This is a genomic window from Massilia sp. Mn16-1_5, assembly GCF_004798585.1.
In the GTDB taxonomy this organism is placed as follows: Bacteria; Pseudomonadota; Gammaproteobacteria; order Burkholderiales; family Burkholderiaceae_D; genus Telluria.
This window is the reverse complement of record NZ_PPXQ01000016.1, coordinates 1-56,061: the sequence shown is the minus strand read 5'-3', so window position 1 is coordinate 56,061 and position 56,061 is coordinate 1. Positions and strand designations below refer to the sequence as shown.

Genomic DNA, 56,061 nt, shown 5'->3' with positions numbered 1-56,061 from the left:
TCGTGGAAGCCATGCAGAGCCCCTACAAGCTCATCCATGGTCAACGCGAGTACTGGGTCGGACAACTGTGGGAAATCGACGCTGTGTGCGTTCTATCGCGTATAGGCAAGGTTGCCGCAGCTATGACGGCGACCACGCTTGTGGAAAAATTCGGAGTTACCCACATCCTGTTTACGGGAGTAGCCGGTGCCGGCGACAAAACGGTGAACGTAGGCGACATCGTGGTGGCCGATGCGCTGGTCCAGCACGACATGGATGCCAGCCCTTTATTTCCGCGCTTCGAGGTGCCGCTGACCGGTTTGACGCATTTCCAGGCCGACCATCGCCTGAATGCGCGCGTGCTCGATGCCGCCCACGCTTTCCTGGACGAGGATTTTATGGAGGCGATCGATGCCGGCGAAAAAGCCGTGTTCAGGCTGACCCAGCCGCGCATCCACCGCGGCCTGATCGCCAGCGGCGACCAGTTCATCAAGGACAGCGACCACATCGACGGCCTGAATGCGGCGCTGCCGGGGCTGGTGGCGGTGGAAATGGAAGGTGCGGCGGTAGCCCAGGTCTGTTATGAGCTGAACGTGCCCTGCGCCGTGATCCGGACGATTTCGGACAAGGCCAATGAACACGCGGCCACCGACTTCATGCGTTTCGTGAAGTCGGTAGCCGCGCGTTATGCTTTATTTATCGTCAAGCGCTTCTGCCTGCAGACAGAAGAATTAGTGAACGTTCAGGCGAGTAAAGTGTCGGCCGGTACGTAGTCGTAGCCCAGGGTCTTGGCCACGGCTTCATAGGTCACCTGGCCCTGGCAGACATTCAGCCCCTGGCGCAGGTGGGCGTCGTCGAGTAAAGCGCGGCGCCAGCCCTTGTTCGCCAGGGCCAGCGCGTGGCCAATGGTGGCGTTGTTCAGCGCAAAGGTCGAGGTGCGGGCCACGGCGCCCGGCATGTTCGCCACGCAGTAGTGGATCACGCCGTCGACCACGAAGGTCGGATCGGCGTGGGTGGTCGCATGCGAGGTTTCGAAGCAGCCGCCCTGGTCGATCGCCACGTCAACCACCACCGCCCCCTTCTTCATCCTCGAGATCATGCTGCGCGTGACCAGTTTCGGGGCTGCCGCGCCCGGCACCAGCACGCCGCCGATCACGAGATCGGCCGCCAGCACGGCTTCCTCGATCGCGTGTCCGGTCGAATACACGGTGGCGATGCGGTTGCCATACACCAGGTCGAGCTGGCGCAGACGGTCGATGTTTTTATCGAGCACGGTGACGCGGGCACCGGTGCCGACCGCCATTTGCAGCGCATTCGTGCCGACCACGCCGGCGCCGATGATCACGATGTGGCCTGGAGCTACCCCCGGCACGCCGCCCAGCAGCAGGCCCATGCCGCCCTTGGATTTCTCCAGGTGCGCCGCACCGGCCTGGATGGACATGCGCCCCGCCACTTCGCTCATCGGCGCCAGCAGCGGCAAGCCGCCGCCCGGGCCGGTGATGGTTTCATAAGCGATGCAGACCGCCTTCGATTTGACCAGCGCGGCCGTCTGCTCCGGATCCGGCGCCAGGTGCAGGTAGGTGTAGAGGATTTGCCCTTCTCGCAGCATCGCGCATTCGCCCGGCTGCGGTTCCTTCACTTTGACGATCATCTCGGCACGGGAAAAAATCTCCTGTGCCGACTCGACGATCGTGGCGCCCGCCGCCACATATTGGTCGTCCGACAGGCCGATCTCGCTGCCGGCGTTCTTCTGGACAATCACTTGATGCCCCCGTGCGACCAGCTCGTGCACGGAAGGCGGGGTCAGGCCGACCCGGTACTCATGGTTTTTGATCTCTTTTGGAACGCCAACTAACATGTCTTCCTCCGGTTAAGTAAAACCCCTACATGATTACAGGCCCAAGGTCATGAGGCTTGCGTTGCCGCCAGCCGCGGTCGTGTTGACGCAGACGGCGCGTTCCGCCACTAGGCGCCACAGAGCGACCGGAGACGCGGCATCGGTATCGACGATGCCGACGATGGCGCCATTTCTCGCCGCCAGCTGCGAGCGCACATTGCCCTGCACGCCCGCTTCCAGCAGCGCGATGCCGAATTCGCACTTGTCGACTTCAGCCGCGCCGACGAAACGGATGCGGTCTTTCACCTCCGGCGGCAGCTCTTCCGGCATGGCGACGCCGGCGCCGGCCAGCACGAAGGCGCGGTTACCCGTCGCCAGCGCGGCGGCCAGCTGGTTCAGCATGCCCTTGGTCGAGTTCGCCGCGCACAGTACGACGCCGCGCGGGAAGAAGGCCAGGCTGTTCTTCTCTCCGGTCGGACCCGGCAGCGCAATCGTCGTGCCGTTGAGCTGGGTGCGGGCATAGGTCTCGCCCAGGCTGACGATGTCCTGGTGACCATTGTTGCGGGCCCAGACCAGCAGGGCCGCCAGCGCGGCATAGGGTGCAGTCGCATGCGTCAGCAGCGGCGCTGCCTGGCGCTGCAGGCGTTTCAGGTACAGCGGACCGCCGGCCTTCGGACCGGTACCGGATTTCCCTTCGCCACCGAAAGGCTGCACGCCGACGACGGCGCCGACGATATTCCGGTTCACGTAGATGTTGCCGACGTGGGCACGCGTGGTGATGAAATCGATGGTCTCGTCGATGCGCGAGTGCACCCCCAGGGTCAGGCCGTAACCGGTGGCGTTGATCTGCTCGACCACCTTGTTCAGGTCGGCGCGGCGGTAACGCACGATGTGCAATACCGGACCGAAGACTTCGTGCTTCAGCTCGGCAAGCGAACCGATTTCCAGCACGGTCGGCGGCACGAAGGTGCCTTGCGCGGTCACCGCGCTTGGCAGTTCCAGGGCGAAATGCTGTTTCGCCGTCGCCTTGGTGCGCTCGATGTGGGCCAGCAGGTTGCGCTGGGCCTCCAGGTCGATCACCGGGCCGATGTCGGTCGCCAGGCGGTCCGGGCTGCCGACGCGCAGTTCGTTCAGGGCGCCCTTCAGCATCCGGATCGTTTTATCGGCAATATCTTCCTGCAGGAACAGCACGCGCAGGGCCGAGCAGCGCTGGCCGGCGGAATCGAAGGCCGAGCTCAATACATCCTGCACCACCTGCTCCGGCAGCGCCGAGGAATCGACGATCAGGGCGTTCTGGCCGCCGGTCTCCGCCACCAGCGGAATGTCGATGCCCTCCGATTCGCCGCGTTTCGCCAGCGTGCGGTTGATCAATTGGGCGACTTCGGTCGACCCGGTAAAAATCACGCCTTTTACACGCGCATCGGCAGTCAATGCGGCACCGACGACTTCGCCGCGGCCTGGCAGCAATTGCAGGGCGGCACGCGGGATGCCGGCCTCATAAAACAGTTCGACGGCGCGGTGCGCGATCAATGGCGTCTGCTCGGCCGGTTTTGCCAGCACGACGTTGCCCGCAGCCAGGGCTGCGGCAACTTGACCGGTGAAAATGGCAAGTGGGAAGTTCCACGGGCTGATGCACGTCACCGGACCCAGGGCCTGAGCGCTTGATGCGTCTTTGACTTGCGCGCCGTAGTAGCGCAGGAAGTCGACGGCTTCGCGAATTTCCGCGATCGCATTCGGCAGCGATTTGCCGGCTTCGCGCACGGCCAGGGCCATCAGTTCGGCGCAATTGGCTTCGAACAGGTCGGCGACGCGCGCCAGGATGGCGGCGCGCTCGGCGTTGGCGCTGGCATTCCACTCGCCGGCAAAGGCGGTAGCGGCGGCCAGCGCCGTTTCAACATCAAGCGGCGCCGCTTCCTGCACCTGGCCGACGATATCGGCGTGTTGGGCCGGGTTCTTGACCGTCAGCGTGTCGGCGCCGGCGACAGTGCCGGCGATCAGTGGGGCAGCCTGGTAATGGCGCTGGCGCGACAGCTCGGTACCCAGCACACGCAAGGCATCTTCATTGGTCAAATCGATGCCGGCCGAATTCGGACGTTCCGTGCCGAACAGCGCACGCGGCAGGGCAATTCCCGTGTGCGGCGCACCGCCGCTGGCGCGGGCGATCTCGAACGGGTCGTTCAGCAGGGTCTCGATCGCCACTTTTTCATCGACGATCTGGTTCACGAAGGAGGAATTCGCGCCGTTTTCCAGCAGGCGGCGCACCAGGTAGGCGAGCAGGGTTTCGTGGGAACCGACCGGCGCATAGATGCGGCAGGCCTTGTTCAGGTTTTCCTTGCCGACGACCTGGTCGTACAGCGTCTCTCCCATGCCGTGCAGGCACTGGAATTCGTAGTTGTCGATACCGCGCTCCTTGGCCCAGGTGTAGATCACGGACAGGGTGTGCGCATTGTGGGTCGCGAACTGGGCGTAGATGACGTCGGTCGCGCCCAGCAGTTTTTCGGCGCAGGTGAGATACGACACGTCCGTATACACCTTGCGGGTGTAGACCGGATAGCCGGGCATGCCGTCCACTTGCGCGCGCTTGATCTCGGCGTCCCAATACGCACCCTTTACTAAACGCACCATGAACTTGCGGCCGCTGCGCTTGGCGAGATCGATCACGTAGTCGATCACGAAGGGGCAACGCTTTTGATAACCCTGCACCACCAGGCCGATGCCTTCGAAGCCGGCCAGTTCCGGATCAAATGCCAGCGCTTCCAGCATGTCGAGCGAGATCTCGAGGCGGTCCGCTTCTTCGGCGTCGATGTTGATGCCGATGTTGTAGCTCTTCGCCAGCAGCACCAGGCTGCGCACGCGCGGCAGCAGTTCGCTCATCACGCGGCTTGACTGGGCGCGGCTGTAGCGCGGGTGCAGCGCCGACAGCTTGATCGAAATGCCGGGACCGGCCTTGATGCCGCGGCCGTTCGAGGCCTTGCCGATCGCGTGGATCGCTTTTTCGTAGGACGCGTAATAGCTCTGCGCGTCGCTTTCCGTCAGCGCCGCCTCGCCCAGCATGTCATAGGAATACTGATAGCCGCGCGCCTCGTTGGGCTGGCTATTCTTGAGTGCTTCCTCGATGGTCTGGCCGGTCACGAACTGGTTGCCGAGCATGCGCATGGCAAGGTCGACGCCCTTGCGGATCAGCGGTTCGCCACCCTTGGCGATCAATCGCGTCATGGCCGAACCAAGACCGCGCTCGCTATTGCTCGAGACCAGTTTGCCGGTAATCAGCAGGCCCCAGGTGGCGGCGTTCACGAACAGGGACGGCGATTCGCCCAGGTGGCTGCGCCAGTCGCCGCGGCTGATTTTATCGGCGATCAGGCGGTCGGCGGTGGCGCTGTCGGGAATGCGCAGCAGGGCTTCGGCCAGGCACATCAACGCCACGCCTTCTTCCGAGGACAGCGAGAATTCATGCATGAGCGCGTCCACGCCCGAGGCGCGCGTGCGTTTGGCGCGCACGCTTGATACCAGGCGGTGCGCCAGCGGCTTTGCTTCCGTACTCGGACGGGCGCCTTGGGCCAGCAGCCATTGGACAGCTTCGGTTTCATCGCGGCGATAGGCGGCCGTGATGGCGCTGCGCAGCGGCGACTGCTCGGGTTTGATCTCGGCCTGGAAAGCGTCGAAGGGAACGAAGGTAGTGGCCGAATTGGCGGCGATCTGCATGGTGGGTCTTATCAGGGTCAGGTCAAAGGGTGCGCACAGCAAAACGCGCCGCACTGCTCAGCAGCCGGCGCGCGTTTTGGTACGTGCTTCAATCGTTTGATTGTATGAGGATTTCCTCTGGATTAATTCTGTTTTTAATGGGCACTAGCAATAGATAGTTTTTGGTGCGAGAATTCGACCAAATAATATTTACGCCCAGGAGAGACGGCATGCTGGACAAGATTTCGAAAAAAATTCTCGCCGAGTTGCAGAACGACGGCCGCATCAGCAACGTCGAGCTGGCGACCCGGGTGAACCTGTCGCCGGCAGCCTGTCTCGAGCGCGTGCGTAAATTGCACGAGTCCGGCTACATCATGGGTTACACGGCCCAACTGAATCCCCAGTTGCTGGATGTGTCGCTGCTGGTGTTCATCGAAGTCGTGCTGGATCGCACCACGCCGGAAGTGTTTGATGCCTTTAAACAGAGCGTGCAGCTGATTCCGGAAGTGCTGGAGTGCCACATGGTGGCGGGCGGCTTCGATTACCTCGTGAAAGCGCGCGTCAAAGACATGGCGGCATACCGCGAGTTCCTGGGCAAGACGCTGTTGCAGAAGGGCGTGCGCGAGACGCACACGTATGCGGTGATGGAAGAAGTCAAGAATACGACCAAGCTGCCGATTCGCTGATGAACATGTGGGCACCGCGGTGCCCACATGCCATTCAGAGTCAAGCCGCGATGCGATCGCCCTTCGGCGCCGTCGCCGCGGCCGCCGTCTTTTCCAGGTTGCTGCGCAACCAGCGGTGCGCCGGGCTGCGGCCGTCGCGTTCGTGCCAAAGCATGTCCAGGTGCACGGCCGGCAGGGCAAAGGGCAGTTCGCGCCAGATCAGCGAGTCGGTCATGCCGGTCGAGACCATCAGGTGTTTCGGCAGCACGGTAATCAAATCCGAATTCGCCACCACCCGTCCCGCCGTGAAGAACTGGTTCACGGTGAGTAAAATGCGGCGCTCGCGGCCGATCTGGGCCAGGGCTTCGTCGACCAGGCCGTGGGCGCGGCCGGAAAAGCTGACCAATAAATGGTTCGCCTTGCAGTAGGCGTCGAGGTCGAGCTTGTTGCCGGCGAGCGGATGGTTCTTGCGCATCACGCACACGTACTGGCCCGAATACAGGCGTTCGTGGCGGATCGGCGAACCGGTTTCATACGACAATTGCGCCGCCACGCCGGGGAAGAAGCCGACGGCCAGGTCGATGTCGCCGCGCAGCAACATCGGACGCGGTTCGCGCGTGGTCAGCGGCACCATGCGGATGTTCACACCCGGCGCTTCGCTTTCGATCGAGCGCATCAAGGACGGCAGCCAGTACGCGGCGGTGGCGTCGGCCATCGCCATCCGGAAGGTGGCTTGGGCTTTCGAGACATCGAAGGTTTCCGGCATCACGGCCGCTTCCAGCGAAGCGAGCGCCGCGCGCACCGAGGGCCACAGCGCTTCGGCGCGCGGCGTCGGTTTCACACCGTAGGCGGTGCGGATCAGGAGTTCGTCCCCCAGGCTTTCGCGCAAGCGTTTAATCGCATTCGATACGGCCGGCTGGGTCATCGCCAGGTGGCCGGCGGCGCGTGTCAGGTTTTGTTCGGTCATGACTGCGTCGAATACGCGCAGCAGGTTCAGGTCCAGGGTCAGGAAGCTCATGGCAATGTCTCGGTGGCGATAAATACGCTGCTATTGGTCTGCGTCAAAGTGTACCCCATTTCATTCATGATCAATATAAGGCACATCAGAAAACGAAATTAGATTTATATGCTGCATTGCACTATAGTTCTAAAAAACAACATACCGTAGTCAATCATCATGTCTTTTGCTGACGCTGTGACCGTAATCTCCTTCCCGCTGCTGTCGGTCGCCGACCTCGTGCGTGGCGTGCTCGTGCTGTCGCTGGTGGCCAGCCTGCTGATGTTTTTCCGTCCCCTGCTCTCCGGCCTGGTGCGCGCCCTGGTCCTGACCGTGCGTCCACGCACGCCGCGTCGCCAGCGCACCGCTTAAGATTTCAGCAGCCGAATAAAAAAACGCGGCGTCCGGTTTCCCGACGCCGCGTTTTTGTTTTTATTAAATAAGACGTTTAACGCGCCTCGCCCAGCAGGGCCGGCTTCAGCGAACGGTCGACCGGCTTGTCTCCGAGCCAGATGCGCAGCACGGCATTATAAAAATTCAGGTCCGAGGCGGCTTCGCCGATGCGCTTGCCGTTCAGTTCGCATACGGTGCCGGTGCCCGGGATCCAGTCCATGTGCATCACGTCGCCCTTCTTGATGTCGTCGACGGCCGCGAACATTTCGCCGAACTTGCCGAGCTGGCCGACGATCTTCGCTTTTTCGGTTTTATCCAGGTTCTCGTTGATGCCGTCCATAAAAGCTTTACCGAGGTCTTCGGCCGGGATGTCGCGCGCCATCACCAGGGTGACGCGGCGTGGACCCTCGAGTTTCAGGATGTCGGCCACGTTCGACTTCTTCTCCGGCAGATACAGTCCGGCGGCATACACCTTGATGACGAGCTTGGTGCGCATGCCGGCGCCGTTGAGTTTCAATTCCTTGCCGCCGACTTTATTGGTGTCGTCGAACTTGATGCCGTTGACGTCGACGGCAGCCTGGGCGCCGCAGGCGGCTGCCAGGGCGGCGCAGGCCAGGATGGTTTTGGTGTAGTTGATGAGGGTCATGCTGTCTCCGTTGGTCCTTATTATGTGTTTGCTGCAGCTGGCGCCGGCAGGCGTTGCAGCGTGTCGTTCGCCAGGCTTGGCGCTGCCAATTTAAAAATGCTGACCGCGCGCGCCAGCTGCGCGGCCTGTTCCTGCATCGAGGCCGCCGCGGCCGCCGCCTCTTCGACCAGGGCGGCGTTTTCCTGGGTGCCCTGGTCCATCTCGACGACATTCCGGCTGACCTGGGCGATGCCCGCGCTCTGTTCAAGGCTGGCGGCCGTGATCTCGGCCATGATGTCGGTGACGCGGCGTACGCTGTCGACGACCTCGCGCATGGTGGCGCCGGCCTGCTCGACCAGCAGGCTGCCCTCTTTGACCTTGTCGCTCGAGTCGCCGATCAGGACTTTGATCTCTTTCGCCGCCGCCGCCGAGCGCTGCGCCAGGCTGCGCACTTCGGCGGCGACGACGGCAAAACCGCGTCCCTGCTCGCCCGCGCGCGCGGCCTCGACCGCGGCGTTCAGGGCCAGGATATTGGTCTGGAAAGCAATCCCATCGATGACGCCGATGATGTCGACGATGCGCTGCGAGGATTTGTTGATCGAGCCCATGGTATCGACCACCTGCTCCACGACCTCCCCGCCGCGCGCGGCGACAGTCGAGGCTTGGGCGGCGAGGGAATTTGCCTGGCGCGCATTGTCAGCGTTTTGATGGACGGTATCGGTCAAGCTGCGCATCGAATCTGCCGTGTGGCCGAGCGAAGCGGCTTGCTGTTCGGTGCGCGTGGACAGGTCGATGTTGCCGCTGGCAATCTGGCTCGAACTGGACGCCATCGCTTCGGTGCTGACGCGCACGTCGGCCACGATGCGCTGCAGGCTGTCGTTCATGTGGCGCAGGGCGCGCATCATCTGCCCGGTTTCGTCCTCGGTCTCGATGCGGATCTCGCTGGTGAGATCGCCGTCGGCCACGCGGCGCGCGATTTTGACGACATGGCGCAGCGGCCGCACGATGCTGCGCGTCGCCAGCCAGGCCACGCCCAGAGAGATGGCACCAGCTACCGCCGCCAGGATCAAGACCAGCAATTGGGTGCGGCGTGTGACCTGGCTGGTTTGCTCGCCGGCGGCCGTCATCGCGGCATTCTGGTAAGCGATGTAGCGATCCAGCTGCTCGAAATACTTGGTTTGCTGGGGCCGCAGCGAAAACATGAATTTCACCATGGCCTCGTCCTTGCGGTCTTCCAGCACGAGTTTGGTAAAAGCTTGCTGGGCCGGCAGGAATTTGGCCTGGATCGTCGCCAACGACCCCAGGATCTTGGCGCCCTCGGGCTCGCTGGTGCTGCGCGCCAGTTCGGCCACGGCGGCGCTGGCCTTGTTGCTTTTCTGGCTCGCGTTCTCGAGTTCCTTGCGTACCTGGTCCGGGTCGCTCATCACCAGCACGCTGAGCATGCCGCGCGTGGCTTCGTTGACGTCGGCCTTGATCGCGTTCGCGCTGACCGTATTCGCATAGCGCAGGTGGATCAGGGCAGCCATTTCGTCGTTCAGGCTGGCCAGGCGCGTATAGGACAGGCCCGCCAATAACACCAGCAGGGAAATGACGATGCCGAAGCCGATCGCCAGGCGCTGGCCGATGCGCAAGTTATTGATGTTCACAGTACTTCCCGTTTCTCGTCGAAAAAGAATGGTCGTGCTAAAACAGCAATATCAATATAGCACTAAAATCTTGTCGAAAATCAAGACAAAATGACTATTTCAATGCTGCAACGGCACAAAACAACGGGAAACTAATCAGGCGGGAGTTAATGCGTTTTGCGGTCGATGGCTTCCAGGACGCTGGTGGTGTCGGCCGGCTGCGCCAATTCCTCGGCTTTTGCGTCGGGCTTATCGGCGAGGTTCGGGGACTCTCTGCGGATCTCTTCCAGCATGGCGATGATCTTGCTGGTTTTTTCATCCGACAGCAGGCTGATTTGCAGATCCAGGTGGGCATTGCGCTCCGCCAGTTTCGACATCCGGTTCTGACGGATCAACACGGTGGTGGAAATAATAAAAGCGTTGAGCGAGACAAAACCCTGCAGCCAGAAAAAGGGTGGTTCATCCAGCTCGGTCCAGTCGAAGACGGGCGCCAGCGAATTCCAGGCGATCCAGCAGACGATGAAGCAGGCATTGACGGCGAAATAGCCGGGACTGCCGAGGAACAGGCTGATGCGTTCGACGATTTTCTGGGCCGGCGTCGCCTTTTCCTGATTGCGTTCGCAATACTCGGCAATGGTGCCGATGTTTTCGTCGATGGTTGGCGGCAGGGTGCCGCCGTTGGGGGAATCGTCCGCGCTAGCCATGGCCGAGCATAGCATGGGCAAACAAGGACCCGCGCCCGGGTGCATTGCCCCGGCCGTGGAATCAAGCAGGGTTCTTGGCGGCCGTCAGGCGTTCGTACTTGGCCATCAATTCTTCGCGCGTTTCGCGCCAGGCCGGGTTGAACGGAATGCAGGCGACCGGGCACAGGGCCTGGCACTGGGGTTCGTCGAAGTGGCCGACGCATTCCGTGCATTTATGCGGGTCGATCTCGTAAATCTCCGCGCCCATCGAAATGGCGTCGTTCGGGCACTCGGGCTCGCACACGTCGCAATTGATGCAATCGTCGGTAATCAGTAAGGCCATGGTGTTACTGCTTTAATAAATTAAAAGCCGATCAGGCTTTCGGCAGATTCATGGATGCAATTTTCTTTTGCAGCCAGCGGTCGACCGAAGGGAAAACGAATTTCGAGACATCGCCGCCCAGCATCGCGATCTCGCGCACGATGGTGCCGGAGATGAATTGATATTGATCCGATGGGGTCAAAAACAAGGTTTCGACGTCAGGCAGCAGGTAGCGGTTCATGCCGGCCATCTGGAATTCGTACTCGAAGTCGGAGACGGCGCGCAGGCCGCGCACGATCACGCGGGCATCGTGCTGGCGCACGAAATCCTTCAACAGGCCGGAAAAACTCTCGACCTTCACGTTCGGGTAATGGCCCAGCACCTCATTCGCGATCTCCAGGCGCTCCTCGAGCGAGAAGAAGGGCTTCTTGTTCTTGCTGTCGGCTACGCCGACGACGAGCGTGTCGAACAGACCCGATGCCCGGCGGACCAGATCTTCATGGCCGCGTGTCAACGGATCGAAGGTACCTGGATAAACGGCTACTACCATTGCGGCTCCCTGTAAGAAACACCTGTATTGGAACGCGCATTATGCCTGAAAATCCGGCAGTTGCCCCAGCATGGGGCCTTCTTTGCCCGCAAATTGAGCAAATTTAAGTCGTTTAAGCCTTGTTTTCGTGCAAGTTATCTTTAAGCTTGAGCAAGTGGTAGTAGACCATGCCGGCTTTATCGGCGCGGATTTGCTCCCAGGGTAACAGCCAGTCGGGCGTGTCCTCTTCCTGTGCCAGCGCGTATTCCGCTTCCACATACACCAGGCCGTCTTCTTTCAACAGATCGGTGCACAGGGGCAGCGCTTTCGCCACGAAATCCTGTTGATATGGCGGATCGAGGAAAATGACATCGAAACGCTGGCCGCGCGCCGCCATGTCACGCGCCACCGCAAAAGCGTCGCCGCGCAGGACGTTGACGTTCGTGGCTTTTAACGTGTCCTTGTTCGCTTCCAGCTGGCGCGTGGCCGCTGCATTGAAATCGAGCATCGTCACGGCACGGGCGCCGCGGCTGGCCGCCTCGAAGCCGAGGGCGCCGCTGCCGGCGAACAGATCGAGGCAATCGACCTGCTCCCAATCTCCGCCGACCTGGTGGTGCAGCCAATTAAAAACGGTTTCGCGGACACGGTCGGGCGTTGGGCGCAGGCCGAGGGCGTCGAGCACCGGCAGCAGGCGCCGTTTCCATTCGCCACCGATGATGCGTACCTGTTGCGGGGCGAGACGGGGGCGGCCGTGCGCTCCTTGCGATTTACTTTTCTGCATGGCGCGCACTATACCAGAGCTTATTTCGCCTCTTTGGCCAGGGCGTTGAAATCATCGATCCAGCCCTGCATGCGCTTCTGCGCATGGGCTTTCTGGGCCGGTGTGGCAATCCGGATCGCGGTCAGGATATAGTTCGAGGTCGCATTGATATAGCTGTCATAAAAACCTTTGCGTTCCGGCGCGTCCATGCGTGTGAAAAACTCGCGGATGAGTGCCGTGATCATCGTGTTGGTCTGTTCCTTGCTCGGCTTTTCCGCCTGAATCTTGCGTGCCAAGGCCAGGATCTTGCGCTGCCGATAAATGCGTTCCTCGAGCCAGATATTGTTGTCGAGCGGACGCGCATCCGAAGCGCGGCGCAGCGCCTTTTCCTGTTCGTTGCTGAAACCGCCGAACCACAATTTGAACTGTTCCATCGATTTGTCGAAGCGCGCCTCGTTGCGCTTTTCGACGCTGCCGCTGACGAACTTGCGGCGGTATTCGTCGTTTTTCTTGTTAAAACGCTTTTCCATCTGCTCGATCTGGTCCGGGGTGAGCGAACGGGCCAGGTCGACCATGTCGGGGACGGCCTTCATGGCCAGGGTTTCGGTGCGGCTGCGGATGTCGCGGTAATCGTTCAATAAATCCTGCTGGGTCGGATTGCCGGCCAGCTGGCGCTGAAAAGTGCCGAGCAGGGCGGCGTAATCGTGAAGCTGGGTTTTGCGGTGCCATTGAAACAGTTCGCTGATGTCGCGTTTGACCCAATCGGACTGATCGCCTTCAAAGTCGACATAGGCGTCCAGCCACCAGTACAGTAGGGTGTCGCCATGGTTATAGCTGAAGCGGATCGTGCTGCAGGCGGTCAGTAATGCCAGTAAGACAACAAGGAACAATCCACGCGTGCGCTGGAACAAGGGGTCATGCGTGCTAAACTTTTTCATCTTATTAACTCTTCTTGAATACGGCTTATGAACGTTGTCATCCTTGCCGCCGGCATGGGAAAGCGCATGCAGTCCGCGCTGCCTAAAGTGTTGCATCCGCTGGCGGGAAAGCCGCTGCTGCAGCATGTCATCGATACCGCCCGCCTCCTGCGGCCGAGTAAATTATGCGTGATTTACGGACACGGGGGCGCAGCGGTGCCGGAGATGGTGGGAAAATTGGCCCAGGATGGCGAAGCGCCAATCGACACAGCGCTGCAGCAGCCGCAGCTCGGCACCGGCCACGCCGTGATGCAGGCCGTGCCGCAACTCGACGAGAACGTGCCGACCCTGGTGCTGTACGGCGACGTGCCCCTGACAACGGGCGATTCGCTGCGCCGCCTGGTCGAGGCCGCCGGTAGCGACAAGCTCGGCATCCTCACCGTCGAGCAGGGCAATCCTTTCGGTCTGGGCCGCATCGTGCGCGAAAACGGGCGCATCGTGCGCATCGTCGAAGAAAAGGATGCAAATGAGGCCGAGCGCGCGATCCGCGAAATCAACAGCGGCATCATGGCGATTCCGACCCGCCACCTGAAACGCTGGCTGGCGGCGCTGTCGAACAACAATGCGCAAGGCGAGTATTACCTCACCGACATCGTGTCGCAGGCGGTCGCCGACGGCGTCGAAGTGGTCTCGGCTTCTCCTGCCGGCGAATGGGAAGTGGCGGGCGTGAACAGCAAGGTGCAATTGGCCGAGCTCGAGCGCCGCCACCAACTGAACATCGCCAATGCCCTGCTGGAAAAGGGAATTACGCTGATGGATCCGGCCCGCCTCGACGTGCGCGGCGAACTGATCTGTGGACGCGATGTCGTGATCGATGTCGGCTGCGTGTTCGAGGGCCGCGTGGAACTGGCCGATGGCGTGAAAGTCGGTCCGCACTGCGTGCTGGTGAATGCGAAAGTGGGCGCCGGCGCCCACATCAAACCGTTTACGCATATCGAAGACGCCGTCGTCGGCGCGGCGTCGCAGATCGGTCCGTATGCGCGCCTGCGCCCCGGTACCGAACTGGGTGAAGATGTCCACATCGGCAACTTCGTCGAAGTCAAAAACAGCCAGGTGGCGGCGCACAGCAAGGCGAACCACCTGGCCTATGTCGGCGACGCCACGGTCGGCTCGCGCGTGAACATCGGCGCCGGCACCATCACGTGTAATTACGATGGCGCCAATAAGTTCCGCACGGTGATCGAGGACGACGCTTTTATCGGCAGCGACAGCCAGCTGGTAGCGCCGGTGACGGTCGGCAAAGGTGCGACCTTGGGCGCCGGTACCACGCTGACCAAGGATGCGCCGGCCGGCAAGCTGACGATTTCCCGTCCCAAGCAGATGACCATCGACGGCTGGACCCGTCCAGTGAAAAAGCCGAAGTAATCCACCGGTTTTACAAGGCTTATCGACCATCAAATCACAGGGATATCCACCCGCTTATGCAGGGGATATCCGCTGTGATTGCACAGCCTTCTGCACAGGATTATCCACAGTTTTTTAGACGGCAATCCGGGTGTCGAACTTGCTTCTAAACGTGGAGAAATATGCCTTCACGTTACGTACGTTGGCGTGGGTAGCAAACAGCCGGTGCGCCAGCGCGTGGTAGGCCGGCATGTCGGCCACCTGGATGATTAGCACGAAATCCGGCCCCGGCGCGACGCGGTAGCACTGCATCACGGCTTCTTCGCGCGCCGCCAGTTTCTCGAATTCCGCCATGCGTTCGGCCGCTTGCACGTCCAGCGTGATCTCGACGATGGCGGTCAGGCGCGCCCCGACCTTCTCGGGATCGACAATCGCAACTTGCCGTGCGATAACACCATTCTCGGTGAGCTGCTTGACGCGGCGCAGGCAAGTAGGCGGAGACACGTGAACTTGTTCCGCCAGCTCCGCATTTGTCTGCGATGCATCAGTTTGCAGGGCGTTCAGGATGCGACGATCAAGTTCATCCAAAGCAGCGTCGGTAGGCATGAAATTTTCAGTAAAGTTTTAACGATAAATGAAAGAATGTTTCATCTTTCCTGAGTCGTGAAATTTTATATCAAAAAATGGCGCGCTCTGAAAGCATATTTCATACGCATTGCCGTAGGATATCCTTCATTGCTAATTTTTTATACGAGGTCTGTTCATGTGCGGTATCGTCGGCGCAGTAGCTCAACGTAACATCACCCCTATCCTGATCGAGGGCCTGAAACGCCTCGAATACCGCGGCTACGATTCCTGCGGCGTCGCCCTGCACGTCGAAGGCCGCCTGGCCCGTTCGCGTAGCACCTCGCGCGTGGCCGACCTCGAAACGCAGATCCAGGGCACCGGCCTGCAAGGTTTTACGGGGATCGCCCACACCCGCTGGGCCACCCACGGCGCCCCGGCTTCGCACAACGCGCACCCGCACTTCTCGCCGAACGAAGAAACGGCGCGTATCGCACTGGTGCACAACGGCATCATCGAAAACCACGATGAACTGCGTAGCGAACTCAAGGGATTCGGCTACGAATTCACCAGCCAGACCGACACCGAAGTCATCGCCCACCTGGTCGACCACATGTACAACGGCGATTTGTTCGATACCGTCCAGCAAGCCGTGAAACGCCTGCACGGCGCCTATGCGATCGCCGTGTTCTCGCGCGAAGAACCGCACCGCGTCGTCGCCGCGCGCCAGGGTTCGCCGCTGATCCTGGGTGTGGGCGAAGGCGAGAACTTCGTTGCCTCCGACGCCATGGCGCTGGCCGGCACCACGAACCAGATCATTTATTTGGAAGAAGGCGACGTCGTCGACCTGCAACTGTCGCGCTACTGGATCGTCGACAGCGAAGGTAAACCGGTCGAGCGCGAAGTCAAAACCGTGCACGCCCATACCGGCGCGGCCGAGCTGGGCCCATACCGCCACTACATGCAAAAGGAAATCTTCGAGCAGCCGCGCGTGATCGGCGACACCCTCGAGGGCGTCACCGGCATCATGCCGGAACTGTTCGGCGACAAGGCTTACCAGATTTTTAAAGACATCGACCGCGTCCTGATCCTGGCCTGCGGCACCAGCTACTATGCCGGCCTCACCGCCAAGTACTGGATCGAATGCATCGCCAAGCTGCCGGTCAACGTCGAGATCGCCAGCGAATACCGCTATCGGGACAGCGTGCCGCACCCGAAAACCCTGGTCGTCACCATCTCGCAATCGGGAGAGACCGCCGACACCCTGGCCGCCCTGAAGCACGCGCGTAGCCTGGGCATGCCGTACACGCTGACCATCTGCAACGTCTCGACCAGCGCCATGGTGCGCGAATGCGAACTGGCCTACATCACCCGCGCCGGCGTCGAAGTCGGCGTCGCCTCCACCAAGGCATTCACGACCCAGCTGGCCGCCCTGTTCCTGCTGACCCTGACGCTGGCGCAAGTCAACGGCCGCCTGACCGACGAGGAAGAAGCCGAACACCTGAAACAGATGCGCCACCTGCCGGTCGCGATTGCCTCGGTGCTGGCGCTGGAACCGCAGATCATCGCCTGGGCCGAAGAATTCGCTCGTAAAGAAAACGCCCTGTTCCTGGGCCGCGGCATGCACTATCCGATCGCCCTGGAAGGCGCGCTGAAACTGAAGGAAATCTCGTACATCCACGCCGAAGCCTATCCGGCGGGCGAACTGAAGCACGGCCCGCTGGCGCTGGTGACCGAAGAGATGCCGGTGGTGACGATCGCCCCGAACGACGCGCTGCTGGAAAAGCTCAAATCGAACATGCAGGAAGTGCGCGCCCGCGGCGGCCAGCTCTACGTATTCGCCGACGTCGACTCGCGCATCACCTCGGGTGAAGGCCTGCACGTGATCCGCCTGCCGGAACACTACGGCGAACTGTCCCCGATCCTGCACGTGGCGGCGCTGCAGCTGCTGGCCTATCACACGGCGCTGGCACGTGGGACCGACGTCGACAAGCCGCGCAATCTGGCGAAGTCGGTGACGGTGGAATAAGACATACGGCGCGACAAAAAGGAACCCGGGACTGCCCGGGTTTTTTATTGCTCCATCGCCCGGAATGCCATCAGCGCGAGTCGGCCCCGCCCGGCTTGTCCGGCGTCTGCTTGGCCAGCTCGTCGACACTGGTGCCGCTGACGCCGGCATCGACCGATTGGTCTGCATTGTTGCCGGTGTCCGACGTACCCGGCCTGCCGCCGGCCGCGGCCGCCGTCATGCGCTGCTGGGCTGCGGCATTCGCGGCGCGGTCGCTCTGTGCCGCCCCGGCCGGCCCGACATTGCTTTCCGGCGGCGCGCTGACGATGCCGCCGTCGCGGTCACCCTTTTCCTTTTGTTGCGAGGCACCCGTGTAGTGGCCGGCATCCTGCTGGCGTTGGCCCGTGTCCGCATTCGCGGGATCGGACCTGCCGGACAAGGAATCCGGACCGCGCGTGTCGACACCGGCTCTGTTCGTTCCTGCGTCATATTGCTTGTTTCCAGCCATAACGATCTCCTTGGCGTAATGAACCATGGGATCGATGGTAGCCATTTATCGCGATACATGACGCCATGCAGGCGGCGTCGTATTCAGGCAGGCTGAACTGGCGCCGGCGGCGGGCCGACCACGGCCATGCAGCAAGTAAACGGGTCGTCGTTGCTGAGGAAGAGAACCGGCGCATTGTTGGCGAGCGCCGCATGCCGCGCCAGCGCGAGCGCACACAGGAAAGGTACGGCGCCGCAGCTGCCCAGGGCAACGCCGCTGCACAGGACGTCCGCCGTGGCGTCGAGCTCGGGCAGCGCAGACGAGGCCAGTCCCATCAGTTCCAACGTCCGGCTGCTGCGGTGGTCGGTGTCGGCGGCAATGGCCCTTACGTCCGACTACGCCCAACTATCATGCTTGAGCATTGGAACAGTATGCCGCGTTAGAGCTCAGGTGCTGCACTCTGAGTACCACGAGCCGCAATGAAGGTACCCAGCGGTTAGCACCACCTACACCAGACTCGAAATCAGGTGACAACCGCAGGTGGCACAATGCCCGTGCCGAGCAATCGGAAGTCCGTTGTCGGTTAGCGACTCATCGCCTTCCACAATCACGTTTGGCTTCACGCCGGGATGCTGCGGGCACGATACCTCATCGCCCTTCCGTGCCACAAAACGGCTGTCGAAACGCATCGTTGACGAGGCAGTAGTGACTTTGCCACCGTGATCGGTGTCGTCGCCAAGGCGTATGAGATTGATCATGATCTTAATGTTCTCGTGCAGAACTATTGCTGGCGTTGTTCAGTTGGGGCTGTACCCATTTTAAAGACATGCGTATATCCATGGCACTTCTCATTGTGAAGAACAACGCTACTTGTAGCGGAAATACAGGTTGCCAAAATTGGATAGCTTGTTTTCTCGACGATTTTCCTTTGATGTTTGTCGCAGATCGATGTTTTCTACATCTGGCCAACCAAACGTCTTGAAAATGAGCTCTGCGATTCTGACGAAGACCATGAGTTTTCGAGAAACCCTGAACGCTATTACTGCAGAAATCGCGATCCAAAAAGAGAACGTAGTCAGAAAAAAGAGCTGCGTATCCGTATGAAGCAAAGACCCCAATCCTTCGTGCACCACAAAGAAAAATGCAGGGAACAAGTACGCAAGAAAGGAGCACCACATCCAGGTCTTTACCGATTTACGGTAATGCACTTTTCTCCCGGCTGTGGCATGAGGATACACGGCAAGCAGGTCATCGCCGTGGCGCTTGACTGCATACGCGACGTAATGATCTTTTCCCGTTGGCTCTGCAACAACCTCAACGGTGTCTCCATTACGCATGGGCATCATCCAAAGCCAACCCTTCACCTGCTTGCCGTCCAGTTCGAACTCGACCCAGTCAGCTTCTTCGTCGGCATTTCCGGCCATGCCGATCAGGCCAATGCCTGTCGCACCCATACCCATGGCCGAGGCCGCTAATGCGGTGACGCCGACCTGCTGATGTTGAACTTCGGTCAGCACGAAGTCGTGGCTACGGCGCGATCGGATAAGTCCCGAGATCCCTCCTCGGAGCAATACCATTGAATTGTTCGGTTCCTGGCTCCTCATGAATGCTCTGGCTGCATCGGCAAATTCTTATTTAAAAGCAGGGCTATTTGTAGCGAAAATAAAGGTTGCCAAAATTGGACATTTTGTTTTCTCGACGATTCTCCTTTGACGTTTGACGCAGATCGATGTTTTCTACATCTGGCCAGCCAAACGTCTGGAAAATGAGTTCTGCGATCCGAACGAAACCCATAAATTTTCGAGCCACTCTGAACCCTATCACTGCGGAAAATACGGCCCAAATAGCGAACCCAATTAGTAAACCGCGCTGCATAACCGGATTGAGCAAACTTTCTAATCCTACTGGCATCACAATGAACAATATAGGAATCAAACATGCAAGAGTGGAGCACCACATCCACGTCTTTATCGATTTACGGTAATGCACCTTTCTCCCGGCTGTGGCATGCGGATACACGGCAAGCAGGTCATCGCCGTCGCGCTTGACTGCGTACGCCACATAATGATTGTTTCCCGTCGGCTCCGCCACAACTTCGACGGGGTCTCCGTTGCGCATGGGCATCATCCAGAGCCAGCCCTTCACCTGCTTGCCGTCGAGTTCGAACTCGATCCAGTCAGCTTCTTCATCGGCATTTCCTGCCATGCCGATCAGACCAATGCCCGTCGCACCCATACCCATGGCAGAGGCCGCTATCGCGGTGAGGCCGACCTGCTGATGTTGAACTTCGGTCAGCACGAAGTCGTGGCTGCGGCGCGATCGGTTAAGTCCAGAGATCGCTCCTCGGAGCAATACCACTGAATTGTTCGGTTCTTGTTTTTTCATGAGAGTTTGGTCATGGCATTAACAAAATCCTTCTCCTGCTGGGAAGGGTCCGTATAGCGTGCAACACTGTGATCCGTGATACGGAATGTTGTCTCTTGCCCGGTTCCAAAAGCACATCGTGAACACCAGCTTTCCAGTTCGTCTGGCGTGAGCCAGTCTGCCATCGCCTGAAGCACAAGCAGCCCTATCGTTGCTTCCCAGCCCACCAGCATGCCGACAATCCGCAATGCAGCCAAGGCGATCACTCGCGTGGTAGCTATTTCTACGGCTTCGATGATGGCAACCGTCCCGTACCGTTTCGCTAATTTTTTAAGTAAAGGTGCTGCGGTACTTGTTGCGTCAATCAAAATTGCCACGCCCGCTGCCCCATTTACGATCGTTTTTCCGGTATAGATTGCTAACACATCAATTTTGTTGTTGTAAAAAGCATCACGTGCCTTCTCCGCGTCTATCCAGGTAGAGATGAATGTACCGAAACTGCTCAGCCCACTACCCACCAGTTTCCAGCTCTGTGAACGAATGGAATTTTTCAGCGCTCCGTAATATGGCGTCATCGTGATCGTGATCAGCGACGACAGCATTGATGCACCCGACTGCATCAATTTGTTCCTGGTATCCCGGTCCGGCGCACCCGTTATGAGCTTGTAGAAATTGACCGCCTCCAGCAGGGCAGCAACTACCGCTATTCGGCTTGATCTCAACGCTTTTACGCCGTCGTCGGTCGATTCCATTGCGTTCCATACGTCATACAGCGCCTGCGTCGCTCTGGGCGCATTGGCCGGCGCACCTGTGCGCAACAGCGACCGGGCCTTTAATAAACGTTCGATCATCTCCTGGCGGCTTAGCATTTCCAGCTTGGCCTGCTGACGAACCAGTGCCATGGAATCGGAATAAGAAACGCCAGCACGCTGAAGCAGGACGGTCTGGACAATTTTCTCCCCGACAAAATCGCCAAGCTGGTTAATACGGAATTTGGAGAAGATTGCATCGCCGACCGTGAGTCCGAAGCGGTCCACTTCAAGGCGTTTAAGCAGTGCTCCAAGCGGTGTAATCTTCTTCGGATCACTTTCGAGCGCCAATTTTGCAAGGTTCTTGTAGTAACCGTTGAGCTTGCCGATCATTCCGGAAGCAGAGATCACCGCAGCGACGCCAGGGCTGTGCTCCGTGCTCGTTTGGCCCTGCCCCGACTCCAGTGGCATGTCCTTCTTTGCCAGAGCAGTTTTCAGCAGTTGTCCAAGCTCCTGGCGCGCGTCCTTCTGGTTCATCGCAACGACGCGCCAGACCAAGCTTCCCGGCTGGGCAGGGTCCCATTGTGTAACGAGCGCATCGAGGATCGCTTTGCCCTTCGGCGTGGAGCCAATGCCTGCTAGCCCGTCGCTGATCACCAGCTCGAATGCGGCGGCATCAACCAGATCCGTCGACTGGTAATCCTCAAGCGTATCGAGAAACAATTTCGCCTGTAGCCATTTGCCGACATCGGCACTGCGTGACTCTTGCAGATCGAAGACTGCGGATTGAAGCGCCTTATACTTCTTTCGGAAATTCTCAACATCCTGACGCTTGAGTCTTGCCTCGTACTTTGACCAGTTATAACTCCGCATTGCAGCAAGGTTCCGGTCATGCGCGCCGGGTTGAGCTTGTGCGTAGGCCCGCGCACCGCTCATGAGCTGATCGCGCTCGGCACCGGTATAAAGCATTCTCGAGTTTGCGCTGGCGGCCGAAGTCGATTCCGCCAACTGGACAAGCCTGCGCTGGTAGCTGGCGGGAACATTGTTGGCAGCCATCCAGCTCATGTCGTCATAGTAGGCATTGATCTGTGCGGCCCTCCCCGCGGCGGCGCTCGCCAAGGCGCGGGCGCGCTGTGCCGCAAGTGCGCTCTGCGCCTCCGGCTGGCCAAGCGGGCTCATGGCATGTGCTTGCTGCGCCATCGCCTCCCGGCTCTGCAAATCCTGATCGGTACGCGACTGGACAATGGCATGGGCGGCATCGATGCCCTGGAGCGCGCCGACCTGCAGCGGGCGCTCCTGTGTGACGTATCGATCGAACCACGAAGCCGGATCGCCACGGAAGCCGTTCAGCTCATGTACATTGCCGATGCTGTCCCATAGGGCAAGCATCATCGGCGGATGGTTCGAATCGCCGCCGCCGGAACCTTGGCCCTTCGTGCCAATCTGCTTCATCAGCTTCACGAGCGCCTGACTCGCCGAGGCCGGCGAGGCCTGCCTGATATAGGTGGGGTAGCGCGTCACCTCGCGCTTCAGCCAGTCGTCCTTGTAGATCCCCTTTTCGTCGCTGAAGGACTGCTTGTCATCGGGAAGGTCCAGCAGTTTCGGGTCGAAACCGGGCATGTACTCGATGACGTCGTCAATCGCCTGCGTCGTCGCGACGATTGCATGTCCGTTGGCGTCCGTGCCGCTAGTGATCCACTTCGATGGTTCGATGAACTGCATTCGGGCCTGCATCAGTGTGTTATCTGATGCATATCGATCGAAGACCTCCTTATGCCAGGCGTGCTCTGAAAACGCCGCAAAGACACGGCCAGTGCACTTTTCCGGTCGTTCGATCGCAAGCACATCCATCGGGAATGCAATCGCGCGTTGTGCACATGCCGGATGGGTGATCGGCGCGCGGGGCAGGGGCAATGTCTGCTTCCAAAGGCGTCCGTCCGACGTTACCTTGTACGCTTCCCAATATCGAGTGCCGCGCGGACCAACTTCGTAGAAGAGATAGACCCAGCCCTCGCGTAGCGTGCGCAGCCCGTAATGGTGTGCATCGAGCGCAACATCCGTCACCCGCCCGCCGCTGATCCCCGCGGGCATCACTGCTTTTACGTTCTTGGGTAGCACCGAATAGCGCACGGGCAGGATCGGTAGGCCGGTTTTTTCGCAGTTTATGCATTTCTGGTCATTCGTTGTCATACGTTGTCGCCGTATTGGATTCGATTCGCACGTGTGCCTACCGGGAAGCCGAAGCACCCAGACGCTGATGCCAGGATCCCTGGCGGATTTCGTCGATCTCGTTGGCCGACAGCTGTTCGATTTCACAGGTATAAAAATCGTCCCGTGCCCTACGGCCCAACAGCTGCAGCACCCTCGGATGCGAATCGAATTGCGGGTGCCACGCGAGCGCATGGCCGATAAACACGAGCCTGTCGTTCCGGTCGATCAACCCGTGTCGCTCGGCCCGCGCAGCCGCAGCAACAGCCACCTCGATTTCGTTGGGCTCTGGTTGTCGGCCACACGCCTGTGCGTGCAGCGCAAGTGCCCGATTGATGAAACCGTGCCGCTGAATTTCCTGCCACTGTGCGGCTGACAACATGAAGTCCGTACGCGCGTCAGAGGACGCTAAGTGGACGCTCGGTCTACCACCCGCATCGAGGACGTGCCACGCTCTCACTGGTCCGAGCATGGCTTGCTGCTGCGCTGGCGACAGGACGGTCCAGAGCAACGCCAGGGCACGTGAGTCGTAGAAACGCAGCACGCAGGCCCGCCCGCTGTCATCGCGTTGAAGCACGAGACGGGACCAGTGCGCGGCGACTTCGTCGAGCGAAGCGGAGCTCGCTAACCAGCCACCGACCCGCTGTCCCAGACCCTCAGCCATGGATTCCGGGCGCCGGTCTTCAAACGCAACGCGGACACTCAGCGCCAGCGCCTCAATGCCTTCGGGCGTCGACAGATCCAGTTCCAGAAGATACGGACGGTGCGCCTCGGGAAATGCATCATGATGGATGAGTACGTCAGCTCGAGCCAGGTTGGCAAACGGCGCCTTGGCATCCACATCGTCACTGGTCAAATCTCTCTGACTTGGGTCAACGGCAAGGAAACAGCGCATGTCTTTATGCCGGCTGAACCACCCCGTCAGGGTGGCGTTGAATGATTTGATTTGTGCGTCTTCGTCCATCGTGGGCGACGTGGGCGGTCTCTCGGGATGCGAGGGTTCTCCGGTTTCCGGATATTCCATGAATTACTCCAGTACGACGCTTGACGCGCTGTCAGCGGACGCTGCCGCGGTTTTCCACGAACATCCATTGGTAACGCTGGTGAGCTGCGCGGGCAGGTGCATTGACGATGCCCCCAGCTTGTCCCAGGATGCGCACTTCTCCAGAATCTGCCCCGACGTGCCGTTCTCGATCTTTTCGGGTGTTATACGGATGTATGAGCCACCGGCACCGATCCAAATTTCCTTGTCGGCGGAGAGCACAAGTTTTCCGCCGGAGGTTGTGATCGTCACGTCCTTCAGTGCGGACAGGGCCATCGCATCTCCCTGTGCCTGGATTTCAACCTTTCCTTTTGCGGCAAACAGTTTCACACCGGCGTTCTGCGCGAACAGGCTGATCTTTTCCATGACGCTTGCGATAAGAGATTTGCCGGCGGCTACCTGCGTGTTCTTGCCGCTTACGATATTGATCTGCTGATTCGCAGTGAGCTGGGCTGAATCCTGTGTCGATATGCCAACGCCAGCGGGACTCGCAATCAACATGATGGGCGTTGAGAAGCCGTTCGCATTGCCGCTCCCGCCGCCGCCTGTTTGCCCGCCAGTTGCTGCGCTCCCCGTCACGTTGAACTGCGTTGCATCCGTGAATTTTTTCAGCGCATCCTGTCCCTCGGCCAAACTTTCGGCCTGATTCGAAGCACTCGATTGGGAAGCCAGTTCGAACACGCTTTCTGCGCTCGCCAACTGCTCGGTCGCGGCTGTGACGTTTAGCGGCTGGTTGACTGCTGGCGAATGTGTCGAGATGAACAACCCGTGTCCGGCACGAATGGCGCCGTAAGCGTCCGATTTAAGATCGAAACCATTGCCTGAAAATGCCCCGCGCGAGTTACCGGACTGCTCGACTAGGTATCCCAAATGTAAATGCGACTGGAAACTGCTGGAATACAAATGGACCCGGCTTTGCGAAGTCGAGTCGTCCATCACGAGCTGGTTATAACCGTTACCGCTATACTCCTTCGATCGGTACCCCGATAGCAGTCCGTTTGAATGCCACTGAGGCGTCGCTGCGTTGTTATACAAGCGCGAAGTCACCACCGGCCGGTCACAGTCCCCGCCGATGTAATCGATGAGGACCTCTTCCCCTACCCGCGGCATGTGCACCGCGCCATAGCCACTTCCTGTATCCGCCTGCGCCACCCGCACCCAGCATGAGGCCTTTTCGTCACCGTCATTAAGACGGTCCCAGATGTGCCGCACCTTGATTCGGTTCAGCTCGTCCGTGTAGACCTCCGCGCCTTCTGGACCCACCACAATCGCGGATTCCAGGTGAGTTGCTGGTTTTCGGTGTTCGAACGGGCTGTGATATGGAACGCTGGTACGCTGCGCTTCGATCTCCGTAAGGTAGAAGCCTTCCGTGCCATTTATTTGAGAAACGGTGGATTTCGCATCGCTGTCATGCCGCGCACGCATTTCATCGATGGTGTCTTGCAAGGTGTGGCGGAACGCCGATCGATGACCGACCATTGGCAGGTTGTTCGCGATCACCCAGACCGTTTCGATCACTGCGAATTCTTTCTGGCCCGTCTGATCCTGATCATGGTCCGGGTGCCCGTCCAGGACGAAGCGCCGTCCCGCGTCGATTCTGCGCACGCTGCCTACGCCGAAGAACCGTTTAGCCCGTGACTCCCATTCCTCAATTCGAATCCTGGAGAGCTGATCGCCCCGATCCTGCTTTGCATATGTGTATGCCCCGGTGTATTCGTACACCTCTGCCTGATTCGGCAATGCGCCCTGATTTGCCATCGTCGGCGCACTTGTGCCTTTCGGGTTATGAGATGTCGACGGGTTCTTGTAGTCAAAAGTGCGAGTTGTCAACATCGTGCTTTGCAGCGTGCGGGTCCCCGACCATTGCACCAGCGCGTCCGTTTCGCTGCCTGAGTCACCGCGATAGAACGAAACCGTGTTGGGTGACAGCGCGTCGAGTCTGTCGAGATGGTCAGTGATCACCAACGTGTGTGATTTGCCATCCTGGGCCTGCCGCCAAAAGCCGAAAAGCCCTTCGGACTCGAGTAACCGGTGAACAAAATTCCAGTCGTCCTCGTCCTGCCGGCAGTATGAGCGGGAAGGTAACGGTTTTGATAGCGCAAACCGGAATAAGCTCTGAGCTTGGGGATGCGCGTTGAAGACGTCCGTGATGATGTCGTCAGCAGTCCGGTCTTGCCAGATACGTTGGTCGCGTCGGAACTTCAGGAAGTGCATCCAGGATGCAAAGCTAAGTTGATAAGTCGTCAGACCACCGTCGGATCCCAGCCTTCGCGCCGTATGCACATAACCGTTGTGGGGTTGGTACGACTTGTCGGACTGCTGTATCCACAACGTCACTGGCTGCGCGATCAGGGTTTTGAGCTCGATGTTGTCCAAGATGGACACCACATCCACAGTGAACTCGAAGTGGCGACCCAGTCGCGAGTGGCCCACTACCCGCTGTGGCACTAACGTGTTTGGATCTAGAGTTGTGTCCAGTGTTATTAACCGGTCACTCTGTAACAGATTGCTTGTGATGGCACGGATTAAGTCTTGCGTTCCCATTCCGCCTCTTCGTAATCATTACACACATTGGTAATTGAATGCCCGGATTTTGAAAAGACCCTATGGTTTGAAGCCTTAACCGTTGGGCCAGAGTAGGCAAACTTGACTATTTCCTCAAAACATGATCGCGAGCTTTGCTGGGTAATAGCATGAGATTGCGCAAACTATGGTCGGCAACCTAGGCGAACCCTGAGAGAGTGTTGGCCTGCTGTGCTAACTACGCTACAGTCGGCGGTTGTTTGATAGATTGCTGTCGTCATACAGGAAATGGTTACAGCTTTCCGATATTCGAAGCTAACTGATCATGGCACGACAGTGCGCGCTGAAGAGCGTGGTCTCCAGCAGCTTTTTTCTGATAAGGCAGGCACCTAGGGGCAGACAAGAGTGTTTTAGGCCGATTATTATTGGAAACCGACGATGCAATCTGACTCAAATCACCGGTGAAATTATCAGTAGTGCACATGAATAGAAAAAATTATCCGGAGTGTTTGGCACTTAAGGGGGCACACAGGGCTTGCGGGCAGAAATAACGATGCCGCTTTTTAAGCGGCATCGTTATTTCGCCTGTCACTACAAAGCCAGCAGGTATTTTCCAGCCAGCCGGGCAGCGGGCGCGGCGGCGACACGGTGGTCGTGGTCATGGGTCAGATGTTATCGATGGTGGCTTGCTGGCTGGCGATCAAGGAGGCGCCGCAGGCGGTCTTGTCGCCATGGCGGGCCGCCGGTTTGCCGTCGATGATCAGGGACGAGTCTCCGTTGACGATCGGGTTCGGGCCGTGTTTCGGACAGACAGTCTTGTCGCCAATGCGGGCGATAGGGACGCCGCCGCTGTCGCTATGGGGCGAGGCCTGGATGACGGCGCCGCCGTGGGAGGTTTTGTCGCCGAGGACGATCAAGGGGCCAGACATATTTCAACTCCTAATGAAAAAGAAATACGAGCCAGTAGCGTTATTAAATTAAGGATGCATTTAATAATATGTGTTCAGAGCCGCAATGACATCTCGCAAAATTTCCTTTATTGGCTCAGGTTATCTTGTGAAAATCATTTAGCCTTCACGGTTAGATCGATAAGAGTTAGAGGATGGAAACAACGAGTGGCCAGCCTTTATCCAAGCTCGCGACAATGGCAGCGAGATATCAATCATCATTCGGAGTGAGAATGAAACTCTACAAATTAGTTCTTTTAGGCGCATTTGCAGCCCTGACCGCCTGCGGAAAGCCTGTTCCTCCTGAAAAGTCAGCATATGTCGGCGAATGGCAGGACAAAACGATGTATCTGATGATTACGCAAGACGGCTCTGTTAAATACAAACGCCTCAAAGGTGGTCAGACAACCTCGATTGACGCTCCACTTCAGGGTTTCAAGGGAAATGATTTTGATGTAGGTCTCGGAGCGATGGCGACCACATTCGTTGTCAGTAAGCCTCCCTACCAAGATGGCGAGGTGTGGAAGATGATCGTAGATGGGCAACAGTTAACGAAGACGTCCGAATAATATTTCTGCCGGTTTCGGTTCTGCTATCAGCCCACGGATGATGCATACGAAGACCAAGTAATTCATCTCGTATGCATCGTTTCCTGTTCAACCTGCGTTCACGCCGCCACAGCCAGCAATTCCAATTTCAGTTCCTTCAACCCCGCCGGCACGTAAATCGACATCGATTGCGCCTTGAGCATGCGCTCGTACATCTGCCCTTTCGATTCGAGCATGAAATAACAGGTGTCGGGCCGCACGGCGAGCGCCGCCGGCGGTTGTGGCGTGTATTGCAGGCGCACGCCCGGTAGCGCCGAGAGCACGAATTTCTCGACATCGTCCGGCGCGCCGACTTTAAAACGCAGGGGCACGACGTCGACCAGCTGCACAGCCGGGATATCGGCGGAGACGGCGATATAAAAGGTGGTCTTGTCGTCGATCTTGCCGGAATCGAGGGCGCCGATGTGGTACGAGGGCCGGACTTCGCTCAGGGCGATCGCGAAGTATTTCGACGAGATCACGGTGTCGAGCAGTTCGCGGATGATGGTGTGCAGTTTCGTAAAAGCCGGGCCCGGGTCGGCGTGCTGGTAGGGCGGCAGATCTGCCAGGGTCCAGCTTTTCGAGAAGGTCATCAGGCCCCCGGCTACATCCAGCAATTGCTCGTACAGACGTTCCGGATGCAGGCTCGGATGATGAAAATGGTGGGTCAGCGTGGCGTAGGCGGAGCTGGCCGTGTGCAGCAGCCAGAACGAGGACATGTCGCCGGAGCGGAATTCGATCACGTTGCGGCTCGGCTCGCGGTGGTGGCCATACAGGGCGCTGACCTTGGCCTGCAGCGCGTCAAGCAGGCGCCGCAGTTGCTGGAACAGCGGGGCGGCAGCGGCCAGCGTCAGGCTGGGCGCAACAAAACCCGGGTCGAGCTCGAAGCCGCCGACGGCCGCGCGGCGCAGGCGCAGCAGGGGGAAATGCACATAAGCGTCGCGCGGCTCGGAGTCCGGCAGCAGGCGCACCGACTTTTGCAGGTAGGCCAGTTGCACCGGCGCCGCCTGCGTATATAAATCCGCCGTTTCCTGGTTCGCCTGGATGAAACGCGCCGTGTTGGCGGGTTGGCCAGGCGTGACGAAATTGCCGGTAAATGGTTTCAGGCTGGGCAGCGCGGCGTAATAGGTGACCGTCTGCTGGGATTGCTGCAGCAGGCTCAAATCGATGGTCTCCGGCAGCGCGTCCAGGGTCGGGGCGTCGACCAATTCGCCATCCTGGAAGCGCAGCGCCAGGTCGAGGATGCGCAACACGTTGTTCGCCAGCGCCTCGCGGTCGACCTGCAAGCGCTCCACGCCCCAGGCATACGGGTGCACCGCCTTGATCCCCTTATGGAGGCAATGCTCGTGGTACTGGTCCTGGCGCTGGAAATGCTGGGGGCGCAGCAACAAGCCTTCGCCCCAGAGTACTTTGCTCGTCATGTCCCTGTCGTCCTGTCGTTGTTGTTGAGCCCGTCTTTGCCAACGGAAACAGTAGACCGCCACCGATGGCGCGTACTTGCGTTGTCTCAAACGTGGACTTTGCACAACGCCATCACGCTTCCTTAGCTTTCTTCAAGGTTCGACGAAGTTTGCGCGGTGACACTACCGAGCTGACCGGCCATTCGACAAGGACATCCGATGACCCGTTTTACGCCAGGCCTGTTCGACCGCCTGCTCGGCGTGCCCGCGCGCGCCAGTCAGGGCCACGCGCCCCGCTCTGCGGCGGAAGAGATGAAAGACGCCGTCGCGCGCGACCTGGAAGCGCTGCTGAACACGCGCGCCGTATTGCCGGAAGATTTTTTGAAGGCTTATCCGGAGTGCAGCCGTTCGCTCGTCAGCTATGGCATGAAGGATTTCGCCGAGCTGTCCCTGTCGAGCCCCTCGGACCGGGCCCTGATCTGCGCCTGCATCGAAAAGACGATTTCTCATCATGAGCCGCGCCTGCGCAAGGTCAAGGCCTCACTGGAAATGCGCGCGGGCGCCGTGAACCGCCTGGATTTTTCGATTACCGGGGTGCTGGTCGCCAGCGCCTTGCAGGAGCCCGTGAACTTCGACGCCGTCCTGCAGCCCTCGACCCTCAGCTACAGCATCAGCAAGGCCGGCCGCGCCGCGCCGGCGGGAGCCTGATCAGTGGATCAATTACTGCCCTATTACGAAAGCGAGCTCGGTTACCTGCGGCGCAGCCTGCGCGAGTTCGCCGAGCGCTATCCGAAGATCGCCGGCCGCCTCCTGATCAGCGGAGAAGTGTACGAGGATCCGCACACCGAGCGCATGATCGAATCCTTCGCCCTGCTCAATGCGCGCATTGCCAAACGCCTCGACGACGACTATCCGGAATTCACGGAAGCCCTGTTCGACGTGCTGTATCCGCACTACCTGCGTCCCTTTCCCTCGTGCTCGATCGCGCGCTTCGATTGCACGGGCGCGGCCCAGCAAAGCGCGGCCGCCAGCATCGCGCGCGGCACCCAGTTGACGACGCGTCCGGTGCGCGGCGCCGCCTGCACGTTCCGCACCGTGTACCCGGTCACCATCGCTCCGCTGGCCTTCAGTCAAGTCAGCTTTTCCGACATCCTGCGCGCGCCCGAGCGGGTAGAGGCGCCGGCGAATGCCTCGGCCGGCATCAGCCTGAGCATCTCCGCCAGCGCCGGCCAGCTCGATTTCCAGAAGCTGGATTGTCCCCTGCTGCGCGTCTTCATCGATGGCGAACCCTCGTTCTGCGCGGCCCTGCGCGACGCCCTGTTCATGCGCACCGTCGGCGCCTGGGTCGAAGTAGGAGAGTGCGGCCGCTGGCTGCCGCTGCCGGCCATTCCGATCCGCGCCGCCGGCTTTGGCGAAGACGAATCCGTGATCGATTTTCCGGCCCGCTCGCATGCCGCCTACCGCCTGCTGACCGAGTATTTCTGCTTTCCCGAGAAATTCAATTTCTTCGACATCGACCTCGCCGCCCTGGGCGCCATCATTCCCGGCGCGGCCTCGGTGACCCTGCACCTGGCCCTGTCCGGCATCCGCAGCGACTCGAACATGGCGCGCCTGCTCGGCACCCTGTCGGCCAGGCATTTGCAGCTCGGCTGCACGCCGGTCGTGAACCTGTTCCGCCAGCGTGGCGAGCCGATCCGCCTGACCCACACCACGCCCAGCTACCCGGTGCTGGCCGATGCGCGCCGCGCCTATGCCTTCGAGGTGCAATCGATCGATTCGGTGAACCTGGTGCGCCAGACCCCGCAGGGCGAAACGGTGGTGCAATTTCGCCCCTTTTACTCCTTGCAGCACGCCCAGACGGCCGAACAGAACGGCCACTACTGGGCGATGCGGCGCGACGAAACCCTGGCTGAACGCAGCCCCGGTTTCGAGACGCAGATCGCCATCGTCGATATCGACTTCGATCCAGCCGCGGTCGAAACCGACACGCTCAATCTAGAACTGACCTGCTCGAACCGCGACCTGCCTTCGCAGCTGAGCTATGGCCAGGCCGGCGGCGATTTGTTCCTCGAGGGCGGCTCGACTGTGCGCGCGATTCACTTCTTGCGCAAACCTTCTCACTCCTGGCGTTTTCCCAGTGGCCGCAGTGCGCACTGGCGCCTGATTTCGCATCTGTCATTGAATCACCTGTCGATCAGCGCGGGCGGCGTGGAAGCGTTCAGGGAGATGCTGGCGCTGTACGACCTGCCGCGTTCTCCCTCCTCGCAGCGCCAGATCGGCGGCATCGTCTCCATCGAACAGCAGCCGACCACCGCCTGGCTCGCCGGTAATCCGTTCAACTGCCTGGTGCGCGGGGTGCAGGTGCGCCTCGCCATCGATGAGGAAGCCTTCATCGGCAGCGGCATCCACGCTTTTACCCACATCGTCGAACGTTTTCTTGCCCTGTACGTGCACGCCAACAGTTTTACGCAGCTGGTGATCGTCTCGGCGAAAACCGGGGAAGAGATTTATACATGCACAGCGAAAAGCGGCGATTTGAGCCTGCTGTAATCGAGCGCCTGTTCCGCGAGCCCTACCGCTTCGAGTATTTCCAGGCGGTGCGCATGCTGGAACTGTGGCTGCGCAAGCATGGCGCGCCGGACCAAAATGCCGTCGCCAATTTCCTGCGCTTTCAGAATTCAACCTCGCTGCGCTTTCCGGCCAGCCAGCTGGAAGCGGTCCAGCCCGACCCGCCCGTCGCGCCCGATGCCGCAGCGCTCGGCGCGGCCCTGCAGGAGGGCACATTAAAATGGGTGCGCCTCACGCCGACCTTCATGGGGCTGCTGGGCGGACAGGGAATCTTGCCGCCGCATTACACGGAACGCGTGGCCGAGCAGCAGGCGAACGACAAGGACGAAGGCCCGCGGTCTTTTCTGGACAGCTTTTCGAACCGCTCGCTGGCGCTGTTTTATGAAGCCTGGCGCAAGTACCGGCTGCACCTGAAATACGAGCGCAGCGGCAAGGACAGTTTTTTGCCGCTGCTGCTGGGCCTGGCCGGCCTCGGCCCGCCTGCGCTGCGCCGGCGCCTGGCCCACGCCGATCAGGGCGCCGTGCTCGACGAATCGATCGCCTACTTTGCCGCGGCGATCCGCCAGCGCCCCGTTTCCGCGGTCCAGATGGCGCGCGTGCTGTCCGAGTATTTCGGCCAGCCGGTCGAGGTCGAACAATTCGTCGGCGCCTGGTACGCCGTGCCGCCGGCGCAGCAAAGCACCCTGGGCTGCGCCAGCGCCACCCTCGGCAGCTGCGCGATTGCCGGCGAACGCGTCTGGCAGAGAGATCTGCGCCTGCGCCTGGTCGTCGGCCCGCTCGACCACGCCGGTTTTACGGCCTTCCTGCCGGGCGGCCTGGCGGCGCGCGCCCTGGCCAGTTTATTGACCCTGTTCACCGGACTGTGTCTCGAATACGAGATCGAACTGGTGCTGCGCGCAATCGACGTGCGGCCGCTCACGCTGTGCGAAGGGAGCGAACTTGGGCGGCTGGGCTGGGACAGCTATCTGGTGGCCGGCCCCGCGGAATGGGATCGGAACGACGTCCACTACGACATCCGGATCGGCTGACAGGTTTATACGATCCCGCCATTCACCCGCAGCGTCTGTCCATTCACCCACTCCCCCTGCGGCCCGGCCAGGAAGGCCACCGTGTGTGCGATGTCTTCCGGCGTACCCAAGCGTTCCAGTGGCGCCGCTTTCGCCAGGCGCTCGACCAGCTCGGCCGGTTTACCGTCCAGGAACAGGTCGGTCGCCGTCGGTCCCGGCGCCACGGCGTTCACGGAAATGCCCTTGCCGCGCATCTCCTTGGCGAAGATGTTGGTCATGGTCTCGATCGCCGCCTTGGCCGCGCCGTACACGGCGTAGCCGGGCATGGCGAGGCCGATCGCGCTGGTTGAAAAATTCACAATGCGTCCGCCCGAACGCAGGCGCGTGGCGGCCAGGCGCAGCATATTAAACGTGCCGCGCGTGTTGATGGCGAAGATCTTCTCGTACAGGGCGTCGTCGGTATCGGCGATCATGGTCGTGCCGGGCTGGATCACGCCGGCATTGTTGACGATGACATCGACGCCGCCGAAGGCCTGTTCCGTTTCGTCGAACAGGCGCGCGCAGTCAGGCGCCTGCGCCACGTCGCCCTGCAGCGCGACGGCGCGGCCGCCGGCTTTTTCGATTTCGTCCACCACTTCCCGCGCATCCTGCGCCCGGCTGGCGTAGTTCACGGCGACCGCGAACCCTTCCTGCGCCAGGCGCAGCGCGATGGCGCGGCCGATGCCGCGCGAGGCGCCGGTGACGATTGCCACTTTGACGTTTGCCATGTTGTTCTCCTGTGTGATCGATGGGAGCCAGTCTAGGTCTTATTCCCTGTTGGATAAATAGGCTTAAAATCAATTCATTATTCAACTCAGCCAAAGAATCCAGTCATGGACATCGCGCGCGCCATGGGTGTGTTTTCTCAGGTCGCCACCCTCGGCAGCTTCAGCAAGGCGGCCGAACGTCTATCCCTGCCGGCCGCCACCGTCACCCACATCGTGCAGGAACTCGAGCGCGAGCTCGGCACGCGCCTGCTGCACCGGACCACGCGAAAGGTGACGCTGACCGACGACGGCACCCTGTACCTGGAGCGCTGCCTGCGCCTGCTGGCCGACATCGAAGACGCCCAGGCCCTGTTTACGGGTTCGCGCACCAAACCGCGCGGCGTGGTGCGGGTCGACCTGCCCGAGCGCCTCGCGCGCCTGTCGATCATCCCGGCCCTGCCCGGCTTCTTCGCGCAGTATCCGGACATCCAGGTGCGCCTGGCCGCCAGCGACCGCTTCGTCGACCTGGTGGGAGAGGGCGTCGATTGCGCGGTGCGCGTCGGGCCGCTGGCCGATTCGAGCCTGATCGCACGGCGCATCGGCGACATGGAGCAGGTGAACGTCGCTGCTCCCGCTTATCTCGCGCGCTACGGCACGCCACAGACGCTGGCCGATCTGGCGCACCACCTGGCCGTCAGCTTCTTCTCCAGCCGCGCCGGACGAGACCTGGCCTGGGAATACGTCGAACGCGGCGAGACGCGGCGTCTCAAAATGCGCAGCCTGATTTCGGTGAGCAGCAGCGACGCCTATCTGGCGGCCTGCCTGGCCGGCCTCGGCCTGGTCCAGGTGCCGCGCCATGGCGTCGATCAACTGCTGGCGCAGGGCGAACTGGTCGAGGTGCTGCCCGCGTATCGCGCGGCGCCGCTGCCGGTATCGGTCGTCTACGCCCGCAACCGCCAGTTGTCGGCACGCGTGCGCGTGTTCGTCGACTGGCTGTGCGAACGGGCGCTGGCCGGCGCCTGGTGAATCAGCGTTGGTCCTTGTACCAGCCATATTCCCACTGCCACGGCATGTCGGTCTCGCCCAGCACCAGGCGCGCCAGTTCCGGATAGATGCGCTCGGCGCGCACGTCGTTCGCCAGCATCACCACGCAGCGCTGCCCGTTTTCCAGGCACAGCACCAGGTTACCGGTCGTGTCGTTGTGGCCGCCCTTGAACCAGCCGGCGCCGCTGCGGTCGCGGAAGCTCACCAGTCCCAGTCCGGCCGCGAGACCCGCCACCGGTACGGCGGCCTCCGGTGCCAGCGTCGGGAACTGGTGCGCCGAGCGGATCGGCAGCTGGGCGCGGATCAATTCGGCGCGCGCCTGCGCGGACAAGCCCTCGCCGCGCATGATGCCGGCCCACAGGCGCGCCTGGTCGGCGATCGTCGTGTCCATCGAACCGGCCGCGCTGACCCGGCTGCGCTCGTCGTGCGGCTCCAGCTTGCCTTGCAGGTCGTAACCGTCGGCCAGGCGGCCGGCGAAGTCGGCGCGCCACATCATGCTGGTGTCGCGCATCTTGAGGCGGTCGAACACGCGCCGCTGCATCTCCTTCCCCGCATCGAGCCCGAGCCCTTGCTCGACGATCAGCTGCAGCAGATAAAAACCTTCGCCGGAATAGGCGTAGCGCGTGCCGGGCGTGAAATGGATGCGCAGGCGCTTGTCCGGTTCCAGCCAGCGGAAGTTGGCGAAGCCGGCGCTGTGGGTGAGCAGGATGCGCGGCGTCAGCAGGCGCCAGCGCGGGTCCTGCGCCAGGTCGGCATAGCCCTGGTCCTTGCCGGTGTAGTCGGGCAGGGGCCGCGGCAGAAGAGAAGTGAGCGGCGCGTCGAGGTCGAGTTTTCCCTCGTCGGCCAGCTGCAGCAGCAGGTAGGCGAACGCGGTTTTCGTGAGCGAGGCGCCGTACAGGATGCTGTCGCTGCGCAGCGGCTGGCGCTGTTCGGCATTGCGCCAGCCCCAGGTCCGCACTTCGACCACCTCGCCGCGGTCGATCACGGCCAGCGCCAGCCCCTGCACTTTTTCGCGCGCCATCAGATTCGACACCGCGGCGTCGTCCGGGACCCGCGCGCGCGGCGCCAGCTGGGCGCAGGCCGCCAGCAGCGTCGCCGCCGCCAGCGCTGCGACGGTGCTGCGCAAGAAGCTCACGGTCCGCCGGCCAGCACCTTGTCCGGCGTGATCGGCGTACTGCGGATGCGTTTACCGGTCGCGTGGTAGATCGCGTTGCTGACCGCCGCCGCCACGCCCACCAGGCCGATCTCGCCCACGCCCTTGGCACCCAGGCGGCTGACGATGCGGTCGTCTTCTTCGACGAAGAGGACGTCGATGTCGTGGATGTCGGCATTCACGGCCACGTGGTATTCGGACAGGTTGTGGTTCATGAAGCGCCCGAAGCGGTGGTCGGTATGGCTTTCCTCGTGCAGCGCCTGGCTGATGCCCCAGACCACGCCGCCGACGATCTGGCTGCCGGCCGTCTTGGTATTCATGATGCGGCCCGCCGCAATGGCGCTGACCACGCGCGTCACGCGCACGATGCCGAGTTCCTCGTCGACCCGCACCTCGACGAAGACGGCGGAATGAACCATGCGCCGGAATTTGCGCTGCTTGAGCATCTGCGGCAGCATCAAATACTTTTCCTCGATCCGCTCGCGGCCCGCGTGGCGCACGATGGCGCTCAGGGCGATGAAGGTGGCCGGGTCCTTTTTCAGGCGCATTACGCCGCCCGCGAACTCGACATCTTTTAAACGCTTGTTACGGAACGGCGAATCCGGGTCGGACTGCGCATGGCGCAACAAGGTCAGGCGCAGCTTGTCGCACACGCCGGCGACCGCCGAGCCGACCGTGGTCACGTGCGAGGAGCCGCCCTCTACCGGCGCGGCCGGCAGGGTCGAGTCGCCCAATTGAAAAGTCACGCGTTCGAGCGGCAGGCCCATGGCCTCGGCCGCGATCATCGCCATCACGGTATAGGTGCCGGTGCCGATGTCGGTCGCCGCGCTCGAGACCACGAGTCGACCGTCCGCATGCATCACGGCGCTGGCACGCGCGAACATCTGCAGCGCATCCCAGGCGCCGGTCGCCATGCCCCAGCCGACCCACTCCTCTCCCTCCTTGCGCGAACGCGGCGCCAGCGGCCGCTGCGACCAGCCGAATTTCTCGGCGCCTTGCTGATAACAGGCGCGCAGTTCCTTGCTCGAATACGGCTTGTCGTCGACCGGAGAACGCTCGGCGTAGTTTTTCAGACGCAGGCTCAAAGGGTCCATTTTCAGCGCATAGGACAGCTCGTCCATCGCCACTTCCAGCGCATGCATGCCGTGCGCGGCGCCCGGCGCGCGCATGTCCATCGGCGTGTACTGGTCGAGTTTCACCAGTTTATAGCCGAGCTTGATGTTGTCGCAGGCGTAGAGCAGGCCGGACCAGTTGACGACGACTTCGACGTAATCCTCGAGGCGCGAGGTTTCGCCGATCGCCTCGTGCTGGATCGAGGTCAAGGTGCCGTCGCGCTCGGCCGCCAGTTTGACCCACTGCACCGTCTCGGGACGGTGGCCGAAGCTGAACATCTGCTGGCGCGTGAGCGTCACGCGCACCGAACGTTTCAAATGCAGGGACGCCATCACCGCCAGGGGCAGCTGGTATTGTGGACGCAGGCCGGAACCGAAGGCGCCGCCCACATACGGGTTGCGCACCGTGACCTTGTCCTTCGAGAGGCCGAACACGTGCGAGACGTACCAGCGGCTGTTCTGCGAACTCTGCGTCTTGTCGTAGATCGTCAGGTGGCCGTCCTCGCCACGAATGACGGTCGATGCGAACAGCTCCAGGGGATTATGATGCTCGACGCCGTGATGGAACTCGGCCTCGATTTTGACGGGCGCCGCCTGGAAGGCTTTCTCGGCATTGCCCTTTTCCGGCGGCGGCGGCTCGAAGCCGGCGCGCAGGGGGATCGGCTTGTGGGCGCGCTCCAGGTTGGCCGTCAGGCGCGTGTCGTATTCGGCTTCCTCGTAGCGCACGCGCACCAGGGCCGCCGCGCGACGCGCCGCTTCGAAGCTCTCGGCCAGCACCAGCGCCACCGGCTGGCCGTTGTAGATGATGTGCTCGTTGTAGAAGGGCCGGAAGGGCGAGCCGGGCGGCGCCGTCATGTCCTTGTAGGCGAGATCGACGGAGCGCATCTTCGGCCGGTTCAGGTGGCTCATCACCTCGACCACGCCCTCGATCTGCATCGCATCGAAGGTGTCGATGTCGAGGATGCGGCCACGGGTGATGGTGCCGCTGACGACCACGCCGTACAGCAGGTTCTCGGCCGGATGCTCGGCCGCGTAGCGGGCGGCGCCCGTGACCTTGGCGCGGCCGTCGACGCGCTTGACGTCGGTGCCGGTGACGACCGCCCCGGTACCCGGTTCGGCCACGGGTGTTTTTAAGGCCTGGATCAGGTCAGTCATGCGCTTCTCCGGTGTTGGTGACGGTGCCGCGCACCGCGGTCTGCAGCGCGCGCACGATGGCTTTTCTCGCCAGTCCTATCTTGAAATCGTTGTGGCCCTGGCCGACGGCGCCCTCCAGCAGCAGGTCCGCCACGCGGCCGAACAGCATCGGGTCTTCCTTCTGCCCCTCCAGCAGCGCTTCGGCCTCCGGCTTGCGCCAGGGTTTATGGGCGACCGAGCCGAGCGCGATGCGCGCACTGCGGATCACGCCGTCCGCACCGATGTCGAGCGCCGCCGCCACCGAGACCAGGGCAAAAGCGTAGGACAGGCGCTCGCGCACCTTGATGTAGGCCGAGTGCGCCGCGTAGCGACGCGCGTCGGGCAGCGAGATATGGGTGATCAGCTCGTCCGCTTCGAGCACGGTGTCGTACTGCGGCGCGTCGTCGGGCAGGCGGTGGAATTCGGCGAAGGGGATTTCTCGCTTGCCGCGCGCCGATTCCACGTGCACCGTCGCTTCCAATGCGGCCAGCGCCACGCACATGTCGGACTGGTGGGTCGCGATGCAGTACGGGCTGGCGCCGAGGATCGCGTGCTGGCGCGTCACGCCGCCGATGGCCGAGCAGCCGCTGCCCGGATCGCGCTTGTTGCAGGGCGTGCCGAGGTCGTAAAAGTAGTAGCAGCGGGTGCGCTGCAGCAGGTTGCCGGCATTGCTCGCCATATTGCGCAGCTGGGGAGAGGCGCCGGCCAGGATCGCGGCGGTGAGCAGCGGATAGCGCTCGCGCACCAGCGGGTGGTAGGCGGTATCGGCATTCCGCGCGGTGGCGCCCAGTTTCAGGCCGTCGCCTTCTTCTTCGATGGCGTCGAGCGGCAGGCGGTTGATGTCGACCAGGCGGCTCGAGACCATCACGCCCTCTTTCATCAGGTCGATCAGGTTGGTGCCGCCGGCAATGAAGCGTACGGCTTCGCCGGCGAAGCTGGCGTTGTGCGCCACCTGGGACAGCGCAGCCTCGGCGCTGTCGGCTTGGGAAAAGGTAAATGGGTTCATGCCGGCACCGTTCCCGGCACGATCGCGTGCACCGCATTGTCGCCATCCTTGATGCCGGCCACCGCGCAGACGGCCTTGCGGATACCCGGATAGGCGCCGCAGCGGCAGACGTTACCGCTCATCAGTTCGCGCACGTCGGCCACGGTTTTCGCCTGCCCTTCGTTGATCAGGCCGACCGCCGAGCAGATCTGGCCCGGGGTGCAGTAGCCGCACTGGAAGGCATCGTTGTCGATGAAGGCTTGCTGCAGGGGGTGCAGCTTGCCCTCTTCGGCGAGGCCTTCGATGGTGGTGATCTCGCGGCCGTTCTGCATCACGGCCAGGGTCATGCAGGAGTTGATGCGCTTGCCGTCGACGAGGACGGTGCAGGCGCCGCACTGGCCGTGGTCGCAGCCCTTTTTCGAGCCGGTGAGATCGAGGCGCTCGCGCAGCAGGTCGAGCAGGGTGACCCACGCTTCGATCTGCATTGCGTGTTCCTGGCCGTTGATGCGCAGGGTGAGCGGGTAGCGCTCGGGAGCGGTCATGGTGGATCCTTTCTGGATGGTTCGGACGCGCCGGTCCCGGCGCAGGCGGCAGGCAGCGCAGAATGGGTTGTCATTCCGTTACGACCATCTTAGTAGCAAGGACCAGCTAACCGGCGCACAATTAGCTGCGGCTAATTCATGCAGCGAGAGCTCAGGCGAGATAGCTTGCCAGCCCGAACTGATCGATAAATTCGAGCAAGGCGCTGAGGGCCGCGGGGCGGTGGCTGCGGCCGGGATAGACGGCGTAATACGTGTTGTCGGTGGGCGGGTACGAGGGCAACACCAGCTGCAGGCTGCCGTCGAGCAGGGCCTCGCGCACCATGAACCAGGGCAGCAAGGCGATGCCGGCGCCGGCCAGCGCCAGGCCGCGCAGCGTATTCAGGTTGTTGGCACGCAGCGGAGATTCGGCGGCGGACAAGTGGACCACCTTGCCGTCGGCATGCAGCGGCCATTGCGGCAAGACGTCGTGCAGCAGCAGGCGATGGCGCGACAAGTCAAGCGGGTGCTGGGGCGCGCCGTGCGTGGCCAGGTAGGTATTCGATGCGACCAGCACGCGGCGTACCGCCCCCACGCGGCGCGACACGAAAGAGGAATCGGCCAGCTGGCCTGTTCTCAGGGCCAGGTCGATGCGTTCGGCGACCAGGTCGAGGTGGGCGTCGGTGATTACGCATTCGACGGTGACGGCCGGATGGCGCGCATGGAAAGCGGCCAGCAAGGGCGGCAGCAACAGGATGCCGGAAGCTTCCGGAGCGGTCAGGCGCAGGTGGCCGGCCGGCTCTTCGCGCAGGCGAGAGATCGCCGCGTCGGCTGCGTTGGCGGCATCGAGCATGGCCTGGCAATGGCTTAGATAGACCTGGCCGGCGGCGGTGAGGCTGAGGCGGCGTGTGGTCCGGTGCAGCAGGCGCACCCCGAGTCCGCTTTCCAGTTCGGCGACGCGCGCGCTGACCGTCGATTTCGGAACGCCGGCGATCTGCGCCGCCTGCGTAAAACTGCCGCTGGCCGCCACCTGGGCGAACAAGGCCATGGCATCGAGTTTCATTGTTCGCTCCGCTGGATAGTCTTTCCGGATTATAAGGTCTAATCAGCGCAATCCTGAGCCGCTACACTGAACTTCATTCAACACTGACAAAGGACCATCATGAAAGCCATTGCCGCCTACGCATCCCTGCCTGCGGATAACGAACTCGCCCTGCAGGACATCACGCTGCCTGACCCTGTCGCGACCGGTCACGACCTGCTGGTCGAAGTACACGCCGTGTCCGTGAATCCGGTCGACACCAAGGTACGCCGCGGCTTGCCGGCGCAGGCGCAAGCGGAACCAAAAGTGCTGGGCTGGGATGCGAGCGGCATCGTGCGCGCTGTCGGCCCCGAAGTGACGCTGTTCCGCCCGGGCGACCGGGTTTGGTATGCGGGCGCCATCCACCGCCCCGGCAGCAACAGCGAACTGCACCTGGTCGACGAGCGCATCGTCGGCCGCATGCCGGCCAGTCTCGGCTTCGCCGAGGCGGCGGCGCTGCCGCTGACGGCAATCACGGCCTGGGAAATGCTGTTCGACCGCCTCGGCCTGCAGCTGGGCGGCCATGAAGGCGAAAAACTGCTGGTGGTGGGCGCCGCCGGCGGCGTCGGGTCGATCATGGTGCAGCTGGCGCGCCAGCTGACCGGTATTACCGTGATCGGCACCGCTTCGCGTCCGGAAACGCGCGAATGGGCACGCATCTTCGGTGCGCACCATGTGGTCGACCACAGCGTGTCCATCGACAAGGCATTGAGCGACGCGGGCCTGGGCGAAGTCCATTACGTAGCCAGCCTGACCCATACCGATAAACATTTCGCGGCCCTCGTGAATGCGCTCAAGCCGCAAGGAAAACTCGCCCTGATCGACGATCCGGAACCGATCGACGTGCGCCTGCTGAAGCGCAAGAGCATCTCGCTGCACTGGGAACTGATGTTTACCCGCTCCCTGTTCACTACCCCGGACATGCAGGCCCAGCACCGCTTGCTGAACGAAGTGGCGCAACTGGTCGACGACGGCCGCATCCGCACGACGCTGGCCCAGAACATGGGTACGATCAACGCGGCGAATCTACGCCGGGCCCACGCTTTTATCGAAAGCGGCGCGGCCAGCGGCAAGGTGGTTCTGGAAGGCTTTTAAAAAGAAGGACAGCTTTTAGAAACGAAAGCCCGATTTTTCGGGCTTTTTTATTGTCTCTCGGCATTTTTTAAGCCACTAAAAAGATGCCGAAAAAAGCAGCAAAACATCGGTCATATCGTTTATATGGTTAATACAAATTAAACGATTTATATTGTATGTTTACTGTGCGTTGCCGAGGGCGTCCGACAGCGGCGAGGTGCAGCGTTGCACGGTGACCAGGGCGTTGATGGCGCGCTTGTGCTCTTCCAGCGAGGGCAGTCCGAGCCGCTTGCGGCGCGCCTCGACCCGTGCCAGGTCGTCCAGCAGAAAGTAATCCCAGCCGCAGCCGGCGACCTGGCGCAACTGGGTGCCGTAGCGCTGCGGGCGCCCTTCCTGCACCGCCAGCCGGTCGGAGGCGGCCGCCAGGTGCATGGCCGAAGCTTCGCCATCGAGCACGGCCAGTTCGAGCTGGCGCACCACCTGGCGCTGGAAGGCGATATCGCTTCTCGCCTGCTGGGCGATCAACCAGGCGGCGCGCGCCGCCTGCACCCCTTCGACGCTGCGCCGCGGCCAGCCGCAGGCCGTCATCCAGGCGCTCAGGCGTTCGGCATTCGCCCGCTCCACGCCTTCCAGCGCCGTGCGCCGCTCGCTTGCTGCCGCGTCAATCGGGGCGGCCAGGTAATCGACCTGGCTGCGCAGGCTGTCGGCTGCTTCCACCATGGCAGTGAGCTCGCCGGCATAGGCGGCGCAGCTGGATGCAGCGTGCAACGGCGCCGTCACAAACGCGGCGAACAGGGAAACCAGCAGGTGCAGGGTGCTTCGCATTGTCATTCTCATCAGATCCAATGCATAAAGCCTAACATAAGGCGTGCGCTTGGCAAGCGGCGGGAATCGCATAATGATGGGACCCGCATCCGGCCCGGAGACTCTCATGCGCGCGCCCTGGTTCCCCTTATTCCTGGCATGGGCCAGCCTGCCCTCGTTCGCTGCCGAGCTGGACGACGACGCCCTCTGGCAGAAACTGCGCGCCGGCGGCGTGACGGTCCTGATGCGTCATGCGGCCACCACACCCGGGATCGGCGACCCGCCCGGCTTTACACTGAACCAGTGCGCCACCCAGCGCAACCTGTCGGATAAAGGCCGCCAGGACGCGCGGGCGATCGGCGCCGCCTTCAAGGAGCGCGGCGTGAATCCGGGCGCGGTCTGGTCGAGCCGCTGGTGCCGCTGCCTGGATACGGCGAAACTGGCGTTCGGGCGCGCCGAGCCGGAACCCAGCCTGGATTCGATGTTCAAGGACGACGACAAGGCAGCGTCCGCCAAGCTGCGCGACCTGCGCGCCCGCCTGGCTGCGCGCCGCGAGACGACGCCGCTGGTGCTGGTCACCCACGACGTCAACATCCGCGCCCTCACCGGCGCCTCGTTGGCGCCCGGGGAAATGGTGTTGACGATCCTGCGCGACGGAAAGCTCGAGCCGATCGGGCGCCTGTCGATGCCGGCGCGTGACACGGCCACGGCACGATAGACGCAGGCACACGCGACGCGGCCGTTCGGGCGTAGAATCGGGCGGGTCGCATACCGGGAGAGACGTCATGCAACGATTGACCCTGTTTGCCGCCGGGCTGGTCCTCAGCACCGGCGCACTTGCCCACCACGGCTGGAGCGAATACCAGTCCGACAAGCCGCTCGACCTGAGCGGCACCATCGAGCAGGCCGGCTACGAGCAGCCGCACGGCTTCGTACGCCTGAAAACGGCCGACAACAAAACCTGGCTCGTGGTGCTGGCGCCGCCCTCGCGCATGGAAAGCCGCGGGCTGGCCAGGGAGATGCTCAAGCCGGGCCAGCGCGCCACGGTGCACGGTTATCCACACCGCAGCAAGAGCGACGAACTGCGCGCCGAAAACATCACGATCGAGGGCAAGAAGACGGAGCTGCGCTGATGGCGGCCGGTGCCGGCGTGTTCGAGGCGCTGGCGGCTACCCCCTTGTCGATCGCGATGCGCGAAGGCGCCTGGCTGTATCCGATCGTCGAGATCGTCCACATCGCGGGTTTCGCCGTGCTGGTCGGCAGCGTGGTGCTGTTCGACCTGCGCGTGCTCGGGTTTGCCCCTACGCTGCCGGTGGCCGACCTCGGCCGGCACCTGCTGCGCTGGGCGCTGGCGAGCCTGATATTGGTGATTCCGGCCGGGCTGCTGCTGTTCAGCGCCCATCCGGTCGAGCTGGCGAACAATCGCGTTTTTCTTCTAAAACTGGTGCTGATCGCCCTCGCCGGCCTGAACGCGCTCGCCTTTCATTTGCTGCCCTACCGCAGCGTGGCCGGCTGGGACCGCGAACACGCCGCGCCGCCGCTGGCCCGGGTTGGGGCCGCGCTGTCGATCCTGCTCTGGTTGGGCGTCATCACCTGCGGGCGCATGCTGGCCTATGTATAGCTGCGGCCGTGCCCGCCTCATGCTACAGTGATCGCCTCGCATAACCGCTCCATTCCAGCATGCTGAAACCTGCCGCCCTCGCCGCCCTCGTCCTCTCGAGCTGCGCCTGCAGTGCCGCCATGGCGGCCATTCCCGTCTACGGCTTCATCGTCAAGAACACCTATCCGCACGATCCGCAGGCGTTCACGCAAGGCCTGTTCTTCCGCGACGGCCACCTGTACGAGACGACCGGCCTCACCGGCCGCTCGACGCTGCGCCGCATCGAACTGAAAACCGGCAAGGTGCTGCAAAAGGCGGAATTGCCGAAGGACGTGTTCGGCGAAGGCTCGACGGCATTTGGCGACAACATCCTGGGCCTGACCTGGCAATCGAAGACCGGCTATGTATTCGACGCCAAGACCTTCGCCATGAAAGCGCGCTTCCCCTATGAGGGCGAAGGCTGGGGCCTGGCCAGCGATGCGAAAAACGTCTACATGAGCGACGGCAGCGCGAATATCCGCGTACTCGACCCGAACAGCCTGAAGGAAGTACGCCGGGTCCAGGTCACGGCAGAAGGCAAGCCGATCGATTCCCTGAATGAACTCGAAATCGTCGACGGCGAACTGTATGCGAACGTCTGGGGCACCGACGTCATCGCCCGCATCGACCCGGCCAGCGGCAAGGTGACCGGCTGGATCGACCTCACGAACTTGCTGCCGCGCGACAAACGCGGCACCAGTTCGGTCGACGCGGTGCTGAACGGCATCGCCTATGATGCCAAGCACCGCAAGCTCTACGTGACCGGTAAATTCTGGCCGAAACTGTTCGAAATCGAACTGGTGCGTTTCGAGGGCCGCTGAACGCTCAGCCGGTGACGCTGATCACCACTTTGCCGAAGTGCGAGCCCGATTCCATGTAGCGATAGGCCTCTTTCGCTTCGTCGAACCCGAACACGCGATCGACCACTGGCTTGATCCCGCTGGTCGCCGCGAAACTCATCACCTGTTCCAGCATCCTGCGGCTGCCCACGAAAATGCCGACCATGCGCTTGGCGCCGGCGAGTAAGGTCGCCGGATTGACTTCGCCCCCGAAACCGCTGACGCCGCCGATGATGGCGACGCTGCCGCCCATCGCGCAGGATGCCACCGAGCGGTTGACGGTGCCCTGCCCGCCTACTTCCAGCACCACGTCGGCACCCGCGCCGTGGGTGGCGCGCAGGACTTCTTCCTGCCATTCGGGAATCGTGCGGTAATTGATCGTGTGGTGGGCGCCCAGCTCGCGGGCGCGCTGGAGCTTCTCGTCGCTGGAAGAGGTGATGATGGTGCGCAGCCCGGCCGCCTTAGCCAGCTGCAAGCCCAGCACCGAGACGCCACCTGTCCCCAGCAGCAGCACGGTGTCGCCCGGTTTGATGGCATTGCTCGACTCGAAGATCGCGTTCCAGGCGGTGACGCCGGCGCAGGGCATGGTCGATGCCTCCACATAGCTCAGCTGCGGCGGAATTTTTGCCAAGGCATCCTCGTGCAGCACGACTTCCTCGGCCAGCATGCCGTCGATGTCGCCGCCCAGCGCGTGGCGGATTTTAGTGGGCGAGGTGCGCCCGTCCTGCCAGTAGGGGAAGAAGGAAGCGGCGACGCGGTCGCCTACCTGCAGGCGCGTGACGCCATGGCCGACGGCCAGGACTTCGCCGGCGCCGTCCGAGCAGGGGATGATGGGGTCGTCGACGTTCACCAGATAATTGCCGCTGGCAACCATCAGGTCGCGGTAGTTCAGGGACACCGCGTGCACGCGCACCCGCACTTCGCCGAGCGCCAGTTCGCGTTCGGGAAAATTCACGCACCGTAGACCGTCGATGTTCTCGCCCGGCAGAATCTGGTAAGCCCGCATCGTCTACTCCTTGCTGGATGAATGCGGGCCATTCTACTGCGCCCGCTTGCAAGCCCTGTTCCGTTACATCGGTTTCGCCACCATCAGCCAGAAGATGATCACGAAGGCGGCAAAGGCGGGCACCCCCAGCGCCACCCAGGTTTTGAAGAGACGCCAGTACTGCGGCGGCAAGGCGGTATCGGTGCGCGCCGCTTCGGCGGCCAGGTCGCGCAGTCTCATCTGGATCCAGACCACCGGCAGCCAGCAGGCGCCCGCCAGCACGTACAGGGCCACCGACCACATGATCCATTTGCTGTGGAAGGGGTAACCCGCCAGGTGGATCATGTAAAAACCGGTGGCGGGCTGGATCACGGCGGTGGTGGCCGTGAAAACCCAGTCGGCGATCACGACGTTGCGGCTGACCACGGCGATCGCGCGCACGTCGCGGCTGATGTTGGCAAACAGCATGTACCACGCTGAGCCGATGCCGGTGCCGAACAGGAAGGTCGACGACAGGATGTGCAGCCATTTTATGACGACGTAATCCATTATTCTTCCATTTCGTAGAGAAGCCAGATGGCGGCCAGCATGGGCAGGTTTTTCGTTAAGGGCCCATAGGGATGCAGCAGGAATTCAGGCAACTTGAACGCTATCACGAGCGTATAAAAACCGATCAGGCCCAATTGTACGAGCCACAGCCAGCGCCGCCGCCGCAGGAACACGATGCCGAGACCGAGCAGCAGGTCGAAGCCGGCCGCGCCGTACAGCATCAGCGGCTGCAGGGACGGCGGGATGCCGCTGCGCGCCAACAAGTCGTAGCTGGCCTCGACCGGGTACAGGCCGAAGGAGACGATGGCCGTGATGATCCAGACCGCGACGATGCTCCAGCGCAAAATCGGCAGCAGCCAGCCCAGTTTTGCTTGCGTGCGTTCGGCGCGCGGATCGGTGACGAAGGCGGCAATCGGCGTCGGCGCACGGCCCAGCAGCTGGGTGATCGGAGCGACATCGCCCGTATTCCCGCGGTCGAGCATGCGCAAGGCCTCCTCGTCGAGCAGTGCGCCGGGCAGCCAGCGTCCGGCTTTCGCGAGCAGACGAGACAACAAGCCGGGCAGCGGCAGCACCAGCTGCCGTTTCATTCCCATGGCACTGCGCAGGCGCGCCAGGTAATCGGTGAACGACAGGGCCTCGGGCCCGACCAGCGGCACGCGCCGCGCCGTCGTGCCGGGTGGCAGCGGTAATCTGTGGCGCAGCAGGCCGATCATCGCCGCGACGACGTCGTCGATGTGCACCGGCTGCACCATTTGCGGCGCGCTGCCGAAGCGCACGGATACGGGCATGCTGGCCAGGGTTTTGAAGACCTGCGCGCTGGCGCCCTCCTTGCCGTAGACCAGGGAAGGTTGGACGATGTAGGCGCGCACCGGTAGCGCAGCCAGGTAGTCGTCGGCCGCCTTTTTCGACAAGTGATACGCACTGTCCGCTTCCGCATCGGCGCCCAGGGCCGAGAGCTGGATTACCAGGCGCACGTCCTCGGATTCGGCGCAGGCGGCGAACAGGGCGCGCGGCGCCAGCGTATGCAGGCGCTCGAAGCTTTGCCGGCCCGACTCCCTGAAAATGCCGACCGTGTTGATGACGGCGTCGACGCCTGACAAGCGCGCCAGCCAGATGGATTTGTCGGTATCGTTGGCAAAGTCAGCATGCACATAGCCCAGGCGTGGATCGCTGCTCTCTTTCGGAGTGCGCACCGCGCAGACGACGTGGTGGCCCTCAAGCAGCAGCGCCTGCAGCAGGTGCTGTCCGATGAAACCGCTGGCGCCTGTGAGCAAGATCCGCATGCAATTCCTTTCACCGAGTCGAGGATGAACACTATGGCAGATTGGTCAACTTCCATGCAACGCGGCCTGGTCGGCGGCGCCGCTTCCAGCATCGTTTCCACCGCCGCCCTGGCCCTGCTCGGGCGTCTCGAGGCCGGCAGCGCCTATGCGCCGACGAACGCCGTCAGCCACTGGATCTGGGGCGACGAGGCGGCCGAGCACGATGGTTTTTCGCTGAAATACACGATCACCGGCTATGCGATCCACCACCTCAGCGCCACCTTCTGGTCGGTCCTGTTCGAAAAGCTGGCCGGAGAAAAGCTTGACCACAAGGACTTGCGGGTGACCCTGGCCGCGTCCGCCGCCACCTCGGCGATCGCCTGCTTTGCCGATTACAAGATGACGCCCGAGCGCCTGAAGCCCGGCTACGAGAAGCGCCTGTCTAGAAAATCGCTGGCCGGCGTGTATGCCGCCTTCGCCGTCGGCCTGGCGCTGGGCGCGATGGTCCTGCGGCGCGACTGAACCCAGTCTAGAGCAGACGGGAAAAACATGCCGCCCTATGTCTATGTGCTCCTGCTGCATGGCGGGCTGGGCTTTCTCGACATCATCGTCAACCACGAGTTGCTGGCCAAGCTGCCGAAACGGGGCGACGCCGCGTCCGAAGAAGCGCTGCACGCCGCGCGCGAGACGATCTTCGCCCTTCTCTTCGGCTGCCTGGCCTGGTACCAGTGGCACGGCGCCTGGGTCTGGTTCGTTGCCGCGCTGCTGCTGGCGGAGGTGATCGTCTCCGCGTACGACGTCATTGTCGAGGGCGATACGCGTGTGCTGCCGGTGCCCGAGCGCGTGCTGCACCTGCTGCTGTTCATCAGTCTCGGCGTCTTGATCACCCTGATCGGGTATGCGCTGGTGTGGTGGCATGCCGACGCGACGGCGCTGGTGCGCGTCGATTACGGCTGGGCAAGCTGGGTGCTGACCGGGATGTCTGTGCTGTCGCTGGTCTGGGCCGTGCGCGATGGGGTCGCAGCAGGACGGCGCGAGAAGATCCCGGCAAGCATCGAATAAAAAACGCGCCCGGGAAAAAATCCCCGGGCGCGTTTTAGTACCCTCGGTTCAACTTAAAAAGCGTAGTTGGCGCGGGCGTAGACGAAGCGGCCCGAGCGGCCGAACGGCGAGTAGTTCGAGAATGGCGTGTTGCCGGTCGTGTTCAGGGCCGGCGGCAGCGTTTCCGGATACTGGTCGAAGACGTTGTCGGCACCCAGGGCCAGGGTCAGCTTCGGCGTCAGCGCATAGCGGCCTTCGAGGTCGACGATGGTCTTCGCACCCAGCTGGAAGTCGAAGGCGGCCGTTGTGCCCGGGGTCATGGTCTTGCCGTAGCGCGTGGCGCGCGCGGTGGCGCCCCAAGGCCCCAGTTTCCAGTTCAGGTTGGCGCTGAACTTGTTCTTCGGCTGGCCTTCTTCGATGGCGATGATGTTGGCGCGGTCGAACAGCACCGGCGCCGGATTCAGGGCCGCCAGCTGGGCCGTGACCGGGGTCTTGGTCACTTCCGTGCTGTTGAAATTGGCCGCCAGCGTGGTGTCGAAGCGTCCTGCCGCGCCGGCATTCACTGGCCAGTTCATGACGATGTCGACGCCGTCGGTGGTGGTGTTGACGCCGTTGATGAAGAAGCGGCCGCCGCCCACGCCGATGAAACCTTGCGAGGCGATGTAGTCGCGCACGTTCGCTTGCGTCAGGTTCTCCGACAGCACGATGCGGTCGCGGATTTTAATACGGTAGGCGTCCACCGTCAGGCTGATGCGGTCGAAGCGCAGCACCGCGCCGAGCGACAGGTTCACCGATTTTTCGGCGTCGAGCGGCTGGGCGCCCAGCGCCACGGCGACCGGGTCGGTCGGTTTAAAAGTCGTGATCTCGAACGGCACGCCGTTGATGAAATTGGTCGAGGTCGACGTAAAGTTCTGCTGCTGCGGCGACGGTGCGCGGAAGCCGTTCTGCAGCGAGCCGCGCAAGGCAAAACTCTTGGTGAAGTCGTAGCGGGCGGACAGTTTGCCGGCCAGGCTGTTGCCGAAGTCGGAATAATGTTCCGCGCGGATGGCGGCCGATGCCAGCAGCTCCGGCGTGATGTTCGCCTCCAGATCGACGAAGGCGCCGGCCGCGGTGCGGTGGGTGTCGACTTCGTTGGCCGGACGGAAGCCCGGGAACACCTGGGCGCCCGGTGCGGCCGGGGCGCCGCTGGCCAGGCGCTCGCCGAAGTAATCCCAGGACTCGCGCTCGCCGGCGAACAACTCGTAGCCTTCGCGCCGCACTTCGGTGCCGACCGCGATGTTCAGCGGAGACGAGAGACCTGCGACGTCGAGTTTGCGCACACCGGTCAGGTTGAAGACCAGCTGGTCGTAGGAAAAGCCGCCGGCATCGAATTCGGTCTTGCTGCTGGCGCCGATCGAGCGGTTCAGCGTGTTCTGGATCTCGAACTGCATCTTGTTCTTGCCGTAGCCGAGCGAGGTGTCGAGGTCCCAGTCGCCGATGGTCCAGGTCAGGCCGCCGGTCAGGGCAAAGTCGTCGACGATCGGGGCGATCACCGGCAGGAAGCCGTCCGGATAGATGGAGATGACGTTGCGGTCGTCGCGCGCCGTGCGGAAGAAACCGCTGGAACGTGCTTCGCGCTTCTGGTAGCTGGCCCAGCCGTAGGCCTTCATGCCGTTGCCGAGGTCGTTGCCGGCATTCGCGAACAGGGTCGTCTGCTGCATTTCCGGGTCGCCGTACCAGGCATTGAAACGATTGATCGTGTTTTCGCGCGGGTCGAAGGCGCCGTTGGCCAATCGCGGGTATTGCTGGCGCATGTCGTAGCCGCCGCGCTCGGTGCGCGATTGATCCTTGTATTCGGCGGCGATCGTCAGATGACCGGTCTCGCCGAGCGGCAGCCCTTTCCAGGCGCTGACCGTGGCGCTCTGGCCGTCGGTGCGCTCGCGTTTGGCCGGGCCGCTCCAGGTGCCGCCGGCCGGGGGCACGTCGTTGAACAGGTCGTATTCGGTGAAGCGCGCGCCATAGGTGACGCTCGCTTCGCCGCCGTCGCGGTCGGTGCGCAGGCGCAGATTGACGACGCCGGAGATGGCGTCCGAGCCGTACTGGGCGGCGGCGCCGTCGCGCAGCACCTCGATGTTTTTCACGATCGCGGTCGGGATCGTGTTCATGTCGACGGCCGCCGAGCCGCGGCCGACGGAACCGTTCAGGTTGACCAGGGCGGAGGAATGACGGCGCTTCGAGTTCACCAGCACCAGGGTCTGGTCGGGCGCCATGCCGCGCAGCGTGGCCGGGCGGATCGTATCCGTGCCGTCGGTCAGCGAAGGACGCGGGAAGTTCAGGGAAGGTAATGCAATCGACAGCGCCTGGTTCATCTCGGTGGTGCCGGTATTTTTCAGGGTGTCGGCCGAGATGATGTCGACCGCGGCGGCGGTGTCGAGCGCACTGCGGTTGGCCACGCGGGTACCGGTGACGACGACGGTGGCGGCGCTGCTTTCGGTACTGGTGTTTTCCTGGGCGTAGGCCGAGCCTGCAAACATCGCGGCGATCGACAGGGACAGCACCGTTTTCTTCGTGTTTCTTTGCATGGATCTTCCCTCACAAGGTGGTCTGAACGGCTATGGCTCAGTCCAGTCTGGAGGGCGCACCCGAGCATGTCAATTTGCAAGGAGTGCGATAGACCGAAATGCAACAGTTGTCTTTACGTCAGGCTGGCGTAAGGAAAATCGGCATTGCAGTGCAGCAAAGGTTTCAATGGGCCGCAGCCGTCTCCTTTTTGCCGCGCAGCTTGTTGACGAGGGTGACGACAATCACGACCAGCACGCCGACCAGAACCCCGACCAGGGCATCGAAGACGACCGGCCCGATCGCGTGCAGCATGCCGCCGATGGCCGGCACTTCGCCCATCGCCGTCGCCAGGCCTTCGGAATAGTGGTGCAGCGCTTCCCAGTTGTGGCTGATGATGCCGCCGCCGACCATGAACATGGCCGCCGTGCCGACGATCGACAGGAATTTCATCAGGCGCGGCGCCAGGGCCAGCAGCATGCCGCCCAGGCTGCGTGCGAAACCGCTCGTCTTTTTGCTCAGATACAGCCCGGCATCGTCGATCTTGACGATCCCGGCGACCAGACCATAGACGCCGATCGTCATCACCAGCGCAATGATGATCAGCACCGCCAATTGCTGCATGAACGGCATCTGCGACACCGTGCCCAGCGAGATGACGATGATTTCGGCCGAGAGGATGAAATCGGTGCGCACCGCGCCCTTGATCTTGTCCTTCTCGAGGGCGCACATGTCGACGTTCTGGTCGGCCAGCGCCCTGGCCAGCTCTTCCTTGTGGGCCGCATCTTCTTCCGGGCTGTGCAGGAATTTATGGGCCAGTTTTTCAGCGCCTTCGAAGCACAGGAAGGCGCCGCCGATCATCAGCAATGGAATGATCAGCCAGGGCACGAAGGCCGAGATCAGCAGCGCGGCCGGTACCAGGATCGCCTTGTTCATCAGCGAACCTTTGGCCACGGCCCAGACCACCGGCAGCTCGCGCGAGGAGTCGACGCCCGTGACCTGCTGCGCATTCAATGCCAGATCGTCGCCGAGCACGCCGGCGGTCTTCTTGGCCGCCACCTTGCTCATCACGGTGACGTCGTCGAGGACGGTAGCGATGTCGTCGAGTAACGCGAGCAAACTGCCTGCAGCCATGGAGTACTCCTGAGAATTAGCAATATGGCAGCATCTTAACCGAGCGCGGAGGCCGCGGGCACACGGTTCAGCGCGATAAATTGCGCTTCAGGCCCGAAAATCTGCAGCTCGTCGCTTTCGCCGCGCGGCCCGGTCGACAGATACGTATAGTCAGTATCGAAGGCTGCGGTACGCCAGCCTCGCCTTTGCCGATGGAGATGACGATGATACCGACCTCGACCCTGAACCCGAGCCAACCCCAGAATGCCGCCCCGCTGCGCCGCACGCGCCCGCCGAAGCGCAAGACGCGCATCACGATCTACCTCGACGACGAGGTGCTGAACGAGTTCCGCAATCTGTCCGAGCGCTGCGGCACCGGCTACCAGACCCTGATCAACGCCGCCCTGCGCACCCGCCTCGCGGCAGCCGGCGCCGAACCGAGCCTGCTCTGACAGGCTCGCTTTAAAAATGCCCGAAAAAACGGGCATTGGTGCAACACGGGGATATATAGGCGCGAGAAAGTTACATGTGGCAAACATTTGTGCTACTCTTTCCGCTCTTTCAACCCCGGAGGCACCATGAAAAAAGGCGAACTGATCGCGGAATTTGCCAAGCGTACCGAGATGTCGGGCACTGCGGCCAACAACGCGGTCAACACGATCATCGAGATCATCACTGAGCGTCTGAAAAAAGGCGACACGGTCGGCATCACCGGCTTCGGCACCTTCTCGGTGACCAAGCGCGCAGCGCGCAAGGGCCGCAACCCGGCAACGGGCGAAGTCATCAAGATCGGCGCATCGAAGACCCCGCGTTTCTCGGCTGGCGCTACCCTGAAGACTGCCGTTAATCCGCGCAAGAAGTAAACCCGCACGCCCTTTGGGCATCCGGTCATGGCGCCGCGGCATGAAGCCGCGCGCCATCCGTCTTTTCAGTTTCCCCGAATTCTCCCCATGTCCTTCGCCACCTGGATCGCCTTCGTCATCGCTGGCACCGTGATCGCCATTTCTCCCGGTTCCGGCGCCGTGCTGTCGATGTCGCACGGCCTGGCCTATGGCGTCAAAAAGGCCAGCGCCACCGTGCTCGGCCTACAGATCGGCCTGATCCTGGTGCTGGCGATCGCCGGCGCCGGCGTCGGCTCGCTGCTGCTGGCCTCGCCCACGGCTTTCTTCGTCGTCAAGGTGGTCGGTGCGCTGTACCTGATTTACCTGGGCGTGTCGCAATGGCGCTCGAAGGACCAGTCCGGCCCGCAGGCCAGCAGCGCGGGTCTCGCCGCCCATCCTTCCTTCGGCAAGCGCGTGCTGACCGGCTTCCTGACGAATGCGACCAATCCGAAGGGCATCATCTTCATGGTCGCGGTGCTGCCGCAGTTCATCTCGAAAGACGCGCCGCTGCTGCCGCAGCTGCTGATCCTGGGCGTGACCATGGTCACCATCGACAGCCTGGTGATGCACGGCTATGCGACGCTGGCCGCGTCGATGCAGCGCTTGTTCCGCGATCCGCGCGCGATGCGCATCCAGAACCGCTTCTTCGGCGCCGTATTGGTGGTGGTCGGATCGATGCTGTTCTTCGTGAAGCGCGCCGCCGCCTGAGGCAGCCTCATGTATCGGTTGTATATGAGTTGCAACCGACTGTAACCCCGATTGTCGTGGCCTGGGTGCTTGCGGTGTAATCAGGTCGACGCATTCCGTCCCACCCGCCTGGAGCCCATGATGAACCTCCGTTCGATGAAGTCCGCAACGCTGCTGGCGCTGGCGGTGTGTTCCACCTTGTGTTCTACGACTGCCCTGGCGCAGGAAGACCCGCCGGCCCGGGTCGGGCGCGTATCTCTCACCCAGGGGCAGGTCAGCGTCAGCAGCGAAGGCGAAGTCGCCAATACCGCGCTGGTGAACTGGCCGGTCACCTCGAACCAGACCATCTCCACGGCCCCCGGCGCCCGCACCGAATTGCGGATCGGCTCGAGCGCGATCCGCCTCGACGGTGACTCGGCCCTGGAAGTCGTCCAGCTCGACGACGAGAAACTGCGCCTGCGCCTGCACTACGGCAGCGCCAGCATCCGCGTCGTCAACGCGGAAGTCGCGGCCGGCTTCGAACTGACCACCCCGCAAACGCGCGTGCTGCTGCAGCAGCCGGGCCGCCTGCGCATCGACGCCGAACGCATGCAGGACACCAGCAGCATCCGCGTGTTCGACGGCGTCGCCGTGGTCGAGGGCAATGGCGAACGCCTGACCGTGCGCAGCGGCCGCAGCGCCGAGATGCAGGGCCTCGACCTGCGCATGACCCAGGCGATGACGGATGCCTTCGACGACTGGGCAGCCCTGCGCGACCGCGAATTCGATTCCGTACGCGCCACCCGTTATGTGCCGGCCGAGATGACCGGTTACGAAGACCTGGACCGCTACGGCAGCTGGACTGAGAACAGCGAATACGGCAGCGTCTGGCTGCCTGCCGTTTCCTCGAGCTGGGTGCCCTACCGCGACGGCCGCTGGACCTGGATTTCTCCCTGGGGCTGGACCTGGGTCGACAACGCGCCCTGGGGCTATGCGCCCTTCCATTATGGACGCTGGGTGCAGCTCAACAACCGCTGGGGCTGGGCTCCGGGCCGGCTCGAACGCTACCCGGTGTGGGCACCGGCCCTGGTCGGCTGGGTCGGCGGCGCCGGCTGGAGCATCGGCGTGAATACCATCGCCCAGGGCTGGTATCCGCTCTCGCCGTATGACCGCTTCGTGCCCGGCTACCGGCTGTCGGACCGCTACCTGCGCCGCCTGAATCCGCATGAGGGCAAATATGACGGCAAGCGCGACGGCCGTCATGATTACCGCCAGCGTGGCCTGACCGTGGTGCCGCAAGACCGCTTCGGCGGCCGCGGCGAAGTCGTGGTCAGACACGATGCGCTGGTGCGCCCGCCGGCCAACTGGCAAGGGGCGCCCGGCGCGCTGCCGCCGGCGCCGCGTCACTGGCGCGAGCGTGGCCAGGACGATGCACGCCGTAATGATGGCCGCGATGGCCGCTGGGAACGGCGCGACCGCGACGGCGATGGCCGTCCGGACGGCCGGCGCAATGATCGTGATGGGCACGATGGGCACGACGGCTGGCGCCGCCAGGCGGGACCCCAGCCGGCCCCGGTAACGACCACGCCGCCGCCCTCCTTCGTGCAATCGCCGCCGCCGCAATCGGGCTTCGTGCGCCAGCCGGGCGTGATCACCTCGCCGCCACCGCAACTCCAGCGCGACTGGCCCCAGCGCGAGGCACGCGAGGCCTTCGAGGATGGCCGGCGCCAGCGCTTCCAGCAGCGTGCCGAGCGCGAGACGCAGCCTCAGCCGCAACCACAGCCGCAGCCGTCGGCGCCGTTCGGCGCGCGCGGCAGCGTGGGCGCGGCAATGGAGGCGGCAGCCGCGCGCGCCCATGCGCAGGCACAGATGCCGCGGCCGGTCGTGACGGCGGTGACGCCACCGCCACCGCGCCCTGCACCGCCGCCCGCTCCGGCTCCTGCGCCGGCCCCCGCCGCCGCCGCCCCGGCGCCGCCACCCGGCCAGC

Annotated in this window: 54 protein-coding genes (1 of these 54 only partly in view); 21 read left to right on the top strand and 33 right to left on the bottom strand. The window is 62.4% G+C overall.

Annotated elements, in window-relative coordinates; all coding sequences use genetic code 11:
- Positions 1 to 752 carry the 3' portion of a 5'-methylthioadenosine/adenosylhomocysteine nucleosidase gene (locus C2862_RS18845; protein WP_136221680.1) on the top strand. It extends 46 nt beyond the left edge of the window, so the window shows 752 of its 798 coding nt (coding positions 47-798); its start codon lies beyond the left edge, outside the window; the stop codon is at positions 750 to 752.
- On the opposite strand, the gene ald is transcribed toward C2862_RS18845, so the two are convergent.
- Both ald and putA read right to left on the bottom strand, forming a co-directional pair.
- Positions 722 to 1,837 carry an alanine dehydrogenase gene (ald, locus tag C2862_RS18840; RefSeq protein WP_136221679.1) on the bottom strand — a complete coding sequence of 372 codons (1,116 nt, stop codon included), beginning with the start codon at positions 1,835 to 1,837 and terminating at the stop codon, positions 722 to 724. The genes C2862_RS18845 and ald overlap by 31 nt on opposite strands.
- A gap of 33 nt (positions 1,838 to 1,870) precedes the next feature.
- The gene (putA, locus tag C2862_RS18835) at positions 1,871 to 5,518 is read right to left on the bottom strand and encodes a trifunctional transcriptional regulator/proline dehydrogenase/L-glutamate gamma-semialdehyde dehydrogenase (RefSeq protein ID WP_136221678.1); all 3,648 of its coding nucleotides are present in this window, start codon (positions 5,516 to 5,518) and stop codon (positions 1,871 to 1,873) included.
- Between the two features lie 209 nt (positions 5,519 to 5,727).
- Between putA and C2862_RS18830 the strand changes: the two genes are divergently transcribed.
- A complete protein-coding gene (locus tag C2862_RS18830; protein ID WP_056340766.1) occupies positions 5,728 to 6,183 on the top strand; it encodes an Lrp/AsnC ligand binding domain-containing protein in 456 nt (151 codons plus the stop codon).
- Between the two features lie 40 nt (positions 6,184 to 6,223).
- Here the strand turns inward: C2862_RS18830 and C2862_RS18825 are convergent, their stop codons facing one another.
- On the bottom strand, positions 6,224 to 7,180 hold the full coding sequence (locus C2862_RS18825) for a LysR family transcriptional regulator (protein WP_136221677.1): 957 nt from the start codon (positions 7,178 to 7,180) through the stop codon (positions 6,224 to 6,226).
- A 177-nt stretch (positions 7,181 to 7,357) separates the two neighbouring features.
- Between C2862_RS18825 and C2862_RS18820 the strand changes: the two genes are divergently transcribed.
- The gene (locus C2862_RS18820) at positions 7,358 to 7,531 is read left to right on the top strand and encodes a hypothetical protein (RefSeq protein WP_168710111.1); all 174 of its coding nucleotides are present in this window, start codon (positions 7,358 to 7,360) and stop codon (positions 7,529 to 7,531) included.
- 76 nt (positions 7,532 to 7,607) lie between these two features.
- Here the strand turns inward: C2862_RS18820 and C2862_RS18815 are convergent, their stop codons facing one another.
- The 7 genes from C2862_RS18815 to C2862_RS18785 all read right to left on the bottom strand — a co-directional run bounded on the left by C2862_RS18815 (position 7,608) and on the right by C2862_RS18785 (position 13,160).
- Positions 7,608 to 8,198, bottom strand: coding sequence for a chalcone isomerase family protein (locus C2862_RS18815; protein WP_136221675.1), 591 nt, complete (start codon positions 8,196 to 8,198; stop codon positions 7,608 to 7,610).
- Positions 8,199 to 8,218: 20 nt separating this feature from the next.
- Positions 8,219 to 9,823, bottom strand: a complete 1,605-nt coding sequence (locus C2862_RS25925) for a methyl-accepting chemotaxis protein (RefSeq protein WP_136221674.1) — start codon at positions 9,821 to 9,823, stop codon at positions 8,219 to 8,221.
- 146 nt (positions 9,824 to 9,969) lie between these two features.
- A complete protein-coding gene (locus C2862_RS18805; RefSeq protein ID WP_168710110.1) occupies positions 9,970 to 10,506 on the bottom strand; it encodes a DUF1003 domain-containing protein in 537 nt (178 codons plus the stop codon).
- A gap of 61 nt (positions 10,507 to 10,567) precedes the next feature.
- Entirely contained in the window at positions 10,568 to 10,828 is a 261-nt protein-coding gene (locus tag C2862_RS18800) for a YfhL family 4Fe-4S dicluster ferredoxin (RefSeq protein ID WP_136221672.1), read from the bottom strand.
- A gap of 31 nt (positions 10,829 to 10,859) precedes the next feature.
- On the bottom strand, positions 10,860 to 11,357 hold the full coding sequence (coaD, locus tag C2862_RS18795; protein WP_136221671.1) for a pantetheine-phosphate adenylyltransferase: 498 nt from the start codon (positions 11,355 to 11,357) through the stop codon (positions 10,860 to 10,862).
- A 112-nt stretch (positions 11,358 to 11,469) separates the two neighbouring features.
- A complete protein-coding gene (gene rsmD / locus C2862_RS18790) occupies positions 11,470 to 12,117 on the bottom strand; it encodes a 16S rRNA (guanine(966)-N(2))-methyltransferase RsmD (RefSeq protein WP_136221670.1) in 648 nt (215 codons plus the stop codon).
- Positions 12,118 to 12,137: 20 nt separating this feature from the next.
- Complete coding sequence (locus C2862_RS18785; protein WP_307723558.1) at positions 12,138 to 13,160, bottom strand: DUF6279 family lipoprotein; 1,023 nt, start codon at positions 13,158 to 13,160, stop codon at positions 12,138 to 12,140.
- Here C2862_RS18785 and glmU point away from each other — a divergent pair.
- Positions 13,062 to 14,438 carry a bifunctional UDP-N-acetylglucosamine diphosphorylase/glucosamine-1-phosphate N-acetyltransferase GlmU gene (gene glmU, locus C2862_RS18780; protein ID WP_136221668.1) on the top strand — a complete coding sequence of 459 codons (1,377 nt, stop codon included), beginning with the start codon at positions 13,062 to 13,064 and terminating at the stop codon, positions 14,436 to 14,438. The genes C2862_RS18785 and glmU overlap by 99 nt on opposite strands.
- A 114-nt stretch (positions 14,439 to 14,552) precedes the next feature.
- Here the strand turns inward: glmU and C2862_RS18775 are convergent, their stop codons facing one another.
- Positions 14,553 to 15,023: an Lrp/AsnC family transcriptional regulator gene (locus tag C2862_RS18775; RefSeq protein ID WP_136221667.1), complete on the bottom strand. Its 471-nt coding sequence runs from the start codon at positions 15,021 to 15,023 to the stop codon at positions 14,553 to 14,555.
- 157 nt (positions 15,024 to 15,180) lie between these two features.
- On the opposite strand from C2862_RS18775, the gene glmS reads away from it, so the two are divergent.
- Entirely contained in the window at positions 15,181 to 17,010 is a 1,830-nt protein-coding gene (gene glmS / locus C2862_RS18770; RefSeq protein ID WP_136221666.1) for a glutamine--fructose-6-phosphate transaminase (isomerizing), read from the top strand.
- Positions 17,011 to 17,080: 70 nt separating this feature from the next.
- Here glmS and C2862_RS18765 read toward each other — a convergent pair whose 3' ends face one another.
- The 9 genes from C2862_RS18765 to C2862_RS18725 form a co-directional block, all read right to left on the bottom strand.
- A complete protein-coding gene (locus C2862_RS18765) occupies positions 17,081 to 17,497 on the bottom strand; it encodes a hypothetical protein (RefSeq protein WP_136221665.1) in 417 nt (138 codons plus the stop codon).
- 83 nt (positions 17,498 to 17,580) lie between these two features.
- On the bottom strand, positions 17,581 to 17,820 hold the full coding sequence (locus tag C2862_RS18760; RefSeq protein WP_136221664.1) for a hypothetical protein: 240 nt from the start codon (positions 17,818 to 17,820) through the stop codon (positions 17,581 to 17,583).
- Between the two features lie 162 nt (positions 17,821 to 17,982).
- Entirely contained in the window at positions 17,983 to 18,234 is a 252-nt protein-coding gene (locus C2862_RS18755) for a PAAR domain-containing protein (RefSeq protein WP_136221663.1), read from the bottom strand.
- A gap of 108 nt (positions 18,235 to 18,342) precedes the next feature.
- On the bottom strand, positions 18,343 to 18,993 hold the full coding sequence (locus C2862_RS18750; protein WP_229467513.1) for a putative type VI secretion system effector: 651 nt from the start codon (positions 18,991 to 18,993) through the stop codon (positions 18,343 to 18,345).
- Positions 18,994 to 19,123: 130 nt separating this feature from the next.
- Positions 19,124 to 19,861 (bottom strand): putative type VI secretion system effector, encoded by a 738-nt coding sequence (locus tag C2862_RS18745; protein ID WP_136221661.1) that lies wholly within the window; start codon positions 19,859 to 19,861, stop codon positions 19,124 to 19,126.
- Positions 19,858 to 22,779 carry a T6SS effector BTH_I2691 family protein gene (locus C2862_RS18740; protein ID WP_136221660.1) on the bottom strand — a complete coding sequence of 974 codons (2,922 nt, stop codon included), beginning with the start codon at positions 22,777 to 22,779 and terminating at the stop codon, positions 19,858 to 19,860. The genes C2862_RS18745 and C2862_RS18740 overlap by 4 nt, the downstream gene beginning before the upstream one ends.
- A gap of 37 nt (positions 22,780 to 22,816) precedes the next feature.
- Positions 22,817 to 23,821 (bottom strand): DUF4123 domain-containing protein, encoded by a 1,005-nt coding sequence (locus C2862_RS18735; RefSeq protein WP_229467512.1) that lies wholly within the window; start codon positions 23,819 to 23,821, stop codon positions 22,817 to 22,819.
- A gap of 3 nt (positions 23,822 to 23,824) precedes the next feature.
- Complete coding sequence (locus C2862_RS18730) at positions 23,825 to 26,383, bottom strand: type VI secretion system Vgr family protein (protein ID WP_136221659.1); 2,559 nt, start codon at positions 26,381 to 26,383, stop codon at positions 23,825 to 23,827.
- Positions 26,384 to 27,027: 644 nt separating this feature from the next.
- Positions 27,028 to 27,291 (bottom strand): PAAR domain-containing protein, encoded by a 264-nt coding sequence (locus C2862_RS18725; protein WP_136221658.1) that lies wholly within the window; start codon positions 27,289 to 27,291, stop codon positions 27,028 to 27,030.
- 251 nt (positions 27,292 to 27,542) lie between these two features.
- Here C2862_RS18725 and C2862_RS18720 point away from each other — a divergent pair, with 251 nt between their 5' ends.
- Complete coding sequence (locus C2862_RS18720) at positions 27,543 to 27,878, top strand: hypothetical protein (protein ID WP_136221657.1); 336 nt, start codon at positions 27,543 to 27,545, stop codon at positions 27,876 to 27,878.
- A 98-nt stretch (positions 27,879 to 27,976) separates the two neighbouring features.
- On the opposite strand, the gene tssK is transcribed toward C2862_RS18720, so the two are convergent.
- Complete coding sequence (tssK, locus tag C2862_RS18715; RefSeq protein WP_136221656.1) at positions 27,977 to 29,317, bottom strand: type VI secretion system baseplate subunit TssK; 1,341 nt, start codon at positions 29,315 to 29,317, stop codon at positions 27,977 to 27,979.
- Positions 29,318 to 29,515: 198 nt separating this feature from the next.
- On the opposite strand from tssK, the gene tssE reads away from it, so the two are divergent.
- From tssE to tssG, 3 genes are read left to right on the top strand one after another with little or no spacing between them, the layout of a single operon-like run.
- Positions 29,516 to 30,004 (top strand): type VI secretion system baseplate subunit TssE, encoded by a 489-nt coding sequence (gene tssE, locus C2862_RS18710; protein WP_136221655.1) that lies wholly within the window; start codon positions 29,516 to 29,518, stop codon positions 30,002 to 30,004.
- A 3-nt stretch (positions 30,005 to 30,007) separates the two neighbouring features.
- The gene (gene tssF, locus C2862_RS18705; RefSeq protein WP_136221654.1) at positions 30,008 to 31,846 is read left to right on the top strand and encodes a type VI secretion system baseplate subunit TssF; all 1,839 of its coding nucleotides are present in this window, start codon (positions 30,008 to 30,010) and stop codon (positions 31,844 to 31,846) included.
- Complete coding sequence (tssG, locus tag C2862_RS18700; protein WP_136221653.1) at positions 31,810 to 32,892, top strand: type VI secretion system baseplate subunit TssG; 1,083 nt, start codon at positions 31,810 to 31,812, stop codon at positions 32,890 to 32,892. The genes tssF and tssG overlap by 37 nt, the downstream gene beginning before the upstream one ends.
- Positions 32,893 to 32,897: 5 nt before the next feature.
- Here tssG and C2862_RS18695 read toward each other — a convergent pair whose 3' ends face one another.
- Complete coding sequence (locus C2862_RS18695; protein WP_136221652.1) at positions 32,898 to 33,638, bottom strand: SDR family oxidoreductase; 741 nt, start codon at positions 33,636 to 33,638, stop codon at positions 32,898 to 32,900.
- A gap of 105 nt (positions 33,639 to 33,743) precedes the next feature.
- On the opposite strand from C2862_RS18695, the gene C2862_RS18690 reads away from it, so the two are divergent.
- On the top strand, positions 33,744 to 34,643 hold the full coding sequence (locus tag C2862_RS18690; protein WP_136221651.1) for a LysR family transcriptional regulator: 900 nt from the start codon (positions 33,744 to 33,746) through the stop codon (positions 34,641 to 34,643).
- Position 34,644: 1 nt separating this feature from the next.
- On the opposite strand, the gene C2862_RS18685 is transcribed toward C2862_RS18690, so the two are convergent.
- The 5 genes from C2862_RS18685 to C2862_RS18665 all read right to left on the bottom strand — a co-directional run bounded on the left by C2862_RS18685 (position 34,645) and on the right by C2862_RS18665 (position 40,665).
- Positions 34,645 to 35,796 carry a serine hydrolase gene (locus C2862_RS18685; protein WP_229467511.1) on the bottom strand — a complete coding sequence of 384 codons (1,152 nt, stop codon included), beginning with the start codon at positions 35,794 to 35,796 and terminating at the stop codon, positions 34,645 to 34,647.
- A complete protein-coding gene (locus C2862_RS18680) occupies positions 35,793 to 38,081 on the bottom strand; it encodes a xanthine dehydrogenase family protein molybdopterin-binding subunit (RefSeq protein WP_136221650.1) in 2,289 nt (762 codons plus the stop codon). Before C2862_RS18680 ends, C2862_RS18685 begins: the two co-directional genes overlap by 4 nt.
- On the bottom strand, positions 38,074 to 39,105 hold the full coding sequence (locus C2862_RS18675) for a xanthine dehydrogenase family protein subunit M (protein ID WP_136221649.1): 1,032 nt from the start codon (positions 39,103 to 39,105) through the stop codon (positions 38,074 to 38,076). The genes C2862_RS18680 and C2862_RS18675 overlap by 8 nt, the downstream gene beginning before the upstream one ends.
- On the bottom strand, positions 39,102 to 39,626 hold the full coding sequence (locus tag C2862_RS18670) for a (2Fe-2S)-binding protein (protein WP_136221648.1): 525 nt from the start codon (positions 39,624 to 39,626) through the stop codon (positions 39,102 to 39,104). Before C2862_RS18670 ends, C2862_RS18675 begins: the two co-directional genes overlap by 4 nt.
- 151 nt (positions 39,627 to 39,777) lie before the next feature.
- Positions 39,778 to 40,665, bottom strand: a complete 888-nt coding sequence (locus C2862_RS18665; protein WP_136221647.1) for a LysR family transcriptional regulator — start codon at positions 40,663 to 40,665, stop codon at positions 39,778 to 39,780.
- Between the two features lie 99 nt (positions 40,666 to 40,764).
- Here C2862_RS18665 and C2862_RS18660 point away from each other — a divergent pair, with 99 nt between their 5' ends.
- The gene (locus tag C2862_RS18660; protein WP_136221646.1) at positions 40,765 to 41,778 is read left to right on the top strand and encodes a zinc-binding alcohol dehydrogenase family protein; all 1,014 of its coding nucleotides are present in this window, start codon (positions 40,765 to 40,767) and stop codon (positions 41,776 to 41,778) included.
- A gap of 159 nt (positions 41,779 to 41,937) precedes the next feature.
- Here C2862_RS18660 and C2862_RS18655 read toward each other — a convergent pair whose 3' ends face one another.
- Positions 41,938 to 42,582 (bottom strand): DUF6624 domain-containing protein, encoded by a 645-nt coding sequence (locus C2862_RS18655; RefSeq protein WP_136221645.1) that lies wholly within the window; start codon positions 42,580 to 42,582, stop codon positions 41,938 to 41,940.
- A 106-nt stretch (positions 42,583 to 42,688) separates the two neighbouring features.
- On the opposite strand from C2862_RS18655, the gene C2862_RS18650 reads away from it, so the two are divergent.
- The 4 genes from C2862_RS18650 (at position 42,689) to C2862_RS18635 (ending at position 45,021) form a co-directional block, all read left to right on the top strand.
- A complete protein-coding gene (locus C2862_RS18650; RefSeq protein ID WP_136221644.1) occupies positions 42,689 to 43,279 on the top strand; it encodes a histidine phosphatase family protein in 591 nt (196 codons plus the stop codon).
- A gap of 67 nt (positions 43,280 to 43,346) precedes the next feature.
- The gene (locus C2862_RS18645; protein WP_136221643.1) at positions 43,347 to 43,694 is read left to right on the top strand and encodes a DUF6152 family protein; all 348 of its coding nucleotides are present in this window, start codon (positions 43,347 to 43,349) and stop codon (positions 43,692 to 43,694) included.
- Positions 43,694 to 44,182 carry a DUF6644 family protein gene (locus C2862_RS18640; protein WP_136221642.1) on the top strand — a complete coding sequence of 163 codons (489 nt, stop codon included), beginning with the start codon at positions 43,694 to 43,696 and terminating at the stop codon, positions 44,180 to 44,182. The genes C2862_RS18645 and C2862_RS18640 overlap by 1 nt, the downstream gene beginning before the upstream one ends.
- A gap of 59 nt (positions 44,183 to 44,241) precedes the next feature.
- Positions 44,242 to 45,021 (top strand): glutaminyl-peptide cyclotransferase, encoded by a 780-nt coding sequence (locus C2862_RS18635; protein ID WP_136221641.1) that lies wholly within the window; start codon positions 44,242 to 44,244, stop codon positions 45,019 to 45,021.
- A 4-nt stretch (positions 45,022 to 45,025) separates the two neighbouring features.
- Here C2862_RS18635 and C2862_RS18630 read toward each other — a convergent pair whose 3' ends face one another.
- The 3 genes from C2862_RS18630 to C2862_RS18620 form a co-directional block, all read right to left on the bottom strand.
- Positions 45,026 to 46,045 (bottom strand): NAD(P)-dependent alcohol dehydrogenase, encoded by a 1,020-nt coding sequence (locus C2862_RS18630; protein ID WP_136221640.1) that lies wholly within the window; start codon positions 46,043 to 46,045, stop codon positions 45,026 to 45,028.
- Between the two features lie 63 nt (positions 46,046 to 46,108).
- Positions 46,109 to 46,573 (bottom strand): DUF2269 domain-containing protein, encoded by a 465-nt coding sequence (locus C2862_RS18625; protein ID WP_136221639.1) that lies wholly within the window; start codon positions 46,571 to 46,573, stop codon positions 46,109 to 46,111.
- Positions 46,573 to 47,856 (bottom strand): SDR family oxidoreductase, encoded by a 1,284-nt coding sequence (locus C2862_RS18620; protein ID WP_136221638.1) that lies wholly within the window; start codon positions 47,854 to 47,856, stop codon positions 46,573 to 46,575. Before C2862_RS18620 ends, C2862_RS18625 begins: the two co-directional genes overlap by 1 nt.
- A gap of 54 nt (positions 47,857 to 47,910) precedes the next feature.
- On the opposite strand from C2862_RS18620, the gene C2862_RS18615 reads away from it, so the two are divergent.
- Together C2862_RS18615 and C2862_RS18610 are read left to right on the top strand one after the other, a co-directional pair.
- A complete protein-coding gene (locus tag C2862_RS18615; RefSeq protein ID WP_229467510.1) occupies positions 47,911 to 48,357 on the top strand; it encodes a hypothetical protein in 447 nt (148 codons plus the stop codon).
- A gap of 27 nt (positions 48,358 to 48,384) precedes the next feature.
- Entirely contained in the window at positions 48,385 to 48,897 is a 513-nt protein-coding gene (locus C2862_RS18610; protein ID WP_136221636.1) for a hypothetical protein, read from the top strand.
- Positions 48,898 to 48,950: 53 nt separating this feature from the next.
- On the opposite strand, the gene C2862_RS18605 is transcribed toward C2862_RS18610, so the two are convergent.
- Positions 48,951 to 51,437, bottom strand: a complete 2,487-nt coding sequence (locus C2862_RS18605; RefSeq protein WP_136221635.1) for a TonB-dependent siderophore receptor — start codon at positions 51,435 to 51,437, stop codon at positions 48,951 to 48,953.
- 163 nt (positions 51,438 to 51,600) lie between these two features.
- The gene (locus tag C2862_RS18600; RefSeq protein ID WP_136221634.1) at positions 51,601 to 52,548 is read right to left on the bottom strand and encodes a DUF808 domain-containing protein; all 948 of its coding nucleotides are present in this window, start codon (positions 52,546 to 52,548) and stop codon (positions 51,601 to 51,603) included.
- Between the two features lie 203 nt (positions 52,549 to 52,751).
- Here C2862_RS18600 and C2862_RS18595 point away from each other — a divergent pair, with 203 nt between their 5' ends.
- The 4 genes from C2862_RS18595 to C2862_RS18580 all read left to right on the top strand — a co-directional run.
- On the top strand, positions 52,752 to 52,979 hold the full coding sequence (locus C2862_RS18595) for a BrnA antitoxin family protein (RefSeq protein ID WP_136221633.1): 228 nt from the start codon (positions 52,752 to 52,754) through the stop codon (positions 52,977 to 52,979).
- A 126-nt stretch (positions 52,980 to 53,105) separates the two neighbouring features.
- Entirely contained in the window at positions 53,106 to 53,390 is a 285-nt protein-coding gene (locus tag C2862_RS18590; RefSeq protein WP_136221632.1) for an HU family DNA-binding protein, read from the top strand.
- An 87-nt stretch (positions 53,391 to 53,477) separates the two neighbouring features.
- The gene (locus C2862_RS18585) at positions 53,478 to 54,116 is read left to right on the top strand and encodes a LysE family transporter (protein ID WP_136221631.1); all 639 of its coding nucleotides are present in this window, start codon (positions 53,478 to 53,480) and stop codon (positions 54,114 to 54,116) included.
- A 120-nt stretch (positions 54,117 to 54,236) separates the two neighbouring features.
- On the top strand, positions 54,237 to 56,061 hold a 1,825-nt coding region (locus tag C2862_RS18580; protein WP_168710109.1), incomplete at its 3' end, for a DUF6600 domain-containing protein.

Coding starts and splice junctions, on each gene's coding strand:
- ald (WP_136221679.1), bottom strand. CDS start 1,837: ATGTTAGTTGGCGTTCCAAAAGAGATCAAAAACCATGAGTACCGGGTC.
- putA (WP_136221678.1), bottom strand. CDS start 5,518: ATGCAGATCGCCGCCAATTCGGCCACTACCTTCGTTCCCTTCGACGCT.
- C2862_RS18830 (WP_056340766.1), top strand. CDS start 5,728: ATGCTGGACAAGATTTCGAAAAAAATTCTCGCCGAGTTGCAGAACGAC.
- C2862_RS18825 (WP_136221677.1), bottom strand. CDS start 7,180: ATGAGCTTCCTGACCCTGGACCTGAACCTGCTGCGCGTATTCGACGCA.
- C2862_RS18815 (WP_136221675.1), bottom strand. CDS start 8,198: ATGACCCTCATCAACTACACCAAAACCATCCTGGCCTGCGCCGCCCTG.
- C2862_RS18805 (WP_168710110.1), bottom strand. CDS start 10,506: ATGGCTAGCGCGGACGATTCCCCCAACGGCGGCACCCTGCCGCCAACC.
- C2862_RS18800 (WP_136221672.1), bottom strand. CDS start 10,828: ATGGCCTTACTGATTACCGACGATTGCATCAATTGCGACGTGTGCGAG.
- coaD (WP_136221671.1), bottom strand. CDS start 11,357: ATGGTAGTAGCCGTTTATCCAGGTACCTTCGATCCGTTGACACGCGGC.
- rsmD (WP_136221670.1), bottom strand. CDS start 12,117: ATGCAGAAAAGTAAATCGCAAGGAGCGCACGGCCGCCCCCGTCTCGCC.
- glmU (WP_136221668.1), top strand. CDS start 13,062: ATGAACGTTGTCATCCTTGCCGCCGGCATGGGAAAGCGCATGCAGTCC.
- C2862_RS18785 (WP_307723558.1), bottom strand. CDS start 13,160: ATGCTGCAGCAGCGGCTTTCCCGCCAGCGGATGCAACACTTTAGGCAG.
- C2862_RS18775 (WP_136221667.1), bottom strand. CDS start 15,023: ATGCCTACCGACGCTGCTTTGGATGAACTTGATCGTCGCATCCTGAAC.
- glmS (WP_136221666.1), top strand. CDS start 15,181: ATGTGCGGTATCGTCGGCGCAGTAGCTCAACGTAACATCACCCCTATC.
- C2862_RS18765 (WP_136221665.1), bottom strand. CDS start 17,497: ATGGCTGGAAACAAGCAATATGACGCAGGAACGAACAGAGCCGGTGTC.
- C2862_RS18755 (WP_136221663.1), bottom strand. CDS start 18,234: ATGATCAATCTCATACGCCTTGGCGACGACACCGATCACGGTGGCAAA.
- C2862_RS18745 (WP_136221661.1), bottom strand. CDS start 19,861: ATGAAAAAACAAGAACCGAACAATTCAGTGGTATTGCTCCGAGGAGCG.
- C2862_RS18740 (WP_136221660.1), bottom strand. CDS start 22,779: ATGACAACGAATGACCAGAAATGCATAAACTGCGAAAAAACCGGCCTA.
- C2862_RS18735 (WP_229467512.1), bottom strand. CDS start 23,821: ATGGAATATCCGGAAACCGGAGAACCCTCGCATCCCGAGAGACCGCCC.
- C2862_RS18730 (WP_136221659.1), bottom strand. CDS start 26,383: ATGGGAACGCAAGACTTAATCCGTGCCATCACAAGCAATCTGTTACAG.
- C2862_RS18725 (WP_136221658.1), bottom strand. CDS start 27,291: ATGTCTGGCCCCTTGATCGTCCTCGGCGACAAAACCTCCCACGGCGGC.
- C2862_RS18720 (WP_136221657.1), top strand. CDS start 27,543: ATGAAACTCTACAAATTAGTTCTTTTAGGCGCATTTGCAGCCCTGACC.
- tssK (WP_136221656.1), bottom strand. CDS start 29,317: ATGACGAGCAAAGTACTCTGGGGCGAAGGCTTGTTGCTGCGCCCCCAG.
- tssE (WP_136221655.1), top strand. CDS start 29,516: ATGACCCGTTTTACGCCAGGCCTGTTCGACCGCCTGCTCGGCGTGCCC.
- tssG (WP_136221653.1), top strand. CDS start 31,810: ATGCACAGCGAAAAGCGGCGATTTGAGCCTGCTGTAATCGAGCGCCTG.
- C2862_RS18695 (WP_136221652.1), bottom strand. CDS start 33,638: ATGGCAAACGTCAAAGTGGCAATCGTCACCGGCGCCTCGCGCGGCATC.
- C2862_RS18690 (WP_136221651.1), top strand. CDS start 33,744: ATGGACATCGCGCGCGCCATGGGTGTGTTTTCTCAGGTCGCCACCCTC.
- C2862_RS18680 (WP_136221650.1), bottom strand. CDS start 38,081: ATGACTGACCTGATCCAGGCCTTAAAAACACCCGTGGCCGAACCGGGT.
- C2862_RS18675 (WP_136221649.1), bottom strand. CDS start 39,105: ATGAACCCATTTACCTTTTCCCAAGCCGACAGCGCCGAGGCTGCGCTG.
- C2862_RS18670 (WP_136221648.1), bottom strand. CDS start 39,626: ATGACCGCTCCCGAGCGCTACCCGCTCACCCTGCGCATCAACGGCCAG.
- C2862_RS18665 (WP_136221647.1), bottom strand. CDS start 40,665: ATGAAACTCGATGCCATGGCCTTGTTCGCCCAGGTGGCGGCCAGCGGC.
- C2862_RS18660 (WP_136221646.1), top strand. CDS start 40,765: ATGAAAGCCATTGCCGCCTACGCATCCCTGCCTGCGGATAACGAACTC.
- C2862_RS18655 (WP_136221645.1), bottom strand. CDS start 42,582: ATGCGAAGCACCCTGCACCTGCTGGTTTCCCTGTTCGCCGCGTTTGTG.
- C2862_RS18650 (WP_136221644.1), top strand. CDS start 42,689: ATGCGCGCGCCCTGGTTCCCCTTATTCCTGGCATGGGCCAGCCTGCCC.
- C2862_RS18645 (WP_136221643.1), top strand. CDS start 43,347: ATGCAACGATTGACCCTGTTTGCCGCCGGGCTGGTCCTCAGCACCGGC.
- C2862_RS18640 (WP_136221642.1), top strand. CDS start 43,694: ATGGCGGCCGGTGCCGGCGTGTTCGAGGCGCTGGCGGCTACCCCCTTG.
- C2862_RS18635 (WP_136221641.1), top strand. CDS start 44,242: ATGCTGAAACCTGCCGCCCTCGCCGCCCTCGTCCTCTCGAGCTGCGCC.
- C2862_RS18630 (WP_136221640.1), bottom strand. CDS start 46,045: ATGCGGGCTTACCAGATTCTGCCGGGCGAGAACATCGACGGTCTACGG.
- C2862_RS18625 (WP_136221639.1), bottom strand. CDS start 46,573: ATGGATTACGTCGTCATAAAATGGCTGCACATCCTGTCGTCGACCTTC.
- C2862_RS18620 (WP_136221638.1), bottom strand. CDS start 47,856: ATGCGGATCTTGCTCACAGGCGCCAGCGGTTTCATCGGACAGCACCTG.
- C2862_RS18615 (WP_229467510.1), top strand. CDS start 47,911: ATGCAACGCGGCCTGGTCGGCGGCGCCGCTTCCAGCATCGTTTCCACC.
- C2862_RS18610 (WP_136221636.1), top strand. CDS start 48,385: ATGCCGCCCTATGTCTATGTGCTCCTGCTGCATGGCGGGCTGGGCTTT.
- C2862_RS18605 (WP_136221635.1), bottom strand. CDS start 51,437: ATGCAAAGAAACACGAAGAAAACGGTGCTGTCCCTGTCGATCGCCGCG.
- C2862_RS18600 (WP_136221634.1), bottom strand. CDS start 52,548: ATGGCTGCAGGCAGTTTGCTCGCGTTACTCGACGACATCGCTACCGTC.
- C2862_RS18595 (WP_136221633.1), top strand. CDS start 52,752: ATGATACCGACCTCGACCCTGAACCCGAGCCAACCCCAGAATGCCGCC.
- C2862_RS18590 (WP_136221632.1), top strand. CDS start 53,106: ATGAAAAAAGGCGAACTGATCGCGGAATTTGCCAAGCGTACCGAGATG.
- C2862_RS18585 (WP_136221631.1), top strand. CDS start 53,478: ATGTCCTTCGCCACCTGGATCGCCTTCGTCATCGCTGGCACCGTGATC.